Source organism: Streptomyces sp. CNS606 (assembly GCF_000426325.1).
The window spans coordinates 115,344-172,133 of sequence record NZ_KE384521.1 but is presented as its reverse complement, the minus strand read 5'-3'; the positions used below and the strand labels follow the sequence as shown (position 1 = coordinate 172,133).

Genomic DNA, 56,790 nt, shown 5'->3' with positions numbered 1-56,790 from the left:
CCGGGTGCACCAGCCCGGGCGGCCGGGCGGGCCAGGCGGGCGGTCCGGCCAGGGAAGCGCAGTGCTGAAGCAGACCGCCGACCGCGACCGGCGGTACGTGGCCGGTCGCGGGAAGACTCCGCGCCAGGCCGAGTCCGACGGCCACCAGCGACGACCGGCGCAGGCGCGCGACCTCGGACAGCGGAGTCCAGACCGACCCGGCCGTCGCGCCGTTCGACTCGGCGCGCAGCCGCCCGCCCGACCCGTTGCCCGTCCGGCTCACCCGGTGGGCGGCAGCTCCTCCACCCGCCCGTCGAACCGTGCGCCGGCGAACGCCAGCCCGGCGAGGGTCAGGTCGACGGAATCCCGCGGAATGGTGGTGGCCTTGACCACCGCCAACGCGCACCCCCCGAGTCCCGCGTCCCAGGCGGGCGCGCTCCCGGGATGGGCGGCCAGGAAGCTCTGCGGGTACAGCGGCCACAGAACCAGCCGCAGCATCTTCAGGCCGAGGAACGTCGAGTGCTGCACCTGCAGCGCCACGCGTCCCACCTCGCCCCAGGACACCGCGAGGGAGACCTCGGAACTGCCTTCCAGGCGAAGGCCGTTCGGGTCGAAGAAGTAGGCCGCGCCGGTCTCCCGAAGGGCCAGCGGTGCGTGGCTCATGGCGTTGACGCCCCGCGACGGATCCCTTCTGGGATCGAGCACGGCCCGCCGGAAGCGCTTGGTGAAGGCCGACCCGGTCGCACCGCCGGCGAACCCCCAGACCGCCTTCGCGAACGCCACGGGCGAGGGCCGCATCATCCGCACCGGCACCCGGACCACCCCGGCCGGGGGCCGTACGTCATCACGCGGAAAGAACGTCATGGCACTCCGATCCTGGTGACCGTTCTCGGGGTCCCGCCGGGAACCACGTACCCGACCCGGGCCACGGTCGATCAGCGGGCGAACGGGGAGGGACCAGCGGGACCAGCGCTCTCGGCGAAGCATCACCGTGCGCAAAGGGCCGGCTGGAGACCCCTTGGGTCAGGCGGTCCAGCCGGCGTCGATGTCCCCGGGGAAGGCAGTCATCCAGTAGTCGGGGAGTACGTCCCTGAGGGGCTTCCACACGACGATGGTCGCATCGTCCCGGTCGGCGACGGCGACCAGGACCGCGTCGCCCTCCCTGTCGCCTGGCCCTTACCGGCGACTTCCTGGACTTGTCTGTCCGCTGCTCGGCTTGGGGCAAGCTGTGCAGCACCCACTGACCCACGCTGAGCGCGGGCGATAACCACAGGTCTTGAACGTTGCTCTGTGGCAGGATCGCGGGATGCTGCGCCTCACCGATTTCATTATCGACTGCCCGGACACGATGAAGCTGGCGGCCTTCTACTCCGAGGTGACGGGTCGTCCCGTCAAAGAGGGCAGCTCCGAGGACTGGGCCGGCATCCTATTCGGCGAGATCGAGCTGGCATTCATCCGGGTGGACGACTACCGCGCTCCGCAGTGGCCCGACGGCAAGCACCCCAAGCAGTTCCACCTTGACTTCGAAGTGGACGAGATCGAGCCCGAGCAGCGCCGCGTGCTCGACCTCGGTGCGACGCTGAAGCAGGACTTCGTCGGCCCGGAAGGCTACGGATGGCAGGTCTACACCGACCCGATCGGCCACCCCTTCTGCCTGTGCCGTAACAAGGGCGTCATCTGGACCGACCAGGGCCCGATCTGGCCCGAGCGCGACTGATCAACGCCTCCCTCCGCCCCCCACCAGGCCCCTCAGCTCCCGTCCGCCGACGTTCGCGATCTCCACGAACGTCGGGGCCGTCCAGGAGCAAGACGGAGCGGATCACTCTCTCGGCCCGGGCGCAGGAGAGGGGTCTCGTAGCTGCCTACCATGGGATCGCACAGGGCGGAGTCGGGAGGAGGTGGGTGCGTGGAACCCCAGGAGCCCGTTGGTGGGGCGGCTGCGCATGCACGGCGCCGCGGTCAGGGTGAGCTGGAGGGCCTCGTGTTGTCGGCGCTGGCACAGGCTCCGGGCCCGGTGACGGCGGGCTGGTTGCAGGAGCGGCTCGGCCTCGACCTGGCCTATACGACGATCATGACGATCCTTACCCGCCTCCATGCCAAAGGCGCGGTTTCCCGGGAACGAGAGGGCCGGGCGTTCGCCTGGCGCGCGGTCTCGGACGAGGCGGGGCTGGCCGCATTGAGAATGCGGCGTGTTCTGGACGGCGAGACGGATCGTGGTGCAGTGCTGGCTCGATTCGTGACCGGGCTGTCCGCAGGTGACGAGTCGGTCTTGCGGGAGCTGCTGGACGGCAGCGAGGGGCGGGGAGAGTAGGCGGCGTGGGCGTCTTCGTCTTTCTGCCTCTGGTACTGCCCCTGACTGCTGTGCCGATCGCGCGGCTCGCCGGGCAGCATCTGCATCCGCGCGCTGCTGCTCGTTTGCTGACTGCTGTGGGAGCTTTGCTGGGGCTGTGCAGCACGCTGTGTCTCGGGCTGTTGATGGTCGTGGGAACGGCTCAACTGCCGGGCAATCCGCTCCCGGACGGGTGGTCGGATCCGGAGGTCCGTGAGGCGGTGCCCTATGAGGAGTACTTCGGAGAGGTGTCCATCGTGGCTCTCGTCGCGGTGCTCGCAGGCTGGGCGGTGACGCTTTTCCGGCATTGTTCGGCACGTGTGCGGGCGCACCGCGCGCTGGCGGGTCTGCCGGGTGGGGAGTTGGCGGTGCTGCCGGACGATGTCCCTTACGCCTACGCCCTGCCCGGCCGTTGCGACACGGGACGGATCGTGGTGTCGACGGCGCTCCTCGAGCAGTTGGAGTCCGAAGAGCGGCGCGTGGTGCTGGCGCATGAGCGTGCGCACCTTCGACGGGCGCATCACCGACTGTTGTTGCTCGGGCAGTTGGCAGCGCGGGCCAATCCGCTGCTGCGTCCGTTGCGGGACGAGATCGCCTACTACGCCGAGCGGTGGGCGGACGAGGAAGCAGCAGGTGAGGTGGGCAGTCGCCGGGTCGTGGCGCGTGCCGTGGCGCGTGCGGCGCTGGTCTCCGGCGGTGCCTCCGTGCCCGGCCTGGCGCAGCTGGCTGCGCCGGGGCCGGTGCCGCGTCGCGTCGCCGCGCTGTTGGCGCCGTCGCCGCCCGTGCGCAGCTGGCCTCCGGCGGGGACCGCCGCGGGGGTCGCGGCGTGGATGGCCGCGGCTGGGAGCGTCGCCTCCGCTCTGTCGGCGGTCTTCGCGGCGACGGCGCTCACGATGATCCTGCACGCTGCGACAGCGCTGTGACGGGCGGGGACAGCGCGCCCGTTGACGGTGCCGCGTGCCCTGGGACCACCTTCAGCGGTCCATCGCTTCGCGCAGGCGGGCCGCTACGCGTGGTGAGAGGCGCGAAGGGGTACCTCTACGCGCCTGTAGAGAACCTCTGCCATGGTCCGCAGCTGCGCACTCTCCGCGGCCGAAGGCCCTGACCTCGAAGGAATCGTGGGACCGCGATGGAGGATCCTCCTCCCAGTACCGGCCGTGCCATCACCCGCTCTGCCTCAGGACTCCAGGGAGCGGGGGTGGCACGGTGACCGAGGCTCTTCTCCTGCTTACCGCGCTCGCCCTCACCCTGGCCTGTGCGATCTTCGTCGCCGCCGAATTCTCCCTCACCACCCTCGAACGCAGCGCTCTGGAACGGGCTGCCGCATCCGGTGAACGCGGTGCTGCCGGGGCGCTGACCGCGGTGCGGCAGCTGACGTTGCAGCTCTCGGGCGCCCAACTCGGCATCACGGTGACGTCGCTGGTCATCGGCATGCTCGCCGAACCGGCCGTGGCTGCACTGCTGCGTGGCCCGCGGCGGCCGGGTCCCGGTCGGCTCGGGAGCGGGACCGAGGGCCTCCGGCGTCTGCGTCCTCGCCGTGAGTCACCCGGGCCACGGCCTGGACCGAGGTGCACGCCACGCTGACGCCGAGTGGGTTCCGGGTGCGGGGATGTCGCCAGCTTCTACAGTGATGTAGATTTTCTTGAGGGTGGCTGACTCGCTGCGCCCGAGTATGCAGAGCCACGGAGCAGACAGGACTTTGGAGGCATCGCGTGGGAGTGTCACTGGCCAAGGGCGGCAATGTCTCGCTCAGCAAGGAGGTCCCCGGCCTGACGGCGGTCCTCGTGGGCCTGGGATGGGACGTGCGCACCACGACCGGCACCGACCATGACCTGGACGCCAGCGCCCTGCTGTGCACCGACTCCGGAAAGGTCGCCTCCGACCGGCACTTCGTCTTCTACAACAACCTCACCAGCCCCGACGGGGCGGTGGAGCACACCGGCGACAACCTGACCGGTGAGGGCGAAGGCGACGACGAGGTGGTCAAGGTCAACCTGGCCGCGGTGCCGGGCGACATCACCAAGATCGTGTTTCCGGTGTCGATCCACGACGCCACCTCCCGCGGCCAGAGCTTCGGTCAGGTCCGCAACGCCTTCATCCGCGTGGTGAACCAGGCCGACGGTGTGGAGATCGCCCGGTACGACCTGAGCGAGGACGCCGCGACGGAGACGGCGATGGTGTTCGGCGAGCTCTACCGGCACGGGGAGGAGTGGAAGTTCCGGGCGGTCGGCCAGGGTTACGCCAGCGGCCTGGCGGGTATCGCCTCCGACTTCGGCGTCAACGTCTGACACCGCCCGAGAACCTGGCTCTGCATGCCGGGACGATCCGGTGTGCCGGGCCGCCCCTCACCCTCTTCGCCAAGCGCCGGGTGCCCCGCCCCTCATCGACCAGGTCGTCCTCACCGTGAGCCCGTACATCGGTCGGACGTTCACCCCGGCCGCGCCGCGTTCTGCCGCGCGGCCGGGCGAGGGAACCGGCAGGCAACCGGGGGAGGGCGCATCTGCGCCGTTGGTGACAACCACACGCCCCGGTCGTGGCCCAGGCCGGCCGCACGCCGGCCCGGTGGACGCAGGCGGTCTGTGCTCCGGCGGTGGGCGGCACCTTGCGCGGTAATGCCGTTGCTTCACCCGCACAGCTGGACGACAGAAAGGTCCCCACCCGTCATGGGCATCCTGAGCTGGATAATCCTCGGCCTCCTCGCCGGAGCCATTGCCAAGATCCTGCTGCCCGGAAGGGACCCGGGGGGTCTCGTCGGGACCACCCTCATCGGTGTGGCCGGCGCCTTCGTCGGCGGCTGGCTGTCATCCGAACTCCTCGACAGGCCCGTCGACAACGACTTCTTCGACCTCGCGACGTGGACAGCGGCGATCGGCGGCTCTCTGGTGCTGCTGATCCTGTACCGACTGCTCTTCGGCAACTCCCGCGACTGATACACCGGCCCCCGAGCCGCCGAAGGAGACTGTGCATGCTCAGCCCGATGGAAATCGTCCTGATCGTCGTCGTCATCCTGCTTCTCTTCGGAGCGAAGAAACTCCCGGACCTGGCGCGGTCCTTCGGCAAGTCGGCCCGCATCCTCAAGAGCGAAGCCAAAGCCATGAAGAAGGACGACCAGGCCACCGCCCACGTCGGAGAAGCCCGTGAGGAGCACGCCCAGGATCAGGTGCACAGTCCGCAGCCGCTCCCGGCATCGCCGCCGGTGACGTCGATGCCGCCCGCGGCCGGACCGGTCACGTCACTGGAACGCCCCGAGCGTCCCTCGGAGCTGTGACCGCCGGAACGCCACTCTCCCCCACCCATGTCTCCGGCTCCCTGCGACCCACCGGAAACCGAAAGACGCGCACAGTAACAAGTCGCCCATCACCGCCTCGCCGGCGCTGCGGCGGCGGTCGGCTGCGGGGTGAGAGCGCGACGCTTGCCGCCGCGGCCATCATCTGCGGAGGGGCGGTCACACGCGTGCGGGACCGGCACGTGGCCCGGCCCCGCACGGAGGACTCAGTCCTCGTCGCCCTCTTCCTCGTCCCCTTCGAAGAAGTCGCCGACCTCGTCGACGACTTCTGCCGCGACCAGACCGCCGGCCACCCCGACCGCTCCGGCGGCGACGGCGGCGCCCATGCCGGGCCCGTGGTGGCCTCCGTGATGATCGCCTTGGTGACGGTGGTCGCCATGGTGGCTCGCGTCACCGGAAAGGGGGTGGCCGTGGGCGCCGCTCCCGTGGTGGTCGAGCATCTGGCGGATCCAGGAGTCGACCTCGGTGTTCCAGTCGCGCTGAGGAACGGTGTCGTGATCCACGACGTACCGGTTGACCACGTCGTGGCCGCTCGAGAAGAACCCCGCCGGCTTGTCGGCCTCCAGAACCACCTCCACGCCGCCGGGGTTGCTCAGGAACGTCACCTCCAGCTCGTGCAAGGCGTGGGCGTACTGGGGAGCGGGGGTGAGTTCGATCTCCTGGTAGAACGGCAGCTGCTGGCCGGTACCGTTGATGTGCCCGTATTCCAGGTCGGCGGATTTGAATCCGAATCCGAGCTGTCCGAGGGCTTCGAGGACCGCTTCCTGCGCCGGTAGGGGCCCCACGGCGAGGGGGTCCAGGTCGCTCGTGTCCCGTGCGCCGTCCACGGCAAGCTCCGTGCGTACGCCGAGCACGATCCCCAGCGGTTGCCCGTGCAGCTCGGTGACCGGAGCCTCCCACGGCAGCGTCACACTGAACGGGATGCTGCGCAGCTCGCCCTCGGACAGGCGGAAGCCGCCGGCGACAGTGAACCGCTCGAAGGCCACGACGCCTTCGGTCTCGCCCTCCTCGTACTCGGCCTCGACCCGTGCGACGAGTTCGAGGTCGACGTGGTCGATGTCGAACCCCGTGTCGCCGCCCCTGAGGTGTACCTGGCCGCTCAGAGTCCCGCCGGGCATCGCGGGATCCGGGTCGATGACCGTGTCCACCGTGGGCCCGCCGATGCCGAGCGAGCCGAGCAGCTTCTTGAACACCATGGTGGCGTCCACTCCATTCGTCGAAACGAGCGCGGTGCCGCAGGGCCCTGCGGCACCGCGCGGTCATGTATCGGTGGGCGGTCTACTTGACGGCGGTTCCGAGCTCCGTCAGAGCCTGCGCCCACCGGACGTACTTCAAGCGCCCGAGATCGGAAACCGTGGTGACACCGAAGGCTGCCTTGAGCAGTTCCCCGTCACGGTCGGACACTCCCTTCAGGGCGGAGACCGGTGCATCGAGGACCTCTGCCAGGTCCTTGTCCGCCCATGCCTTGTCCAGCACCTGGCCGAGATCGATCGCAGTCACCCAACGCACCCTTTCGTCCTGACGACCCGTAGAGCTCGCTCCACGGGCACGGCTTCCCGTTTCTGGCCCGGGGCTCCGACACCCGGGTGAATCTACATACGTGTAGAAGTTTATGGTCGGCCGACTCGCCGGTAGGTCCCCTGGCCGACACTCGAACCAGAAAGGCCGAAAAACGCTCACGGCACCGGCCGCGTGCTCATCCCGCGCCGCCGGCAGGCGCAACGAGAGGAGGACGCGGGTCAGGGGGCCACCGTTCACCCCTTCTTCCCGCGCCCGCGCCGTGGTGTCGGCGCGCCAACCGTCCGAGAGGGACAGATGGTGCGCCACTCCATAAGGTCCGGGCCCATGATGCCGTCGCGGAAGCCGGGGTGGTTCTCGACCTCGGTGGTTCTCATGAGCGCGCCACCGGCGGTGACGGAGCCCTCGAAGACCAGCGGGTTCAGCGACGCGCGGGCTGTGCAGAGCGCTGCGGTGTGGCCCGCGGGTCCGAGCCGATGGTGATCACGTCACGGACATCGCTGGTCACTTCGTGGCCTGCGGTGCGATCTCGGCGATGAGCTTCTCGACGCGGTCTTTGATCTCGTCGCGGATGGGGCGGACGGCTTCGACGCCTTGGCCTGCGGGGTCGTCGAGCTTCCAGTCGAGGTAGCGCTTGCCGGGGAAGACGGGGCAGGCGTCGCCGCAGCCCATCGTGATGCACACGTCCGATGCCTGCACGGCGTCGACGGTGAGCAGCTTCGGGGTTTGCGCGGCCATGTCGATGCCGACTTCGCGCATCGCCTCGACGGCGGCGGGGTTGACCTGGTCGGCCGGGGCGGAGCCGGCGGAGCGGACCTCGACCCGATCCCCGGCCAAGTGAGTGAGCCAGGCGGCGGCCATTTGGGAGCGGCCCGCGTTGTGGACGCAGACGAACAGGACGGAGGGCTTCTCGGGCATGAGGGGGAGTCTCTCTCGACGGGGCCGCAAGCCGCACGCTGAGGTCAGCGGCGACTGGCGTCAGTGACAGCTGATGTGAGAGTATCAGCCCATGATGATGTCAGCCAAAGCTGAGCTGAGGCCGCCTGGGGCCGACCTGATCCGGGTGCTCGCGGACCCTCTCCGGCTCCGGATCGTGCAGCTGCTCGCTCACGAGACGCTGTGCACCACGCATCTGGTCGAGGAGACCGGTGCGCGGCAGACGAACCTCTCGAACCACCTGCGGGTGCTGCGTGAGGCGGGCGTGGTGGAGACCGAGCCGTGCGGCCGCTTCACCTACTACCGGCTGCAACCCGAGGTGGTCGAGGAACTGGCCGCCTCGCTGGGCGAGCTGGCCGAGACCGCCCGTGCCACTCTCGCCGCCGACACGAAGAGGTCGTGCCCGTGACCACCAGCACCGGCTCCGCACCCACCAGCAATCCTTCGCCGCCGGACTCCGGCGGCGAAGCCGTGGTCGGGAAGCTCTCCACACTCGACCGGTTCCTGGCGGTGTGGATCCTTGCCGCGATGGCCGCCGGTCTCGGCCTGGGGCGGCTGATCCCCGGGCTGAACGACGTGCTGTCGAAGGTGGAGATCGGCGGTATCTCGCTGCCCATCGCCCTCGGTCTGCTGGTCATGATGTACCCGGTCCTGGCCAAGGTCCGCTACGACAAGCTCGACGCCGTCACCGGCGACCGCAAGCTGATGGTCTCCTCCCTGGTCGTCAACTGGGTGCTGGGTCCGGCGGTGATGTTCGCCCTGGCATGGATCTTCCTGCCGGACCTGCCCGAGTACCGCACCGGCCTGATCATCGTCGGGCTCGCCCGCTGCATCGCCATGGTGATCATCTGGAACGACCTCGCCTGCGGACACCGTGAGGCAGCCGCCGTCCTGGTTGCGCTCAACTCCGTCTTCCAGGTCCTCGCCTTCGGCCTGCTCGGCTGGTTCTACCTCGAACTCCTCCCCGGCTGGCTGGGCCTGGGCGAGGGCCGGGACCTGGACATCTCGATGTGGCAGATCGCGCTCAACGTCGTCATCTTCCTCGGCATCCCGCTGCTGGCCGGCTTCCTCACCCGCCGCCTCGGCGAGAGCAAGATGGGCCGGGAGGCGTACGAAAGCCGGTTCCTGCCGAGGATCGGGCCCTTCGCTCTGTACGGGCTGCTGTTCACCATCGTGATCCTCTTCGCACTGCAGGGCGGCACCATCACCTCCCGGCCGCTGGACGTGGCACGTATCGCGCTGCCGCTGCTGGTGTACTTCGCGTTGATGTGGTTCGGTGCCTTCGCCCTCGGCAAGGCCCTCGGCATGGCCTACGACCGCACCGCGACCCTCGCGTTCACGGCGGCGGGCAACAACTTCGAGCTGGCCATCGCCGTCGCGATCGCCACGTTCGGCGTCACCTCCGGCCAGGCGCTCTCCGGCGTCGTCGGCCCCTTGATCGAGGTTCCGGTACTCGTCGCTCTCGTCTACGTCTCCCTCGCCTGGCGACGCAGATTCTCCGAGTCGACGCTGGCTGCCGCCAACCGGTGACGGCATGACGCAGTACGCGGACGTGGTGGTGGTCGGCGGCGGCCAGGCAGGACTCGCCGCCGGCTACCACCTGCGCCGCCAGAGGCTGGACTTCGTCGTCCTCGATGCGCAGCCGGCCCCGGGCGGTGCCTGGCAGCACGCCTGGAACTCCCTGCGCCTGTTCAGCCCCGCTGCCTACTCCTCGCTTCCCGGCCGCCTGATGCCCGCCCAGCCCGGCGAGCTCTACCCCGACGCCGGACACGTGGTGGAGTACCTCGCCGACTACGAGAAGCGGTACGAACTGCCCGTCCAGCGCGGCGTCCACGTCCACGTCGTACGCCGGGACGGGCAGTTGCTGCGGGTCGAGAGCGACGCCGGCGATTGGCGCGCCCGTGCGGTCATCAGCACGACCGGCACCTGGTCGCGCCCCTTCCTCCCGGCCGTCCCCGGCGCCCCCGCCTTCCGCGGGCGCCAGCTGCACACCACCGGCTACCGCAGCCCCGACGACTTCGCAGGACAGCACGTGGTGGTCGTGGGCGGCGGCAACTCCGGCGCCCAGATCGCCGCCGACCTCGCCGCCCGCCATGACGTCGAACTCACCTGGGCAACCCGCCGCCCGCCGCGCTACCTCGCCGACGACATCGACGGACGCGTCCTCTTCGACGTCGCCACCGCCCGCCGCCGCGCCCTGGACCAGGGCGACACCGACACCGGCGGCGTCGCCTCACTCGGCGACATCGTGGCCGTACCACCCGTGCGACAGGCCCGCGACCGCGGACTCCTCCCTGCATACGCGAGGTTCACCCGACTCACCGAGAGCGGGCCGGAGTGGCCCGACGGCTCCCGCACCCCTGCCGACGCGATCATCTGGTGCACCGGATTCCGCCCCGCGCTGGCCCACCTCGCCCCGCTCGGCGTGCGCGGACCGCGCGGCCACATCGCCACCGACGGCACCCGCTCCATCGCCGAACCACGCCTGCACCTGCTCGGCTACGGAGACTGGACCGGCCCCGCCTCCGCCACCCTCATCGGCGTCGGCCGCCCCGCCCGCGACGCGGCGCATCAGATCGCTGACGAGCTGCACGGCTGACACCAGGCGTGCTAGGCGCCGGAGGGGACTCGGGCGCCCAGCGTCAGTACGGCGGCGACGGCCGAAACGATGGCCAGCGCGGCGAACACATGCGGATAGCCACCGATGGGGCCCACGAGTGCGGTGGCGGCCCAGGGGGCGAGAGCGGCGGCGACGGTGACGGGAGCCGCGAGGATCGCGGACAGGCGTCCGTAGTGGGCGGTGCCCCAGCGATCGGTGACTGCGGTGGCCTGAAGGAGGGTGAGGTTTCCGCGGACCATGCCTGCCAGGACCGCGAGAGCCACCAGCAGCGGGATCGGGCCCGGAACGAGGCCGAGGGCTGCTGTGGTGGCGCCTCCTGCTGCGAGCAGGGAGACGGTGCGGGTGGTGGTGCCGGTGCGTCGGGCGAGCGCCGCGTACAGCGTGCGGCCCAACGTCTGGCCTGCACCACCGAGACCGAGCGCCCAGGCCGCGGTGGTGGTACTGGCGCCGCGCTCCAGCATCAGGGGGACGAGTCCGATGACCACCGCGTACACCACGAAGCCGGACAGTGTCAGGGCGGTGGTGAGCAGGAGGAACGGCCGGCTGCGCGCGATCTGTACGGGCGTGCCTGCCGAGGATCCTGCGGTCGGCGCGGGTGGCCAGGGCGCGCGCAGGGCCAGGGCGTGGGCGGGGACGGTGACGGTGGCCAGCACCAGGGCCAGGACGAGGTAGGTGGCCCGCCAGGACAGCTCCTGCGCCAGCGCTGCCGTCAGCGGGGCGAAGACGGTGCTGGCCAGTCCGCCGGCGAGGGTGACCAGGGTGAGTGCGCGGACTCGCCGGGTGCCCCACCAGCGGGTGAGGGCGGCGAAGGCGGGGTGGTAGAAGGTCGCGGCCATCGCCACCCCGGCCAGGAGCCACGCACCGCCGAAGACTACGAGGCTGGGCGCTGCGGCGACGGCCAGGAGTGCGGCGGTGCCGAGGGCCGAGCCGGTGGTCATCACCGCACGTGGCCCGCGCCGGTCCAGTATGCGGCCCAGCGGCACGCCGACCGGTGCGGAGACCAGCAGGGCCGCGGAGAAGGCGGCGGTGGCCGCGGTGGCCGACCAGCCGGTCGCGGCGGTGATGTCGGGCAGCAGGACGGGGAAGGCGTAATAGAGGATGCCCCAGCTGGTGATCTGGGTCAGACAGAGCGCGGGCAGAACGGCGCGGGGCTGTGACCGAACCCCTGTTCCGGTCACAGCCTCCTGCGCGTCCGGAGATGTCACCGTGGTTCAGCACTTCCCCGGGGCGCTGGTGGGGTCGCCGATCTGGGGCGTGGCCGTGGGGTCTGCGCAGCAGCCGCCACCGGACTCATTCTGCTCGGGCTCGTCGAAGAGGCCGGCCCCGCCGCAGACCCCTGTCTCCGGAAGGGTCAACTCGACGCGTGAGGCGGCCTCGTGGTCGCCGGCCAGGGCGGCGGCGATGGAGCGGACCTGTTCGTAGCCGGTCAGCGCGAGGAACGTCGGCGCGCGGCCGTAGCTCTTCATGCCGGCCAGGTACACGTCCTGTTCGGGGTGGGTCAGCTCCTTCACACCGTGGGGGTAGACGGTGCCGCAGGAGTGCACGTTCGGGTCGATCAGCGGCGCCAACTCCACGGGGGCCTGGAGGCGTTCGTCGAGGCCGAGGCGCAGCTCGGTCAGGAACGACAGGTCCGGGCGGAATCCGGTGAGCGCGACGACCTCGTCGACGGGCTCCAGCTGGCGGCCGTCCTCTCCGGTCAGCACCAGACGGCCGTCCCCGTCCTGCTCGACGGCGGCCGTGCGGAAGCCGGTGACGGCGGTGGCGTGACCGGCCTCCACGGCGGCCTTGGCGCGCAGGCCCAACGCGCCGCGCTCGGGCAGCTGGTCGGCCTCGCCGCCGCCGAAGGTGTCGGCGCTGAGCCCGCGGCGCAGCACCCACACCGCATGCGTGCCGGGCGCATCCTTGGCGAGTTCGGCGAACTGGGCCAGAGCGGTGAAGGCCGAGGCCCCCGACCCCAGGACGGCGACCCGCCTCCCGGCGTAGCGCTCGCGCGCCTCCGCCGTGCGGAGGTCGGGAACGCGGTAGCTGATCTGCCCGGCCGCGGCGCGTTCCCCGGGGACGGGCAGGCCGTCGGCGCCGAGCGGGTTCGGGGTGCTCCAGGTGCCGGAGGCGTCGATGACGGCGCCGGCGAGCAGGCGCTCCTCGCGGCCGTCGGCGGTCTGCAGGTGGACGGTGAACGGCTGCCGCACGCGGTCGGCGTCCACGACACGGTCGCGTCCGGCACGGGAGACGCCGGTGACCCGCGCGCCGAGACGCAGCCGCTCGCCGAGGACGTCGGCCAGCGGCTGCAGGTACTGCTCCGCCCAGTCCCCGCCGGTCGGGTGGGCGCCGCCGTCCGGCCGCACCCAGCCGGTGGGCGCGAGCAGCTTCTCCGCCGCCGGGTCCGTCACCTCCGACCAGGGCGAGAACAGCCGTACGTGCGCCCACTCGCGCACGGCCGCGCCAGGCCGGCCACCGGCCTCCAGCACCAGCGGTTCGATCCCGCGCTCCAGCAGGCGCGCGGCGGCGGCCAGCCCGACGGGGCCGGCCCCGATCACCACGACGGGCAGGTTCGGGTCACTTGCGGTAGCGGACGTGCTCACGACGACTCCCTGAATGATTCGACCGTTGTCGATGTTGCGCATTCAGCATGGCACCTGCTTCGATGTAAATCAACATAGACAGTCATCGAAATAAGAGGTTTCTGTGACGACCGAACACGTCGGCGTCGCGATCATCGGAGGCGGACAGTCCGGACTGGCCGCGGCGCGCGCCGCCAAAGCCCGCGTACGGGAACCGGTGATCCTCGAAGCGTCCGACCAGGCGGCCGGATCGTGGCCGCGCTCCTACGGCAGCCTCACCCTCTTCTCCCCCGCGCGCTTCAGCGCGCTTCCCGGCCTGCCGCTCGGCGGGGACGGTGACCGCTACCCGCACCGGGACGACGTGGTCGACTGTCTGCTGCGCTACGCCGAGCACATGCAGGCAGACATCCGTACAGGCGCCCGTGTGGAGGCGATCAAGACCGAGGAGGCCGGCTTCGACCGTCTGCCGCCCGCCTGGCCCGCCCACTTCGTCCCGGCACCCTCGTCCTGGACCCCGGCCAGTACCGAGATGCGCTCACCGCCGGGCTGTGGACCCGGCGACCGATGCTCACCCGTCTCGACGGCGACACGGTCATCTGGGACGACGGCACCCACGAGAAGGTCGACGCGGTGCTCCTGGCCACCGGATACCGCCCCGACCTGCCCTACCTCCGGACCCTCGACAGCGCCCTGGGCGATGACGGAGGCCCCGTGCACAGCGGCGGCCTGTCGCTCACCCGTCCCGGCCTGGTGTACCTCGGGCTGGAGTTCCAGCGGTCCTTCGCCTCCAACACGCTCCGCGGCGTCGGTCGCGACGCCGACCACGTCATCCGGCCTCTGGCCGCGCACGTCCGTCGGGCACCGACCGCTGCCGGCCTGTGACTCCTCGCCCGGAACGCCGAGGCGGTGCCCCGGTCGAGGTCCCTTCCGTCACCCGCCAGGAGTTTGACATGTGTCAAAATGGAAGTATGGCAAAGAGAGTCGAACTGCCGGTGGTGGAGTCGCAGGTGGCGCCGTGTTGCCCGCCGCTGACGGAGCGGCCGTTCACGGCGGAGGAGGCAGAGCGGTCCGCCCCCATGTTCAAGGCACTGGGCGACCCCGTACGGCTGCGGCTCTTCTCCGCCATCGCGTCCCACGAGGCCGGCGAAGCCTGTGTCTGCGACATCTCTGACGTGGGCGTTTCCCAGCCCACCGTCTCCCACCACCTCAAGAAGCTCAAGGATTCCGGCCTTCTTACCTCCGAACGGCGAGGGACGTGGATCTACTACCGAGTCGAACCGTCCGTCCTCGCCGCCATGGGGCAGCTCCTCACGTCGCGGGCGGCGCCGTGACGGTGAGTCCCGCCCGAAGTGTTCGGCGCCGAACACCTCCAACCGGCCCGCCACTTCGCAGCCGCACACCCCTTCGCGAGCCACTCGACCGTGGCACACATCACATGAAACGCATCTCGTCATCCGAGACGAGATGGCATCAAGGCGCTGCCGGAGAGCCCGCGTTGCGTGAATCTCCGCGTGAGTCGGGGTTCTGGTGGCACGCGCCGCAGAATTGGTCTAGACGTCAAACAAGGCCCAGGTCTGTGACCTGGACCTTCGGGGTGGAGCGGGCGACGGGAATCGAACCCGCGCTCTAAGCTTGGGAATTACCAGCCCCATCGGCCAGCAGGCCAGGTTTACCTGCGCATACTTCTCCACGGTCTGGCTGCGAGAGTTGCGCGAGACCCTTCAGGGCCGTTCGTGACCGCTCGTAAGGGCACGGATGGGGCACGGCTTCTTTCTCGGGGCTGCACAGATCATCTTTCCGGCGCTCGGGCTGGTCGGGCCCCTACCTCCCCCGGTCATCCTGCCCCCCTTGCTCCCGCGAACGCGGTCCTGGCGGGCCGTGCAACCGCAGGGTGGCGAGGGGTTCGGCGAGCTCCTTGTCGGGGCGGGCCGTCTTCTCCGGTGGTGAATGACCCCGTAGTCGAGCATCGAGGTAGGGCACGGACAGGGCGCGAGTGCGGCGGATGCGGCCTGCAGATCGCGGACGGTGGTCTGGGGGGAGAGCGAGGCAGGTCCGCTGTCAGCCCACGGACCCTTTACCGGTTGCGCCGTGGGCCGTGCGGCTCCACGTGTCGCAGTGCGCCAGTGAGCGGGTGGCCGCGCTGCCCGATCGGGTGAAACCGGAGCATCGGCAGCGAAGGGTTATGCATACAGGTGTAGCTTGGGTGTAAGCACTTTCCTCCGTTGGCAGTGAGGAGCACGCGATCACCGGCGCCGACGAACATGACCTGCCCGAGACGTTCAGTTACTCCGAGGCCCGCCGCTTGGGCCTGTCCGACCGGAGGCTGCGCCTCCTGCTGGAAGAAGGCCACGTCGATCTGGTCAGCCGAGGGCTCTACCGAAGGGCGGATGCCGAGTCAGCGGTGGACCTCGATCTTGTCGAGATTGCGCATCGGACCCCAGACGGCACGTTGTGTCTGGTCTCAGCGCTGGCCCGACACGGCCTCACTGACCAAATTCCCCCAGCTATTGATATCGCAATCCCACGCGGCCGCCGCGCACCCCGCGTGGTCGCACCCGTCGCCTGGCATCACTTCTCACGAGGGACGTTCTCCATCGGGCGCGAACCGCTGCGCGTGGGGCCGGGCGAGCAGATCGGCATCTACGACGCGGAACGATGCATCATCGACGCCTTCCGCCTACGCCACCGCGAGGGAACCGATCTCGCGGTCGAGGTGCTGCGCGCTTGGCTGCGCCGCAGGGGCAGCCGCCCCGCCAGGCTCATGGCCATGGCAAAGGATTTTCCCCAGGCCGCCGCGCCGCTGCGCACCACCCTGGAGGTACTGCTGTGACTCCCCGCCCCACCCGTGCCACGGAAGCCGGCCGCACGTACCTGGACCTGCAGAACCTGGCTCGTCGCAACGGCCGACCCACCGAGGAACTGCACCAGCTGTACGTCCTGGAGTGCTTCCTGGACCGCCTCGCACAGTCTCCGTACGCGGACCGCTTTGTTCTCAAGGGCGGGGTGCTGTTGGCCGCTTACGAGATGCGCCGCCCTACCCGTGACGTGGATCTACGGGCCGAGCGGCTCGCGGCAACCCCTCAGGCTGTCCTGGATGCTGTTTGCGCCATCGCCGCGCACCCGATCGAGGATGGATTGATCTTCGACGTGGCCCAGGCCCGTGCGGAGGTCATCAGGGATGAGGACGAGTACAACGGTGTACGTGTGGTGATGACAGTGCACCTGGCAAGCGCACGCATGCTCTTCCATGTGGACGTGAACGTCGGCGATCCGGTGATCCCCCGGCCACGGAATGTCGTCCTGCCACGCTTGCGCGGAGGCGTCCTCTCGCTGCTCGGCTATCCCTTGGTGATGGTGCACGCGGAGAAGATCGTCACGATGATGGAGCGGGGCGAGGTCAACACCAGATGGCGTGACTTCGCTGATGTGTACCTGCTTGCTGCCCGCCATGGCGTCAACGGTGACGAACTCGCAGCCGCGATGACAGTGGTGGCCGAACATCGGAGTGCAACGCTGCATCCACTGCTCCCGGAACTGGACGGCTTTCCTGCGCTGGCGCAGCGCAAGTGGGCGGCCTGGGTGCGTAAACAACGTCTGGACGACCGGCTGACGCAGTCCTTTGAGCAGATCCTTTTGACAGTGGCGGCGTTCGCTGACCCGGTTCTCACCGGCGACGCGGCCGGGCTGGGCTGGAATCCGCATGTACAGCGGTGGCAGCTCTGAAGACGAAGGAACGCTGGGCTCAGGGACCGGTGAGGCGCCCCGTAGGCATCGACGGGCATAGCCGCAGGTAGATGACCCTATGGCGGGCTGGAGCGGGCGACGGGAATCGAACCCGCGCTATAAGCTTGGGAATCACCCGGCACCAGCCCGGTGCCGCCCTCCTACCTGCGCAGACGCCTCCTAAACGAGAGTCGAGCGGTGGACTGCGTTCACCTCTGTAGACCGTTGTTCACCGCCTCAAGTTGCACGCGAGTGGCACACCGGGCTGCGTTGCAGTTTCAGACTGCTGTGTGTGGCCCTCGAAGCCTGTCCACAAGCCTGGACGACCGTCTGTGGCCAGCCGGTTCACCATCGGAAACGGAGGTCCCGTTGATCGGACACGGCAGCAGGCGGCGGTCGCCGGCACATCCCGCTGGGCGGCGTGAGGAGCTGATCCATCGCGGCGAGGACGGAGGGTTCGAACGAGGTAGAAGGTCCAGGTGCCGCGCCGGCGCGCCGCTCGAGGGAGAGGAGACCGGCTTCTCTGAGCTTCTTGAAGCTCCGTAGGCCGTGGAGACTACTCTCGAGATTCACCTGTCAGGCGCTTCCTCATCCCGCTCTAGGGATGTGGTTGCGGTGCGCACGATCTGGTGTTCCTCGCCCAACTCGGCGGCTGCCGTCTCTTTCACTGCCGTCCACTCCTTCCGGGCCTGGTCCCAGCGCCCCAGCGCGGCGAGAGCATCGCCGAGCCGCTGCCGGGATGCGAGCGTTGCGGGATGGGCCCCGCCGAGCACCCGGCTGCGATCCTCGGTCACGGTCTCCAGCACGCCCAGGGCCTTCTGATGCCTCCCAGCACTCAGCAGCGCAACCCCGTACGCATGGCCCGTGGACATGCTCACCCGCGCGTCCGTCCCCGTGACCCGGCACCGTACGACCCACGCCTTCCCCAGCTGTTCGGCGGCCTCCTCGTGCGCGCCGCACTTGGTGAGAAACCTGGCCAGCCTGCGCCGTGTCTTCACCGTCTCGATGCTGTCCTCCGGCAAGGTGCGTTCCTCGACCGTCAGCCGCTCCCGGCAGAAGGCGATCGACTCGTCCGTCCGGTCCTGCGAGGCGAGTACGTCCGCCAGGATATTACGGGTCACGCCAGTGAAAGAGTCATCCGGACCGAGGTGCTCGCTCTCATCCGCCAGCACCGCCCGCAGCACTTCTTCGGCCTCCGGGAACCGTCCGGCCTTGTGCAGGATGAGGCCGAGATCATGGCGGAGAGTGAGGGTGGATCGGTGCACGGGGCCGTCCAGCTCCGTCATCTGCGCGAGCACGCGCCGCTGAAGCGCGACCGCCTCGTCGTATTCCGCCAGGTCCGCGTGAATTAGCGCCCGCAGTTCGCGGAACCAGAGTGTCGTGTTGTGCAGCTCCCCCAGTCCCGTGACCAGGCGCGGCTCCAGCGCCTCGATCTCGTCCTGGGCCTCGGCGAACCGGTCCAGACTGCGCAGCACGCCTACCAGGTCACGGCGCGCCTGGTAAGCCGACGGATGGTCGGCTCCGAAATACCGCTCGCTGGCCGTGAGCGTCGCCCTGCGTAACGGCTCAGCCTCCTCGTGACGTCCGCAGTCCTCCAGCAGGTCCGCCAGGCTGTCCAGGGCGCGGACCTCGCCGCTGCCCTTCTGCTCACCGGACAGTTCCAGCTCCTCGAGTCCGGACCGCAACTCACTCTCGGCATCGGCGTAGCGTCCCTGGGATTCCATCGCCGCAGCCAGCCAGCTCCGGGTGATGAGCCTCGTGTCCATGCTGTACTTCAACGGCCCCTCTTCCAGTGCGACCAGCGAGCGCAGCAGTGTCTCCGCTGCGCGGTACCGCTGCATGAGATGGAGGGTGTATGCCTGGTGCCGCATGACGTGGGCTCGTTGCGCCGTGTCTGCCGTGGTTCCGAGCCGTTCGAGGGTCGCCAGCAGGGCGTCGCCCTCCGCTTCCGCCTCGTGCAGCCGCCTGGCGTCGTAGAGTAGTTCGTGCAAGTACGTACGGGCGTTGAGCGTGTATGCGTGATCGGAGCCGTGCACATCACGCGAGATGGCGATCACCTCCCGCAGGTGTGCGACTCCTTCCTCGGTCTCGCCCAGGTCGCTGAGCGCGCTGGCAAGGTTGCCGCGCATGTTGCGACTGACCAGGTCGCTCTTCGGCGTCAGTTCCTCCAGCAGCTCCCTCAGTAGGGTGACGAGTTCGTCCCGGTAGTCCTGCTGACGGGACGCCACAAGGCGGGCCCCGAGCAGTGACACGGCGGTGATGCCGATCCATCCGTATCCGGACTCCCACCGCTGAGCCTGGTCGACGATGTGCCGCGCCTGCTCGTTCACTAGGGCCGGCACGGCGGGGTCGTCGAGCAGGCGCCGGGCGAAATCCACCAGGGCGGGTGCCACTCGCTCCATCACGAAGACCTCTGCCGGACCTTCCGGCACCTCCGGCACGAACGCCTCCACGTCTCCGTCCGCGGACTCCGCGTCCGGGCGGGGAGGCGGCTGGGATGCGGGCGCGGACGCGGGGCCGTCCCACAGCCCGAGCCGTCGCAGCAGCTGCGGCGACGCCGCGGCGAACGGCCCGGCCCGCTCGGGCAGCTCGGGGGAGGCGCCCGGCCCCTCCCCCGCCAGCCGGGCACGGAACTCCGGACCGGACCCGCCGCTTCGCAGAAGGTACGCGCTGACCTGCGCTGCTGTGTCCAGAGCCACCGACGTGCGCACCGTGTCCAGCAGGAGGTCCGCCACACCGGGTGCGAATTCGTACTCCACGCTGTTCGCCGCCTGGGCCGGTGCGGCCGAACCTGAGCGGCGCAGCAGCCCTCCAAGGAACACCTCGGCGAGCTGGGCCTGCTGGAGGTGCCCCTCCCCGGTCCGGTACGCCTCGTGCACCAGGCGCATCACCGGCAGGGTGAGCGGCTTGACGGAGGCCAGCGCCCCAGCCAGCTGACGGCTCTCCGGTGAGGCCGCCTCCCGGAAGCGGCGGAAGCGCTCCTCCGGGTCCGGACCGTCGGCGGGGCCGGTTTCGGTGCGGGAGTATGCGCGGAAGTCGGTGGGGGAGTCGGGGACGCCGTCGGGGAGCAGCAGCACGGGCAGCGCCGTCCGGCTGTGACCAGTGCTGAGAAGAGAGACCCAGGGCTCGAGCCGACTCCCGCTGAGCTCCAGGACCGGGACGGGCGTACCGCTGTAGGACACCATCTCCCTCGGGAGTACTGGATGGCTGACCCGGAGGGCGCGGCCCGCAGCGGCGGGCTCCCGGGACTGGACGACGAGCCGCTCGACCGAACTGCCCGCCGACGGCCACATCCGCTCGGGCAGAGGCTGGACCACCGTCACCGGGGCGCGCCGTGCCCAACGGCGCAGCAGCCCCTGGACTGCGCCGTTGCTCCAGCCCGGGCCCACCATGTCGGAGAGCACCATGATCACGGTCGGTCGGGCCGGATCGATGCGCAAGTCGGCCCTCGGTACGGCACCGGAGCGCAGGGGCCGTCCGCTCAGGAGAGGGCCGGGCCCGCCCGAGCTGTCGAGCCAGTAGGTACGGATATCGCGAAAGGCTCCCAGCCCCTCCAGCAGGGCCCGCACCTCGGCGGCGTACTGCTGCCACAGCACCATCGAGGGCCCGTCGTCGACGACGAGTGCGGCGTTCAGCCAGCGTTCCGGCTCGGGTCGCAGCACAGGCTCGTGCAGAGCCGTCTCGGCCATCCATTCGACGGTCGCGTCCTCGTCGAATGCGAGGACCGTGCGGGAGGGGACCGTCTGGCGCAGCGGCCGCATGACCCGGCTCAGGGCCCGAGGGGACGCCAGTGACCGCGCTCCGTGCACTCCGACTGCGCGGGCGGGTCCTCCGCCCCCGGCTCCGGGCGCCGGGGGTGCGTACAAGCCCTGGGACCTCGCGGGGGCGCGTCGGGCCGCCGTGGCTTCGTCGTCGGCGACACGGGCGTGGGACGGTTCTTTCGCCTCCTCCGCTTCCGGAACGGGCACCTGGTACACCTCCCTGGGCCGGTCCCGCCGCGGCTCATCCTCCGCATCACCGTCACGCCGGACCGTGGCGATCCAGAGGACATCGAGGAGCTCTTCGGTGGCCAGGTCCACTCCCGCGCCGCCCAGAAGTGCGGTTAGCCTGTCGAACATCAGGCGTCCGTGTCACCGAGTGAGCGGAAGACCGTCTCACGGAGCTTGTCGAAATCCGTCGTGGCACCGGAGGCCCGCAGGTGTACGGCGTTGAGCAGCTGGTCTGTCGCCAGGCCGTGCGCCTCCGAGTCGCGCAGCTGCAGGAACTCCTCGATCAGTGACTCCGCACGCGCCGCCGCCTCCGTGCCGAGGTGCATCCCCACGATCGACCGCAGCTGTTCCGCGTCGGGCTGCTTGAGATCCAGCCGGACGCAGCGGCGCAGGAAGGCGGGCGGGAAATCACGTTCGCCGTTACTCGTGATCACGACCACCGGGAAGGTCGTGCACGTCACCCGGCCGTCGCTGACGCCGATCCTCTCGTCGCCCGGGCCGGTGATGCGTACCCGTGCCGTCGGGGACTTGAGACGTGCGAGCTCGGGGATTTCGTACGTTCCCTCCTCGAACACCGTGAGCAGGTCGTTCGGCAGGTCCACGTCGCCCTTGTCCAGCTCGTCGATCAGCAGGACCCGGGGGATGCGGCGGGGCAGCAGGGCCGTACCGAGTGGGCCGAGCCTGAGGTAGTCACCGATATCCGGCTCGGTGGCGACGGCCGGCTCGGCGGCTGCATGCGGATCGGGGCGCCCGGCTAGGGAGGCATCCCGGAGCCTGCCCACGGCGTCGTAGCGGTACAGCCCTTCTGCGAGGGTGGACCGGCTGTTGACCGGCCAGTGCAGGACGTCGCCCAGGCAGAGCTGGCGTGCGATGGCACGGGCCAGGCTCGACTTGCCGGTGCCGGGGCGCCCGGTGACGAGTAGCGGCCGGTGCAGGTGTAGGGCTGTATTGACGATGTCCTGATCGGTCTCGGAGATGACGTAGCGCCAGCGCGGTCCCCCCTCCTCGGGAGACTCGCCGGTCGCGTCGCCGCCGGTGAACACCCTCCACGGAGGTGGTGCCGGCCACTCGATGACCGGTTGCGGCTCGGCGTCCACGCGGAAGAGCCGCCAGTCCGTGTTCATCAGTTTCCTCTTCTCATGGTGCCGACAGGTCGAGGCGTCGTGGCAGGGGCCGTCCCGGATCGTCCCAGAGGAGTGCCAGTCGGCCGCCGGGGTGCCGTTCGTCGACATCGCATTCGGCGCGAAGCCTACGCAGTCTTCCCGGCAGTTCGCTGAGTGAACCGTCGTCCAAAAGGGACCTCAACTCCTCTTCGCTGCTTCCGGGTTCATTCCCTCCACGCCAGACCATCACTGGCACGCCCCCGAACAGACAGGCGGTGAAGACGGCGTTGCGGTGGGTCTGGGCAGCGGGTATCACCGTGCCCGGCGCGTACTCCCGCGCGCTCACGCTTCCGTGCACGGCCGTCACCGTGGTCAGGTTCGGCGGCACCCAGTGCAGATTGTCCGTCTGCGCGGTGGCGACCTGCTTCCACCGGCGCTGCCAAAGGTGTTCCTGCTCGGAGCGGCGGTGCTCGGTGCACCGCAGGACGACGGGGAAGTCCGTGCCGATGGAACGCTCGACGGGATCGCCGACTCCGATCCGCCAACGGTGGACGTCCAGTTCGAGATCTGCGGCGTCCACGAAGAATTCGACCAGTGTTCGGTGGACTCGACCGTGCCGGGCCAGAACCGTGTCCACGGTCCGTTGCAAGTCGGTCAGTGGCGCGGGTACGTCCTGCGTCTCGACGGACTCCACGCCCGCTGCGGTGCGTCTCCAGATCTGGCAGGTCCGCCGCCCCGACGAGTCGACCGGCAGGGACAGCCGGATCTGCACTCGGTCCTCGGCATGGAGCTGGTCGTCCGTGTCCGACCGGGCCTGAGATGAACGCTCCGTCAGTTCGGCGCGCCGGTTGTCCAGCGCAGCGAGCATGTTCTCACCGAGCCTGGTGGCGCAGTTTCGTGACCATTCCTTGAGCTGTCCGGCGCAGGGGCCGGCCACCGTCGTCGCGGCGACGCGTTCGAGGACCCCCAGCAGGCGGGGAAGCTGCCGCTCGTCGACCTTTAGCTCCTCCAAGTGGTCGGCCAGCGTCATTGGGTCGGTGTCGGGGAGCACGACTCCGACCACCTCCTCGCGAGCCGCGTCCGCGAACGCCCTGCCGAAGTCGTCCGGCGCAGAGGCGAGCAGTCCGATCAGCTCGTCGTATTCGCTGCACAGCAGCCACCGGCCCTGAGCCAGCTGTACGGAGCTGCGTCGCATCGCCTCGATCTCGGCCTCGTTCACCCCTTCCGAGGCCAGCAGGTGGATCATGGTCACGGTGCCATGGGGCCGCGTCAGGACCCAGTCGACGATCGTCCGGGCGTCGAGTTCTTCCGGCGCACAGGGCAGGCAGGAGTCCAGTTCCTCACAGAGGCCGGCGGCGACACGTGCGGCGGAGGCCGGATGAGAGGTGAGCACCGCCTCGACGCGGAGTGTCAGCTTGTCCCGGTCGATTACCTGACGCACCGTCAGGTAATGCGGGGAGGGCGGATGAGAGTTGTGGGACTCGTTGTCGTGCCAGTCGCTGACGTAGAGCGTGGGAATCGGCCCGCAGCCTTCGACAGTCCGCAGCCGTTGGAACTCGGCCAAGACCTCCGCTGACACCTGTTCGAGGTCGGGATCGGCAGACGCGTCCCGGCGTGAGGCATCCTCCAGACAGTTCATCAGGCAAGAGGTGAACAGCCCTGCCCCGGCACGGTTCTTCGCCGCCTCGCCGGGCCGGGAGGCTCGCATCAGAAAGACGCCCCTGGACCGGTGGGTCTCAGGGTGGGCGGCGATCGTCTCCGGCGCCTGCGCCTGCGCCTGCTGGCGTGGCGACAGTGCCGAACGACAGGCGTCGATGACGACCGTTGCCCGGCCGGGACCCCGAGCAGGTAGATGTGCCGTTCGGAGCAAAGAGACGAGATTATCGGCGTCCAGGCCGAGCGGATCCCCAGTGCGGGATTCGGGATACAGCAGACTCCAGCGGTTAGCGCCCGCCTGAACGCCGTGCCCTGCCCAGTACACCCACAGCCAGTCGACATCTATATGGCGCAGCTCGTCCCGGAAGACCCGACGGACGTGGGCCCGGTCCGCAGTACTGCGCCGGGCCTCCGTGAAGCCGGCCAGCAGCCCCTCGTTCTGCGGGAGGGGCGAGGCCAACAGGTGCATCTGGTGACCGGGCACTCCGCGTTCCAGTAGCCAGCGCATCATGCGTGCGGCGTCGTTCGCCGGCCCGGAGAGTTCCCAGTCGGCGCCGCCGGCGTATGCCTCGACGGCCACGATCACGGCATGGGTGCGCCCCCAGTCGTGCGGTGGGGGCATCATGGCAGCTCGACCCCTATGCGCTCGTAGAACGAATCGTGTGCGAAGTAGCCTGTATGCGCTCTGGGGAAGGGCTGGCGTAGGTCGACGCGGGCGTCGGCGACCCGGCCGGGGAAGATCCGCTCGGCGACGAATCCGAGCAGGTCCCGGCGGTCGTACACGTTGAGCCAGCGAGGGAAGGCGGCGGGCAGCTGGTCGCCTCGCCGCAACCCTGCGAGCGCATCGATCTCGTAGAGGAAGGGCGCCTGCGAACCCACGGTGATGAGGAGATCCACGCCGTGGGACGACTCCATGGCCAGCAGGTCGAAGGAGGCGATGCCTCCGAGGCTGTGGGCGAGCAGCACCACGGGGCCGTCATCCTGTTCCCGCGTGAGCGCGACGACCTCGGCTATCCGTGCCCGCAGCCCCGCGCCACGCCCCTGGTAGCGCAGGATGTCACCGCCCTCGGGGATGATTCCCCGGGTCATACGGCGACGGCCGGCCTGGATTGCGGGGGAGGCGGTCCATAGGAGCGGGTCGCTCAGTAGCCTGGCGCCAACCCATCTCCCGGCTTCCTTGACCCCGCGGTCGGTCCCGCCCAGCCAGTCGGTGAGCAGGGCGACCAGTGTGTCGCGGTCGGCACCGTCGACGGGCAGCGGTTCCTCCGCCTCTTGGGCCGCCTCGGCCAACCGGGTGGCTAACGCGATTACGGCGCGCGCAGCGACGGCTGCGGAATCGTGCCCCGAGACTGTCCCGGAGAGCCGCATCGAGACTTCAGCGGCGATCTCCTCGGCGGCCTCGGTGACGTACGGGGCGAGCTCCGCGGCGAGCACGCGGGCGCTGTCGCCAGCTGTCGGCCCGCCTTCAGCCAAGGCCGCTCCGGTGAGAGTGCGAAGTCGGCCTGCGAGTGCGTCCCACGGGTTGGTGCGACCCGGTGCGAATCCGCCGGTATCGTCCTCCCCGGCGCTGTCGGTGAGAAGTTCGAGCTCGGCGACCGGGTCCCGTTCGAGCAGCGCCCAGAGGGCCAGCGGGTCGTCGACATCGGCGACGGGCAGGGCCCGGTCCTGGTCCTGTTCGGGGAAGCAGGCACCGTCGAACGCGAGGTGCGCCCCGTACGCGTCGCCCCAGTAGCAGGGGACGAGTCGGAGGTCCGGCCGTAAGCGTTTCAGTCCCCGGGCAACGCGGTTGTACGACTTCCGGTACGAGTCCTCCCGCACCCCCGTGCCGTGCACAAAGACAACGTTCGTCACCCGATCCCCCACCTGTGTCCCGAGATTCACATTCTAACCAGCGGGGGCACGGAACAGTCGACCTGCTGCTGTGCGTGCTGCCGGTCGCGGTGGCCGGCGGTTCTACGCTCGGCGACATGGGCGCTGTCGTGGAGCGGGCGAGGGGAATCGGGCCCGCGCCATAAGCAGCTGAGAAACTCCGTGCCGAGTAGCCAGCCTATGCTCGCTGAGCTGCGCAGACGCGTGTGTGACGAGGAGTTCACACAAACCCAGTTTGGTCTACCGTTGACCATGATGATCCGACTGTGGTGGCGCGCTTTGGGAACGGTTACTGGGCACTACAAGTCGTCGGGGAGCAGCCGAAAAGCTACGCCAGCGACCTCTGCACAGCGTCGACCAGTGAGGTTGCACGGACGTCGTTGGGGCCGCCGATGATGTGGTTCATCGCGTAGCTGAAGGCGATGCCGTGTTCGGGGTCGGCGAAGGCGAGGGAGCCGCCGCGGCCGGTGTGGCCGAAGGCGTTCGGGCCGGTCATGGGGGTGGTTTCGGTGGGCAGCATGTATCCGGAGCTGAACCGGCTCTGGGCCAGCATGACCTGGTCTGTCCCGTTGGCCTGCTCCTTGATGGCTGAGGCCAGGGTTTCGGGAGTGAGTAGTCGTGCGCCGTCTACTTCGCCGATGAGGGCGGCGTACATGCGCGCGAGTGCGCGGGCGGTGCCGATGCCGTTGGAGGAGGGAAGTTCCGCGGCCTGTACGTCCGGTGAGTTGAAGTCGATCGCGGCCGGGTCGGTCACGGCGAACGCCCTGTTGCTGAGGGAGTTCGGGTCGCGCCATGCGGCGACCATCTCGCGTAGTTCCTCGGGGATCGATTCGGAGGGCACGGTGGTGAGGTCGACGTCCGGCTGGTGGTACACCATGTGGCTGACCCGGTCGCGTTCGCTGGTCGGCAGGCCGATGTAGAAGTCCAGCCCGAGTGGGCCGGCGATCTCCTCGGCGAAGAAGCGGCCCGGTGTGCGCCCGGATGCCCGGCAGATCACCTCGCCGACCAGCCAGCCCCAGGTCCGCCCGTGGTATCCGTGAGCTGCTCCCGGGGCCCACTGGGGATGTTGGGCGGCGAGGGCGTCTGCCATCGGATGCCAGGTCAGCGCCTCGTTCAGCGGTACCGGTCGGTCCAGTGCGACGAGGCCGGCTTGGTGGGAGAGCAGCCAGCGAACCGGGAGGTCGGCCTTCTCTGCCGTGGCGAACTCCGGCCAGTACTTTGCCACTGGCGCGTCCAGGTCGAGGGCGCCGCGTTGGGCCAGCAGGTGCGCTGCCGTTGCGGTTGCTCCCTTGGTCGCCGAGTAGACGAGTTGCAAGGTGTCACGCGTCCACGGACGGCCGGTGTCAGGGTCGGCGATCCCGCCCCACAGGTCCACCACCGGCTTTCCGTGCTGATAGACGCATACGGCTGCGCCGACGTCTCCGTGCTGGTCGAAGTTCGCTGCGAACGCCTCACGTACTGGTTCGAACCCGGGTGCGACCCCACCGTCGATCTGCGTCATGGCGTCCATCCTGGCACCCTCATAGCTCTCTTCGGATGCCGCGCACTTCCCGGAGGGACGGGGCGGGAACGGTCAGGCTGTCAGGGGGAGTGCTTGGAGGCGCTCGCGGAACTCGCGGACGGCGGGGGCGGATGTGTGCGCTTCGAGCCGGGCGGAGAACTCCTTGAGGCGGTTCAGCGCCCTCATGGAGCTGACGCTGTCTTCGAGGAGCCCGGCGCCGTGGTTCGCGGCGTCCAGCGCCCCGTCCAGGTCACCCCCGGCGAGCCGGGCTTCGGCCAGGCGGCTGGATCGTACGGCCTTGTCCCGGGGAGCAGCGGTCTGTACGGAGGTTTCCAGGGACCTCGTCGCACGCTCCACGTGTCCGGAGCGCAGAAGGACTTTGCCTTCGGTCGATTTCAGCTGTGCTTCGCCGAACCAGTCGAGCCAGTCAGGGCCTTCTTCTGCTGTGTGGCGTTCCCAGAGTGTTGCGGCACGGTTGAGTGCCGTCCCGGCTTTCCGGTGGTCGCCGTCGCGCGAGAGCGCCTCGGCCTTGTGCAGGAAGAGGAACGACTGGGTGTAGGGCGTCAGCGTGCGAGGAGCGTTGTCGATGGCGGTCGAGATCAGGTCGACCCGTTCGGCGGTCCGGCCGGCTTCGGATACGTGGACGCCCATCTCTGCCAGGGTGAAGGCGCCGAAGGCGTTGTCACCGGCGGTACGGGCGCTGCGCAGGGCGCCGACGTAATACCGCTGACCCGCCGACCGCAGTCCCGCGTCGTAGGCCATCCAGCCGGTCAGATGGGACACCCGAGCTGCCAGCGCGTACAGGCGGACGCAGATCTCGTCGGTGTACCTGCCGGCGCTCAGGAGGCCGGTGATCAGGGCGAGATCGCCGCGTGCCTGTTCCAGAAGTCGTGCACCTCCGAGCTGGTCGTCGAGCGTGCGGAGCGTGATGATGCGCTGCTCGATCGTCGAGACCATGGTGTCGGTCACTCGATCTCCGTTGAGCGCCGAGGCGAAGGCGGAGGGCGCGTCGGCCCAACTCGCCGCCAGGCCGGTGAGAGCGGCGCCGGTGATGGTGAGAAAGCCTCGGCGATCCATACGGCCAGTGCCCACCAGCTCAGCCAGTGCCCCCACGGTGCCGGCCTCGGTCCACGGCGCGGCCAGCTCCGTCAGTTCCCACACAGGAAGCCACTTCGGCCACGCGTGGGTCGACACCTCCTCGTATGGGACTCGCAGCAGGTCGGCGAGCACGCGTTGGGCGTCCATGTCCGGCGCTTGGCCCTGCTCCCACTTCCACACGGTCGTCCGGTTGGTCGCCAGCGGGATTCCCAGCGACGTCCCGTGCGTCTGCATGAGCCGGGCGAACTCGGCCTTCCCCCACCCCCGGGACTGGCGGACGAAGGTCAACGGGTGGACTGCTAACGGCTCCCCAGGCACGTTGTCCCCCTCCATTCACTCCCTGCGTAGTGCCGAGGCTACTTCTCGTGACCACGGATGGGGAGGGCGTCTCCAGGAGAAACCCCCCAGAAACGTTCCTAGGCCGCCCCCTCGGCCCGTTGACTGAGTAACAGCCGCGAGGGACTACGCAGACGCGTTCGTCCGAGAACGGCTACTCAGACCGGCGGCCCGTCCCCGCACCCCCGACGGAGACGGGCCGTCTCCAGCTCTTCGGAGGCGTCCCCCATGGCCACGCTCGTCACTCGTCTCGTCTTCGCCGGCAAGGAAGAGGAAGTACCCCGAGCCCGGCGCGCAGTCCTTGACCGGGTGCGGGCATGGGGCGTGCCTCTGGACGACGAGACGGTCGACGCCGTTCGCCTCGTCGCCTCCGAACTGGTCACCAATGCCGTGGTTCATGGCGAGGGACCGGTGACGGTCGTGCTCCACCACCGGCCCGGCCGTCTGGTGATCGAGGTCCTCGACAAGAGCCCCGCCATGCCGCGGATGGGGTGTGCTCAGGCTGCCGAGGAGAGCGGGCGGGGCCTGGAGCTGGTCAACCTCCTTGCGGCGAGATGGGGGTGGGAGCCCTGCGACAGCGGAAAGCGCGTGTGGGCAGAGATCGCGCTTCGCAGCTCTGTACCCGCTGTCGGAGCCGCCGTTCTACCGCGCTTATCGATGTCTCCGCGCGAGCCGGATACCGCAGTCAAGCGTGAGTCCTACCCGCTGGCGGTGGCGTGATGGGGCACCACACGCTGCGGGCGGCCACCCTGCCGGACCCTGACGTGGTGTTCCGACCAACGCGCCGCGACATCGACTCGGTCACAGGCGAGCCGGCCCCGTGCGCCTTGTGGGACCGTCACGACTGGCAGCGACATGGCGAATGCTGGCTTTGGTGTGGGCGCGGCGACGTCGAGGTGACGTGGATCGGCCCGGTCCGGTCCAGCGGGATGCACGCTGCCCTCTACTCCTGCCGTGCGTGCCTCTTCCAACTGGACCAGCGCGTTCTGGAAGCCAACATCCGTGATGACGCAGGCGCCCTCCCATAGGACCCCGCCCCCGCTCTCCCGTATCGAGGCCGCCCGCGCCGGACCGCGCCCCATCCCGGCACATCCTGACCGCCGTCCCCGCCACAACGGCCGTGGGGCGGCCCCTGCTCCCGTCGGAGTCCCCGAGGGGAGAACCAAGAGGAAGGAGCACGAGGTGGCAGAACGCACCACACCGCCGTCGGCCGACAGCGGCCTCCTGATGGCGGTGGAAGAGCTGACCGCCGTCCACGACCGCTACGACAGCCTCCGGTCCGACAACGCCGGAAGCTCCGGCGACTCACCGTGGCCGGGAGGCGACGGCAACCTGCACGACAGCGAGTAGGCAGCCGAGCGGTGGGGCTGCACAGGCCGTGCAGCCCCACCGCGCCCGGACCACATAGGCGATCCCATGGAGGAGGAAGCTGTGGAACACCAACTGATCGACGCCATCGAGACAGCCCTCGGATGGAGCGGGCCCGGGGAGCTGGGCAAGGGCTTCGCGCGGGGAAGCATGCACGATCCCGCGCTCGTCTCGCGCATCCTGGACCCGAACCGCCTGCTCGACATGGCGATGCGCAGGAGCCTGAACCGCCCGCAGTTCCGGTGCTTCCAGAACGGCGAGGAGGTGCACCCGGCCATCTACTACACCGACAGCGTCAGCCCTCGCGGCCAGAGCATCCCCATGGTCAACATGCGCAGCCTGGGCCGACTCTTGCAGGAGGGTGCCACGCTCATCCTCGACCAGGCCAACGTCTTCGACCCCACCATGGAAGTCGCCTGCCGCGCCCTGCAGTGGTGGTCCCACGAGCGAGTGCAGGTCAACGCCTACCTGACGACGAACGATGCCGCCGGCTTCCCCCTGCACTGGGACGACCACGACGTCGTGATCGTCCAGCTCGCGGGCGAGAAGGAGTGGGAAGTCCGCGCCACTTCCCGCCACGTCCCCATGTACCGGGACTCCGACCCCAACACCACACCGAGCGACGACGTCATCTGGTCCGGCTCCATGAAGACCGGAGACGTCATGCACATCCCCCGGGGCCACTGGCATCAGGCGACCCGGACCAGCAGCGGGTCAGGAAAGAGTCTCCACGTCACCTTCGGCATCACCAAGCGCACCGGAGCGAGCTGGCTCGCCTGGCTGGCCGACTGGTGCCGCGAGCGCGAGGTCTTCCGGCTCGACCTGGATCGCCGGCACGAAGCCGGCGGCGAAGCCCTGACAGCGGCAGCCACCCAACTGGTCGCCGAACGCTCCCCGGCCGACTACCTGGCCGCGTACGAGCAGGAGACGACTCTGCCACGGCACGTGCCGTTCCTCGACGTGCTCGGGCCGCTCGACGCCGTGGTGTGCACCACCCACTTCCCACCCCAGCTCCGGGAGAACGGCGCGACCGTCCACGTAGTCGCCTCGGGGAAGAAACTCACTTTCGCGGCCAAAGCCCTGCCCGCACTCCGCCTGCTGCTCAGCGGCAGGCCGGTCCCGCTGAGCCAGGCCGCGGTTGTTGTCGGGGCCGAAGTAGCAGAGGTCGCCGAGATCCTGGTGAAGGAGGAACTGTGCGCGGTACTTACCCCCGAATTGTCCTCGGGCTACACCGGTCTCGTCACGAACGCAGTCTCCTGACCAGAGCGCTTGAGCTCGGCGTCACCACGCTCGACACCAGCACCAACTACTACGGATTCCGATCCCACGAGGCTCTGCCCCAGGCGGCCGGTGACCTGCTTCCGAAGTTCATGATCTCCACGAAGGTCGGCTACTTCCAGGGGCGGGACGGGACGGATCACTCTCTCGACCCCGGACGCTTGCTCGCGGCTGTGGAGCAGGCAGCCGCGGACCTGGGCCGGGAACCGGACCTGGTGTTCCTGCACAATCCGGAACACTCGCTCCACGAAGCCACCTGCCGTAGCCGGGATGTGCTGAGGCAGGCGTGCATCGCTCTCGAGGGTGCAGCAGCGGAGGGGCTGTGCGACGCCTGGGGCGTCGCAGCATGGGATCCGTCGCCGCTACTGAACCTGGTCGACGCCACGGTTCCGAGGCCATCGGTCCTCATGGTCCGCGCCGGCCTATTGGTAGGCAGTGGAACGCTCGACGCTGCGGAGGCCCTCACCGAGATGTGGGGTCTCCGCGACGGTTCTGTATGGGGGATGAGCCCGTTCGGGGGCAGCACCGACGCCCAGGTGTGGGACAAGGTCGATCCACGGATCTTCCTCCGCGACAGCAGCCGCCTCTCCCGTGTGCAGGCAGCCTTCCGGACCGCCTATCGGCTCCCAGAGGTCTCCTCCGTCGCTGTAGGCACCGATGACCCCGACCACCTCGGTGCTCTCATCGACGCCCTCGACGGCGAGGTCGACGAGCACATGATCCGGGAGTACCGGAACGTCCTGCGGGACCGGTCGCTCACTCAGCCTGTCTGAAGCTCCTTGATCACCTGCTCTGCCATGAGCCGCGCGGGCTCCAGACGAGGATCTTCCGGGTGCGCGTCCGGACCGATGATCTTCGAGGCAGCAAACAGCGTCATCAGCTTGCCGTCCCGGCTCTCGAAGTCCGACCGGCGCTCTCGCCGCACGCGATCTGCCAGAGCCGGGACAGCGAGCGAGCTCGCCCACAGTGAGGCGGAGTCCAACCCCAGCGGGGCGTTCCCCCAGTCCTCCCAGTCGAAGAGGCTGAACGCCGGGGCGGTCATGTTCGCCCAGTTCAGATCCGCGTGGGCCGGCACCCACCGCTCGACTGTCGTATCGAAGTCGCGGGCGAAGGCACGGCGAAGGGACTCGGTGACCAGGTCCTGGGTGAGGGTGACGGTGTCTGGTGTGGCTACCCGCCTCGTCTCGTGCGCCGCAAGGGCATCCAACGAGGCGTTCAACGCCTCCCACCACTCATCGGACAGTCGCGGACCTTCGCTCAGCACGGCGGTGCCAATGGGGGGGCCTGGCAGAAGGTCGGTCTCGTCCGCCCGCCACATCACCGGCCCGTCCGCTTCCCGCCAGACCACGCTCCCGTGCCACCCGGGTTGTGCGACGCCTTCAAGGCGGGCAGCACATTCGGTGCCGTTCCACCCCTGGTTCGGGATCTTGTCGACCCTGCGCCGCTCGATCCGGACCCAGGTGTCGCGGTCCGTCCGGGCTCCCACAGACCGGCGCTTGCGCACCACGGGCTCCGGAGCCAGGCTCGTCTGGAGGACTCTCTCGACGAGATCAAGAACGTCGTCCACCGGCTGGACTCGTAGATCAACAGCCAGCCCAGTAGAGACCGAGAGCGCCATACCAGCGACCGTAGCAGTCGCGCGGGCTACCGCCGCTGCTCCCGGAGCAGCCGAGGCTGGAGTGTGCGGCGTCTGGCGTAGAAGGGCATCCGGACATCAAGTAAGGCCCAGGTCTGTGACCTGGGCCTTCGGGGTGGAGCGGGCGACGGGAATCGAACCCGCGCTATAAGCTTGGGAAGCTCATGTTCTACCATTAAACTACGCCCGCGAAGAGCGGCTCGAAGAGCCTTCTCAACGCGGGACACTGTACCTCATGGCGGACCCCCGGCGCACAGGCCGGCGGGTCCTTTGTGCTGTTCGGGGGGTGGGTGCGAGGGGTGTGGCGGGGTGCGGAGGAGGGGGTCGCGGGGGCGTACGGTGGGTTGCGGAGTGCCGGGCTTCGGGTGGTGCGCTTCATCCCCTAACGTGGCTTTCGTCCACCACGTTGCCGTGAGAGGGAGACGATGGAGTCCACCGTCGTTCGGTGTGCCGAGGGGCACGAGTTCAGCACGTCCGTGTTCCCCCTGCAGAATCTCGGACCCGACCGGATCGGTCCCGGTCGGTTGCTGCGGTGTCCGCAGTGCGCGCGGTTGCGGCAGGCCGTGCCGGTGGGTGCCGGCGGGGAGGCCGGTGGCGCCCGTCGGCGCTGAGCAGCCGGAAGCGCGGAGGTCACGGCTGTCGCGGACAGCCGTCGACCAGCAGTCGTAGCGCGTGGCGGGGTCCGGTCCGGTTGGGCCGGGCCCCGTTCGTGCGCGTAGGCTCACAGCCGTGCTTCTCTCAGACAAGGACATCCGGACCGAGATCGACGCCGGGCGGGTGCGCATCGACCCGTACGAGGCGGGGATGGTCCAGCCGTCCAGCATCGACGTGCGGCTGGACCGCTACTTCCGGGTGTTCGAGAACCACCGCTACCCGCACATCGACCCGTCGGTCGAGCAGCCCGACCTGACGCGGTTGATCGAGTCGGTCGGAGACGAGCCGTTCATCCTGCATCCCGGGGAGTTCGTGCTGGCGTCGACGTACGAGGTCATCACGCTGCCGGAGGACATCGCCTCGCGGCTGGAGGGCAAGTCGAGCCTGGGGCGTCTGGGTCTGCTGACGCACTCGACGGCCGGTTTCATCGACCCGGGTTTCTCGGGGCACGTGACGCTGGAGCTGTCGAACGTGGCGACGCTGCCGATCAAGCTGTGGCCGGGGATGAAGATCGGGCAGCTGTGCATGTTCCGGCTGTCGTCGCCGGCCGAGCACCCGTACGGGTCGGAGCGGTACGGGTCGCGCTACCAGGGGCAGCGCGGGCCGACGCCGTCGCGGTCGTACCTCAACTTCCACCGCACGCCGATCCGGGACGAGGCCCGGGGGGAGGACCGACTCCGGGATGGGTGACGAGCGGGAGCACCTGACGTACGAGCGGTTCGGCGTGGCGGTACGGGAGTTGGCGCGGACCGTCGCGGATGACGGCTTCGAGCCGGACATCATCCTGTCGATCGCGCGCGGTGGCCTCTTTGTGGCCGGCGGGCTCGGTTACGCGCTGGATGTCAAGAACGTGCATCTGGCCAGCGTGGAGTTCTACACCGGGGTCGGTGAGACGTTGCCGATGCCGGTGATGCTGCCGCCGGTGCCGAACGTGGTGGACCTCAGTGAGAAGAAGGTGCTGGTCGCGGACGATGTCGCGGACACCGGCCGGACGTTGAAGCTGGTGCACGACTTCTGCGCGGAGCACGTCGCGGACGTGCGGACCGCGGTGATCTACGAGAAGCCGCAGTCCGTGGTGAAGTGCGCGTACGTGTGGAAGCGGACCGAGGCGTGGATCGAGTTCCCGTGGTCGGTGGAGCCGCCGGTGGTACGGCGGGCGGGGCAGGTGCGGGACGCCTGAACCCGGGCACGGAGCGCCCGGGGACCCGGGGCTGGGTCCGGCCCGTGGGGACGCGGACCCTCCTGGGTGGAACCCCGGAGCGCGTCGCGCGAGCGCGACTGCACGCTCCTGCGCCACGGCCCGCGCGGCTACGTTGTCGGGACCGCCCACCGCGGCTGGACGGCCGACGTCCACGGCCCGCAGCAGGCGGGTTGCCGTTGGGCGCGGGTGTACGGCGATCTGATGACGTGCCTGCGGACCTGCCGTTGCCGACGCCGAGGCGGGCGCCGGGGGCGACCGCGCCGAAGCCGTAACTGGCCGGATTCTTGCGCCGGATGGGCTTCCCGAGAGGCGTACCTGCGAGTAAGAACCACGGGTAACACTGATGCCTCCATGACGGGAGCACCCCATGGCACGTGCGAGAAGTGCGGGACGCCTCGGCCGGACGGCGGTGACCGCGGGACTGCTGGCCGCGGTGCTGGCGTTCACCGGCGGCGGGCCCGCTGCGGCGCCGGCCGCCGCCGAGGAGCGGGCGGCCGACGTGGTGCCGCTGTCGGCGGAGCTCGAGGAAGCGCGGGCGGCGCAGGCCGAGACGCTGTACGGCGACGCGGCGATCCGGCCGATGGACGAGCGCAAGACGTCGCTGATCTCGCTGGGCGACAGCGAGATCAGCGGTGAGGGCGTCGGCACCTACGAGCCGGGCACGGACGGGCCGGACAACTGGTGCCACCGCTCGCCCGACGCGGCGATCCACCGCACCGGCATCCCGGCGGACGTGACCTTCAACGTCGCCTGCTCGGGGGCCTCGACGGTGAACATCCGCATCGGCGGCACACCGCAGTACGCGGACGAGCTGGTGCAGAGCGACAACCTGGCGATCAAGGCGCGCAACACCCGCATCCAGCAGATCGTGCTGGTCGCGGGCGCCAACGACGACCTGCGGTTCGGGCCGGTGATCACGGACTGCGTGGTGCGCTGGTTCACGTTCCAGGGCGCCTGCCACCCGAAGTACCGGCCCGGTTGGCAGGCGCGTGTGGACGGCCTGCAGCCCAAGGTCGTGGCGACGGTCGGCGACCTGAGGACCGTGATGCGGCAGGCCGGTTACGCAGACGACGACTACCAGCTGGTCGTGATGGGCTATCCCGGTCCGCTCGGCCCGGACGTGTACGACAACCCCGACTATCCCGGCAAGCTGTTCGGCGGCTGCACCGGCTACGACAGCGACGCCGCCTTCGCCCGGAACTTCGCGGTGCCGGTGTTCGAGAAGGGCATGCGGGAGGCGGCGCGCCAGGCCGGCGCCACGTACCTGGACGCGTCCCGGCTCTTCCACGGCCACGAGGTGTGCATGGAGAACACCTGGGCGCGGGGCCTGTACGTCGACCTCACCAACCCGTTCCCGCCGGACTCCAACTCGGTGCGCCAGTCCTTCCACCCCAACAAGCGCGGCCACGGCGCCTTCGCCGCCTGCTTCACGGCCGTCTACCAGGCCGGGCAGCAGGGTGCGCGGGAGGCGTCCTGCGCCGATCCGAGCGGCGCGGGGCAGCCGCGGCTGTACGAGCTGGCGTGGGACGACGTCTTCGGGCCGCTGCGCAACGAGGCGACCGGCAGCTGCCTGGACGCCGAGGGCGCGAGCAGCCGCAACGGCACGGCCGTCGGCGGCTGGAGCTGCAACGGCGAGCGCAACCAGGGCTGGTGGCTGGACCCGGAGACCCGTCAGCTCCACCTCGAGCTGACGCACGACCGGTGCCTCGACGTGCCGGACGGGGAGTACGAGGCGGGCGCCGCGCTCGCGCTGTGGAACTGCCACGGAGGCGCCAACCAGCAGTTCGTGCGGGACGGTGCCACGCTCCGCCCGGCCGAGGCGACCGGGTTCTGCCTGACGCTGGCCGGGGCCACGGAGCCGGTGCGGCTCCAGGAGTGCGACGGCTCGGCGGCGCAGCGCTTCGCGTGACGCGCTGAGCGGCGAGCTGCGGGCGGCGCGTTGTGAGCCGTGAGCCGTGAGCTGCGCGTGCGGTGCTTCGGGGCCGGGCGGCAGGGCCCGGCCCCGAAGCGCGCCGTCAGAGAGTGCCGAGCTTGACCAGGGCGAGCAGTGCGATCAGCTGGATCGCCGAGGCGCCCAGCGCGCGCGGCCACGGCAGGTCGTGCGAACGGCTGACCATCGAGGTGAACAGCGCGCCGGCGGCGAACCAGGTGATCCAGCCGACGACCTGCACGGCGGTCGCGGTGCCGCCCATGAACATGGCGAGCACCAGGCGGGGTGCGTCGCTGAGTGACATGATCAGCATGGACAGGCCGATGGTCGGCGCCCACATCCCGTTGCCGCCGAACTGGCGGGCCAGGGTGTGCGTGACCGCGCCCAGCATCAGCCCCATGATCACCATGGCGATGCCGGTGCCGGCCACGTACTGGAGAGCGGTGCCGAGGGTCGCGTCGATGACGCTCTCGCGCGTCTCGTCCAGGCCGAAGACGGCGAGCAGGCCGTAGACGAAGGTGACGGTCAGTGCCGGGCCCCACACGGGGTAGTCGCGCATCTGGTAGAAGGTCGCGTTCGGGCGGAGCACGATGCCCTGGAGCAGTTCCTTCCAGTGCAGCCGCGGGCCGGCGGGCGGCGCGTGTCCGGCAGTGTGCACGCTGCCCTCGGAGTAGCCGCCGTCGTAGCCGTGCCCGTCGCCGGGGCCGCCGTCGTGTCCGTACGGCGAGGGGTCGTGGATGCTGAACGCCCTGGTGTGGCCGGGGTTGTCGGCGCGCGAGCGGCTGTCGCCGGGGTGGCCGCCCTGCGGGCCTCCGCCCGGGTAGCCGTAGCCGCCACGCTGCGGCTCGCCGAAGTACTCCGGTTCCTCCCGGCCGCCGCCGCCTCCGGCGTGCCAGGTCTGGCCGCCGGAGGCGCCCGAGGCCGGTCCCTGGTGCTGTCCCTGTCCGTACGCCCCCGGGCCGGGCCCCTGCTCCGGGGCCTGGCCGTGCGGGGGGTACGGTCCCTGCTGCGCGTTGCGGGAGTTCCTGCCGCGTCCGATCCTGAATCCAGCCACGTCTTCGAACGTACCGTGTCCGCGCGGTTGTGGTGACGCTCCGGCAGCAAACGGCCGGACATCGCGTCTGACCTGTGACATCCCCTAGGGGAACCCGTACGCGCCGCCCCCACCGAGGGGGTGGGGGCGGCCCGTCGCGGTTCCGGGGTCAGCCGGCGAAGTTCACGCCGAACAGCGGCCGGCCGGACGTGGAGACGCCGGCGGAGGTGGCGCTCATCCACTGGGCTCCGCTGGTGGTGATCTGCGCGCCGTCGGAGCGCAGTGCGGTGACGGCGCCGTTGTCGTTGTTCTCGCCGCTCGCGCCGATGGTGAGGTCCGCGTTGCCGTCCCCGTCCACGTCGGCGAGGTGGACGTCGCTGCCGAAGAAGTCCTCGTCCTCGTTGCTGCCGGGGATGCCGGCGACGTCCTGGTTGAAGTACTGCGCACCGGTCGGGGTGATGCCGGTCGGCGAGCCGTAGAGGAGGTGCACGGCGCCGGTGTCGAAGTCCTCGCCGAGGTTCTCCCCGGCCGAACCGATGACCAGGTCCATGAGGCCGTCGCCGTTGACGTCGCCGAGGTCCAGCTCCGCGCCGAAGGCGTCGTCCTTCTCCGAGCCGCCCGCGATGCCGCCGGTGTCCTGGGTGATCTCCTTGACGACGCCGTTGGGGCCGTCGGGTGTTCCGTAGCGGATGCTGACCTTGCCGCCCTTGACCGAACCGGGCGGGCCCTCGTCCCAGGACTCGCCGATGACGAGGTCGCCGTGGCCGTCGCCGTTGGTGTCGCCGATGCCGGTGATGATGCCGGGGGTCATGCGGTCGGGGGAGCCGGCGATGCCCGTGCCCGCGACGCCGCGGTAGTAGAAGTTGGCGTTCCAGTGGTAGCCGCTCTCGGCCTCGGAGTCGAAGCCGTTGACCACCAGGTCGTCGGCGCCGTTGCCGTCGACGTCTCCGGCGGTCAGGAAGAAGACGCCGCCCTCGCCGTGGAGGATCGGGGTCCGCACCGAGCGGGACTCGGTGGCCTCGCCCGCCCGGTCGATGCCCTGCTGGTAGAAGACCACGGTGGTCGAGGAGCTGCCGGCGGCCAGGTCGGTCACGCCGTCGCCGTCGAAGTCGCCCGCGACGACGGCCTTGCCGAAGAAGTCGCCGTCGAACTTCGTGGGGTTGGCGAGCGTGTCGCCGCTGACCAGGCCGGATGCGGAGCCCCAGAGCACGGTGAGCATCCCGCTGTCCTTGTCACCCGTCAGGTCCTCGCCCGGTGCACCGACGGCCAGGTCGGTCACGCCGTCGCCGTCGAAGTCCCCGGCGTACGTCATGGCGCCGAAGCCGTCGCCCTCCTCGGGGGAGCCGGGCACGCCGCGCGAGTCCTGGTGGATCGGCGAACGGCGGTCGGGCTGCAGACCGTCGGGGCCGCCCCAGTAGACGACGATCTGGCCCGCGCCGAATGCGCCGTCGACGCGGGCGTTCGACGCGGAGACGACGACGTCGCGGTAGCCGTCGGCGTTGAAGTCGCCGTGCAGTGTGTCCTCTTCGGCGACGGCGGGCGCGGCGGCGGTCATCAGGCCGCCGGTGACGGCGGCGGCGACGGAGAGGGCGAGGGCGGATCTGCGGTAGCGCTTGGGCACTGCGTGAGTCTCCTGGGCACGAGAGTGGATGCCGGGAGCCGTCAGGGCGCCTGGCGGGGACGTGGGGGGAGACCTCCGACGGACACCAAGGGTTGTACGGCTGTTCACGTGCGGTGCATCGCACGTGACGCGCGCGCGGGCGGAGAGGCGGACGCACGACGACGGCGGGCCCCGGGTCGGGGCCCGCCGTCGAGGGGCGGCGCGCGGGTCCGTACGGCTAGGACGCGGGAGTCGGGTCCGGCTTCGGCTCGGGGTCGCGGTCCGGCTGCGGCTCCGGGTCGGGCTCGCCGGCCGTGTCCTCGCCGCCCGCGGGCGGCGGGTCGGCGGGCGTCCGCACCGAGTCCAGCAGGAGCTGCGCCACGTCGACGACCTGGAGCTCCTCCTTGGCCTTGCCGTCGTTCTTCTTGCCGTTGACCGAGTCGGAGAGCATCACCAGGCAGAACGGGCAGGCGGTGGAGACGATGTCCGGTTCGATGGCGAGGGCCTCGTCCACGCGCTCGTTGTTGATGCGCTTGCCGATCCGCTCCTCCATCCACATCCGGGCGCCGCCGGCGCCGCAGCAGAAGCCGCGCTCCTTGTGGCGGTGCATCTCCTCGTTGCGGAGGCCCGGGACCTTGCCGATGATCTCGCGCGGCGGCGTGTAGACCTTGTTGTGGCGGCCCAGGTAGCACGGGTCGTGGTAGGTGATCAGGCCCTCGACGGGGGTGACGGGCACGAGCCGGCCCTCGTCGACGAGGTGCTGGAGCAGCTGGGTGTGGTGGATCACTTCGTAGTGCCCGCCGAGCTGCGGGTACTCGTTGGCGATGGTGTTGAAGCAGTGCGGGCAGGTGGCGACGATCTTCTTCTTCGCCGCGGGCTTCTTCGTCGCCTCGTCGTCCTCGTCCTCGCCGAACGCGGCGTTGAGGTTGGCCACGTTCTCCTCGCCGAGCTGCTGGAAGAGGAACTCGTTGCCCAGCCGCCGTGCGGAGTCGCCCGTGCACTTCTCGTCGCCGCCCATGATGGCGAACCTCACGCCCGCGATGTGCAGGAGTTCGGCGAACGCCTTGGTGGTCTTCTTCGCCCGGTCCTCCAGGGCGCCTGCGCAGCCGACCCAGTACAGGTACTCGACCTCGGTGAGGTCGTCGACGGTCTTGCCGACGACCGGCACCTCGAAGTCGACCTCCTGAACCCAGGCCAGGCGCTGCTTCTTGGCCAGGCCCCAGGGGTTGCCCTTCTTCTCCAGGTTCTTGAGCATCGTCCCGGCCTCGCTCGGGAACGACGACTCGATCATCACCTGGTAGCGGCGCATGTCGACGATGTGGTCGACGTGCTCGATGTCCACGGGGCACTGTTCGACGCAGGCGCCGCAGGTGGTGCAGGACCACAGGACGTCGGGGTCGATGACGCCGCCGGCGGCGAGGTCGCCGACCAGCGGGCGTTCGGCCTCGGCCAGCGCGTCGGCGGGGACGCCGCGCAGCTGTTCCTCGGTGGCCTTCTCCTCGCCCTCCATGGACTTGCCGCCGCCCGCGAGGAGGTACGGCGCCTTGGCGTGCGCGTGGTCGCGCAGCGACATGATCAGCAGCTTGGGCGACAGCGGCTTGCCGGTGTTCCAAGCGGGGCACTGCGACTGGCAGCGGCCGCACTCGGTGCAGGTGGAGAAGTCCAGCAGCCCCTTCCAGGAGAAGTCCTCGACCTGGGAGACGCCGAAGCGGACCTCCTCCTCGTTGTCCTCGTCGAGCGCGGTCTCGAAGTCGATCTCCTTGCCGCCGGAGGTCATCGGCTTCAGTTCGCCCAACGCGGTCGCGCCGTCGGCGTTGCGCTTGAACCAGATGTTGGGGAAGGCGAGGAAGCGGTGCCAGGCGACGCCCATGTCGGTGTTGAGGCCGACGACGATCATCCACACGAACGATGTGCCGATCTTGAGCATCGCGACGAGGTAGACCAGGTTCTGCACGGTCGTGACGCTCAGCCCGTCGAAGGCGGCGACCAGCGGGTAGGTGACGAAGTACGCGGCCTCGTAGCCGTGCACGTCGTGCAGCACGCCCTCCAGGCCGCGCAGGGTGAGGATGGCCAGGCCGATGACGAGGATGACGGCCTCGACGAAGTACGCCTGCCAGGTGGTGGAGCCGGCGAAGCGGGACTTGCGGCCCGGACGGTCGGGGCGGCTCAGCTGGCGGATGACGATCAGCGTGGCGATGCCCAGGACCGTCATCAGGCCGATGAACTCGATGAACATCTCGTACGGCAGCCAGGTGCCGATGATCGGCAGTACCCAGTCGGCCTGGAAGAGCTGGCCGAAGGCGTTGACGAGGGTCAGCACCAGGGTGAAGAAGCCGACGGCGACGAACCAGTGCGCGAAGCCGACGATGCCCCAGCGGTTCATCCGGGTATGCCCGAGGAACTCGCGCGCCACCGTGAGCGTGCGTTGCCCGGGGTCGTCGGTGCGGGTGCCGGCGGGCACCGCCTGCCCGAGCTTCACGTGCCGGTAGATCTGGGCGATGGCGCGCGCGAACAGCGCGGTGCCGACCACGGCCAGCACCAGCGAGACGACGATCGCGGCGAGTTGCATGACGGCTCCTCGGACCTGCGGGCGAGCCTGCGCCGGCACGGCGACGGCTCATTTACTAAGCAGTAACTTATCTGGTTCGTACGAGCCTACCCAGTATCACGGAAGTGCTGCACCCGATGCTGCGGTGATCTGCGTCGCCCGACCTCCTGCGATACCGTTTCGGCATAAAAGTGATTCTGGGGGCGAACCGGATGGCGGGCCGAGTGAGCAGCAGGTCACGGGATGTGGTGGGGCGCGGGTTCATGTGGGCCGTGCTCCCCTGGATTCTGCTGGTCGTCGTCGCCCTGATGGAGGTCGGGGACGACATCGGCGACGCGCCGAATCTGCGTGCCGGCTCGCTGCTCTCTCCCGTTCCGGCCCTCGCGGCGATCCGCGGGTCGCCGCGCCGGGTTCTCGCCGTGTCCGTCGTTGCGCTGTTCGTCGGGCTGGGTGCCACCTTCATCGACGCCGACGACGGCCCCTTCTACCACGGCACGGTGGTGGGCGCCGTGTTCGTGGTGAGCGTGGCTTCCCTGATGGCCGCCAAGGCCAGAGAGCGCCGGGAGGCCCAGCTCACCCAGGTGCAGCGGGTGGCCGAGGCCGCCCAGCTCGCGCTGCTGCCGCCGATGCCGCGCCAGGCCGGCGGGCTGCGCTTCGAGGCGCGCTACGTCGCCGCCGAGTCCGAGGCCCGGATCGGCGGCGATCTCTACGAGGCGGTGGTCGAGGGCGACCGGATCCGGCTCATCGTCGGCGACGTCCGCGGCAAGGGCCTGCCCGCCATCCGTACGGCCTCCGCGGTGCTCGGCGCGTTCCGCGAGGCGGCGCATCACGAGCCGAACGTGTCACGGGTGGCGCTGCGCTGCTCGGAGGCCGTCGCGCGCCTGGAGAGAGACCCGGGCGACTCCTACACCGGCACCCAGGACGGCAGCGAGCTGTTCGTGACCGCCGTGCTGCTGGAGATCGACGGACCGAAGCTGCGCATGGTCAACCTCGGGCATCCGCCGCCGCTGCTGATGAACGGGCGCGCCGCGCGCTTCGTGGTCTCCGGGGACGCACTGCCGCCGCTCGGGCTCGCGCACGTGTTCGCCGACGACTTCCCCGCGTCGGTCCGGGAATGGGAGCCGGGGGAGCGGCTGCTCCTGTACACCGACGGCATCGACGAGGCGCGGGACGCCGGCGGGCGGTTCTTCCCGCTGCTGCCGGTGGTGGGGACCTTGCTGACCACGCCGATCGAGGTGCTGCCGGACCGGCTGCTGGCCGCCGTCGACCGGCACACGGGCCGGGAGCTGCGGGACGACGCCGCGGTGGTCGCGGTGGAGTGGTGCGAGGCGTCGGACCGCCTTCCGCACTCGCAGCCCGCCCCGGGGTGACGGGATGCCGCGGGCCCGGCCGAAGCCGGGGCTCCCGGGCATCGGGAGGATCTGGGGGTGCTCTGAGCTGGAGTGATGCCGGAGTGCACATAAGTGCAGCATAAGAGTTGAGCGTGAGTGACTCAGGTCCTTTGACAGATTCGTGGGCCTCATGCACTCTTGAGCCATATCCACTCAAGGCATCAGCTGGAGGAACCCGAAATGGCACGTGCGGTCGGCATCGACCTGGGTACGACGAACTCCGTCGTCAGTGTTCTCGAGGGCGGTGAGCCCACCGTCATCACCAATGCCGAGGGCGCCAGGACCACGCCGTCCGTCGTCGCCTTCGCCAAGAACGGCGAGGTGCTCGTCGGTGAGGTGGCCAAGCGCCAGGCCGTCACCAACGTGGACCGTACGGTCCGCTCGGTCAAGCGCCACATGGGCACCGACTGGAAGATCAACCTCGACGGCAAGGACTTCAACCCGCAGCAGATGAGCGCGTTCGTGCTCCAGAAGCTGAAGCGGGACGCCGAGTCCTACCTGGGCGACAAGGTGACCGACGCCGTCATCACCGTCCCCGCCTACTTCAACGACCACGAGCGGCAGGCCACCAAGGAGGCCGGTGAGATCGCGGGCCTGAACGTCCTGCGCATCGTCAACGAGCCGACCGCCGCCGCGCTCGCCTACGGCATGGAGAAGGAGGACCAGACCATCCTGGTCTTCGACCTCGGTGGCGGTACGTTCGACGTCTCGCTGCTGGAGATCGGCGACGGCGTGGTCGAGGTCAAGGCGACCAACGGCGACAACCACCTCGGTGGTGACGACTGGGACCAGCGCGTCGTCGACCACCTGGTCAAGCAGTTCCACTCCGGCCACGGAGTCGACCTCGCCAAGGACAAGATGGCGCTCCAGCGTCTGCGCGAGGCCGCGGAGAAGGCGAAGATCGAGCTGTCCTCCTCCTCGGAGACCACGATCAACCTGCCCTACATCACCGCCTCCGCCGAGGGCCCGCTGCACCTGGACGAGAAGCTCACCCGCGCCCAGTTCCAGCAGCTCACCCAGGACCTGCTGGACCGCTGCAAGACCCCGTTCCACAACGTCATCAAGGACGCCGGCATCCAGCTGTCCGAGATCGACCACGTGGTCCTGGTCGGCGGCTCGACCCGCATGCCCGCCGTCGCCGACATGGTCAAGGAGCTGACCGGCGGCAAGGAGGCCAACAAGGGCGTCAACCCGGACGAGGTCGTCGCCATCGGCGCCAGCCTCCAGGCCGGTGTGCTCAAGGGCGAGGTCAAGGACGTCCTGCTGCTCGACGTCACCCCGCTGTCCCTCGGCATCGAGACCAAGGGCGGCATCATGACCAAGCTGATCGAGCGCAACACCACGATCCCGACCAAGCGTTCGGAGATCTTCACCACGGCCGAGGACAACCAGCCGTCCGTGCAGATCCAGGTCTACCAGGGCGAGCGCGAGATCGCGGCGTACAACAAGAAGCTCGGCATGTTCGAGCTGACCGGCCTGCCCCCGGCCCCGCGCGGCGTGCCGCAGATCGAGGTCACCTTCGACATCGACGCGAACGGCATCATGCACGTCGCGGCGAAGGACCTCGGCACCGGCAAGGAGCAGAAGATGACCGTCACCGGCGGCTCCGCGCTGCCGAAGGACGACATCGAGCGCATGATGCGCGACGCCGAGCAGTACGCCGACGAGGACTCCAAGCGCCGCGAGGCCGCGGAGACCCGCAACCAGGCCGAGCAGCTCGTCTACACGACCGAGAAGTTCCTCAAGGACAACGACGAGAAGGTCCCCGGGGACGTCAAGACCGAGGTCGAGGAAGCACTCACCGACCTCAAGGAGAAGCTGAAGGGCGAGGACACCGCCGCCATCCGCGAGTCCTCCGAGAAGGTCGCGGCCACCAGCCAGAAGCTGGGCCAGGCGCTGTACGCCGACGCGCAGGCCGCCCAGGGCGGCGACGGCGCCGAGGCCGGCGCGGGAGCCGGCGCCGGTGAGGCCAAGGCCGACGGTGACGACGACGTCGTCGACGCCGAGATCGTGGACGACGACAAGCCGAAGGACGGTGCCGCGTGACGGAGGAGACCCCGGGCTTCGCGCAGGAGCCCGACGTCCCCGCCGACGCCGAAACCGACGCCGCGTCCGACGACGCGGCAGCGGCCGCCGGGTCCGCCTCCGAGGAGGAGGCGGCCCCGGCGGGCCGGGCCGGGGACGCGACCGACGGGCAGGGTGCGGCGGCCGGGGGTGCGGCGCTGACCGCGCAGCTCGACCAGACCCGCACCGCGCTGAACGAACGGACGCAGGACCTCCAGCGGCTCCAGGCGGAGTTCCAGAACTACCGCCGCCGGGTCGAGCGGGACCGCGTCTCCGTCAAGGAGATCGCCGTGGCGAACCTCCTGACGGAACTGCTGCCGGTGCTCGACGACATCGGCCGCGCCCGGGACCACGGCGAACTGGTGGGCGGCTTCAAGTCGGTCGCCGAGTCGCTGGAGATGGTCGCGGCCAAGATGGGCCTGATGCAGTTCGGCAAGGAGGGCGAGCCCTTCGACCCGACCGTGCACGAGGCGCTGATGCACTCGTACTCGCCGGAAGTCACCGAGACGACGTGCGTGCAGATCCTCCAGCCCGGGTATCGCATCGGCGAGCGCACCATCCGTCCCGCGCGGGTGGGTGTCGCCGAACCGCAGCCGGGCGCGCAGGGGGAGTCGGACGAGCAGGCGGCGGACGACGAGGACGACGGTGGCCCGGACGAGGGCTGACGTCGGGTACGCAGAGGCAGGAGAGGAGGGACGTCGGGGATGAGCACCAAGGACTTCATCGAGAAGGACTACTACAAGGTCCTCGGCGTCCCGAAGGACGCCACCGAGGCCGAGATCAAGAAGGCCTACCGGAAGCTCGCCCGGGAGAACCACCCGGACGCCAACCGGGGCGACGCGTCCGCCGAGGAGCGCTTCAAGGACGCCTCGGAGGCGTACGACGTCCTCGGTGACGCCAAGCGGCGCAAGGAGTACGACGAGGCGCGCGCCCTCTTCGGAAGCGGCGGCGGATACCGTCCCGGACCCGGGGCGGGCGGCGGCTCGTTCAACTTCGACCTGGGCGACCTCTTCGGCGGCACCCAGGGCGGCCCGGCCGGCGGACCCCAGGGCGGCGGCTTCGGCGGCGGTCTGGGCGACGTGTTCGGCGGCCTGTTCAACCGCGGCGGTACGGGCGGCCGTACGCAGCCGCGGCGCGGGCAGGACGTCGAGTCCGAGGTGACGCTCAGCTTCACCGAGGCCGTGGACGGCGCGACGGTGCCCCTGCGGATGTCCTCCTCCGCCGCCTGCAAGGCCTGTTCCGGCACCGGCGACAAGAACGGCACGCCGCGGGTGTGCCCGACCTGTGTCGGCACCGGCCAGGTCAGCCGGGGCGGCGGCGGTGGCTTCTCGCTCACCGACCCGTGCGTGGACTGCAAGGGCCGCGGCCTGATCGCGCAGGACCCGTGCGAGATCTGCAAGGGCAGCGGGCGGGCGACCTCCTCGCGCACCATGCAGGTCCGCATCCCCGCGGGTGTCACCGACGGGCAGCGCATCCGGCTGCGCGGCAAGGGCGCCCCCGGCGAGCGCGGCGGCCCCAACGGCGACCTGTACGTCGTGGTCCACGTCGACAAGCACCCCGTCTTCGGCCGCAGGGGCGACAACCTCACGGTCACCGTGCCGGTCACCTTCCCGGAGGCCGCGCTCGGCGGCGAGATCAAGGTGCCGACCCTCGGCGGCCCGCCCGTCACGCTCAAGCTGCCGCCGGGCACCCCGAGCGGCCGCACCATGCGGGCCCGCGGCAAGGGCGCCACCCGGAAGGACGGCACCCGCGGCGACCTGCTGGTCACCGTCGACGTGGCGGTGCCGGGTGACCTCGGCGACAAGGCGCGGGACACTCTCGAGGCCTACCGCGACGCCACCGCGGACGAGGACCCGAGAGCGGCGCTGTTCAAGGCAGCGAAGGGAGACTGAGATGCCCGGCCGAGGCGGCAACAGCCAGCGTTTCGGGGGGCGGCAGCCGTACGAGCTGACCGACGACTCCCCGGTCTACGTCATCTCGGTGGCGGCACAGCTCTCCGGGCTCCACCCGCAGACGCTCCGCCAGTACGACCGTCTCGGCCTGGTCTCCCCGGACCGTACGGCCGGCCGCGGCCGGCGCTACTCGGCGCGGGACATCGAGCTGCTGCGCCAGGTGCAGCAGCTCAGCCAGGACGAGGGCATCAACCTCGCGGGCATCAAGCGCATCATCGAGCTGGAGAACCAGGTCACCGCGCTCCAGTCGCGGGTCGCCGAACTCCAGCAGGCCGTGGAAGGAGCGGCGGTGGCGATGCGTCAGCGCGAGCAGCAGGTGCACGCCTCCTACCGCCGGGACCTCGTGCCGTACAGCGAGGTGCACCAGTCGAGCGCGCTGGTCGTCTGGCGGCCCAAGCGCTCCCGCCGGGACTGACCGGCCCCGCACACCGACGGCCTCCGCCGCCTCCGCACCCGCGGAGGCGACGGAGGCCGTCGCCGTCCCGCGCGGCCCAGCGTCTCGTCCCGCCGTGCCGGTCGCCGCGTGCGGGCGCAGGATGGAAGGAGGGGGCGAGCATCGGTACCGGTCTTCGAGAGAGTGATGGCGATGACGTTCATCCAGGTCATCGAGTACGACACGAAGCGGCCCGCGGAGATGGAGCTGCTCTACGACGAGTTCCTCCGGGCGACCGAGGGGAAGCGCACCCTCACGCACGAGTTCCACACCCACGACCGCGAACGCACCGACCACTACGTCGACATCGTGGAGTTCCCCTCCTACGAGGCGGCGATGCGGAACAACGACCTGCCGGAGACGCAGGAGGTCGCGGCCCGCATGCGCGAACTCTGCACGGGCGAGCCCCGTTTCCTCAACCTCGACGTCATGGACGCCCAGACCTACCCCCGCGGCTGAGCGGCCGGCCGCCCGGAGGGCGGGGTGACGCGGGTCGGGGCGGAGCCGGGAAGGGGCGGGGACGGAGCCGGTGGTGCCGAAGGAGAAGCCGGGCGGACATGGGGCACGGGGGGACCCCACGTCCGCCCGGTGGGCCGGGTGGCCCGTCCCGCCGCGGGGAGGCGCTCGCGGGACGTCTGGGCGGAGAGCCGGCTCAGAAGGCGAAGACCGCCGTGCCGGAGGCTCCCCTCTCGCAGGCGTTGCCGTAGGTGCGCTCGAAGTCGACCCGGCGACCGTCGTACACGCCGGTCGCGGTGACGACGACCGGGTCGTAGACCATCGGGCAGAAGCGGTCGGAGCCGCCGGTGCCGATCGAGGCGAAGTTCCCGCCGGCCGCGGAGAGTTCACCGCAGGCGGCGGCCGCGGCCGGGTGGGAGCCCGCGGCCTGCGGGCCGCAGGTGAGGGTGACGGCGCGCAGGGGCACCGCGGTGGCGGCGCTCTCGCCGTCTCCCACGGTGAGGACGAGGGCCGAGGGGGCGTAGAGCGAGTCGGGCGCCGTGGGCGCGGCGGTCGCCGTGCCACTGAGGAGACCGACGAGAGCGCCTGCGGCCAGCAACGGGATCGCCGCTGCGGACTTCACGAGGTGACGCATGGTGACAGACCTTCCGCTTGGTGTGACGGACAGCGGTCGAGAGTCTGTCGGGAAGCGGCGCCGGATGCACATCCGACCATCCGTTTTCAGTAACGTTGAGTGTTGAATCAGCTGCATGTGGTGACGGTGATGCCGGTCACTTTTCGCGCGAGCGGGGGAGGCCCACCAGCGGCGCCGCACCCGTCCGTCACCCGTGCGCCGCCCGCTGTTCGCGGCGGACGGCCGGTGACCGGCGCGGAACGGGGCCGGAACCCGTCCGGAACCCGCCCCCGGAAGGGCGGGTTCCGCCGGAGCCACGAGGAGTGTGCCGCTCCGGGCCCTGCTACTCCGGTGTCGGCGGAAGCGACTCGCCCTGCACGGCCTGGATGTCCAGCTCGACCTTCAGCGTGGTGCCGATGGCCGCGATGCCCGCCGCGACGACCTGGTTGTAGGTCATCGCGAAGTCGTGCCGGCGCAGTTCGGTCGTCGCGCGGAACGCCGCCCGCTGCGCGCCTGCGGAGTCCGGGCCGGTGCCCAGGCAGGTCAGGTCGAGGTCGACGTTGCGCACCAGGCCGTGCATGGCCAGCTGCCCGCGCACGGTCCACCGGTCGGCGCCGGCCGCCTCGACTCCGGTGGCGCGGTAGGTGATGTCCGGGTGCTCGGCGACGTTGAGGAAGTCGGCGGAGCGGATGTGCCGGTCGCGCAGCGCGTTTCCGGTGTCGATGCTGTCCGCGCGTATCACCGCCTCGACGCGGGACTTCTCCGGGTCCTCGGCGATGTCGATACGGCCGCCGAACGCCGTGAACCGCCCGTGCACGCTGGAGATCCCCAGGTGCTGGGCGGTGGCGGCGACCCGGGAGTGCGCCGGGTCGATGGTCCACGGACCCGGCGCGGGCAGCCGGGTGCCATCCTGCCGGGTCAGCTCCAGGGTGCCGACGTCGGCCCGCCCCGCCGCGGTCACCAGGGCGGTGACGGCGGCGGGGGCGTAGCCGACGGCGGTGACGAGGACCGTGTACGAGCCCGCGGGCAGCGGCTCGTCGGTACGGACGGAGCCGTCGTCGTCGACGGGCGCGCGCAGCACCTGCTCGCCCGCCGCGTCCGTGACGGTCAGCACCGCGTGCCGCACCGCCCAGCCGTCACGGGTCCGGATGTCCGCACGTACGCCTGCCATCAGCTCGTGTTCCTTCCTTCCGCGCCTCGTCGCGCGCCGTTCAGGACTCGGAATGGAACAGCTCGACGTCGTAGCCGTCGACGCCGCGGCCGTCCACCTTCAGTGCGCTCGCCGCCGGCGGGTAGCCGCTGGCGACGACGGTGTACTCGCCCTCGGCCAGGTCGGTGAACGCGTAGGCACCATCCTCCCCCGTCGTCGATGTGGCGACGACGCCGCCCGCCTCGTCGACGAGTGTGACCCGCGCGTCGGCCAGCGGACGGCGGTCCGTGCCCGCCCGGACGCTGCCCTGGAGGCGTGCGCCCGGGGCCAGCGCGATCTCGACGCACCGGGCGCCGAGCGCGTCGACGTCGACCGGCCGGGCGGCCGGCCGGTGCCCGGGCGCGTTCACGGCGACGGTGAAGGTGCCGGCCGGCAGTTCGTCGAAGGTGAAGTCGCCCTGCTCACCGGTCTTTCCGGTGGCGAGCACGTCGCCGCGCACGTCGGTCACCACGACCCTCGCCTCCGGCACCGGGCGGCCGTCCGCGGCGCTGCGCACCTGGGCGGTGAGGCCCGTGGTGCCCGCCAGCACCGGGTCGTGACGGACCCGGCCCTCGCCGAGGGCGACGGTGGACGCCTGCGGCTGGTGGCCGTCGGCGGCGGCGATCACCACATAGCTGCCGACGGCGGGGGCGTCCAGCGCGTACGAGCCGTCGGCGTGCGTGACGCAGCGGCCGAGCTGCCGTCCGTCCAGGGAGATCAGGGTGACCCGGGAGGCGGGGAGGCCCGTGCCGTCCGCGGCCCGCACCGTGCCCGCGAGCCGCGGCGCGGGCGTGGCGGGCGCGCTCGCGGCGTCGAGCGTCACCGGGGCGGCGGCCACCGGGGCGGCGGGCCCCGTGTCGCCGGCCACCGGGGCGGCGGGTGTCTTCGTCAAGGACGGCCCCTCCTGCGCGGCGTCCTCCTCCATCGCGGACCTGGTGCGCAGCGGCACCTCCGCGATGAACACCACCAGGAGCAGCGCGATCAGGGCGATCGGCGCCGCGTACAGGTAGATGTCGGCGATGCCGTGTCCGTACGCGCTCTCCACCACGGCCCGTACGGGGGCGGGGAGTTCGCTCAGGTCGGGGATGCCGCCGGCCGCCGGGCCGGAGCCGCCGGCCGGGGCGCCCAGCTCCGCCATGCCGTCGCGCACGTAGTCCGCGATGCGCTCGGCGAGCACGGCGCCCAGCACGGAGACGCCGACCGCGCCGCCCAGCGAGCGGAAGAAGGTCACGACGGAGCTGGCGGCACCGAGGTCCCGCGTGTCCACCTGGTTCTGGGTGCACAGGACGAGGTTCTGCATCATCATGCCGACGCCGAGACCGAGCAGGCCCATGAACACCGCGACCTGCCAGTACGCGGTGTCGTAGCGCACGCTGCCCAGCAGCGCGAGGCCGCCGGTGAGCAGCACGCCGCCCGCGACGAGCCACGCCTTCCAGCGTCCGGTCCGGGTGATGATCTGCCCGGAGACGGTGGAGGAGACGAACAGCCCGCCGATCATCGGTGTGGTCATCAGTCCGGCCATGGTCGGCGACTCGCCGCGGGCCAGCTGGAAGTACTGGGCCAGGAAGACCGTCGCACCGAACATCGCGACGCCGACGAACAGCGACGCGAGCGAGGCGAGCGTGATGGTGCGGTTGCGGAACAGCCGCAGCGGGACGATCGGCTCCTTCGCCCGCGACTCGACGAGGAGGAAGAGCAGCGCGAGCGCGACCGAGCCGCCCACCATGGCGTAGGTCTGCCAGGACAGCCAGGCGTACGAGTCGCCGGCCAGGGTCACCCACACCAGCAGCAGCGAGACGGAGGCGGCGAAGACGCCGGAGCCCAGCCAGTCGATCCGGACGCCCTGGCGCTTGACCACGGGCAGGTGCAGGGTCTTCTGGAGGACCAGCAGCGCGATCACGGCGAACGGGACGCCGGCGTAGAAGCACCAGCGCCAGCCGAGCCAGGCGGTGTCGGTGATGACGCCGCCGAGCAGCGGGCCGCCGACGGTCGCGACGGCGAACGTGGCGCCCAGGTAGCCGTTGTACCGCCCGCGTTCGCGCGGCGAGATCATGGCGGCCAGGATGATCTGCGCCAGGGCGGTCAGGCCGCCCATGCCTATGCCCTGCACCGCGCGGAAGGCGATCAGCGTGCCGGTGTTCTGTGACAGGCCGGCGCCGCAGGACGCCAGCACGAAGACGACCAGCGACGTCTGGACCAGCACCTTCTTGCTGGTGAGGTCGGCGAGTTTGCCCCACAGCGGGGTGGTGGCGGTCATCGTGAGCAGGGTGGCGGTGACCACCCAGGTGTAGGAGCTCTGGCTGCCGTCCAGGTCGGCGATGATCTGCGGCAGTGCGGTGGAGACGATCGTCGACGACAGGATCGCGACGAACATGCCGAGCAGCAGCCCGGACAGGGCCTCCATGATCTGGCGGTGCGTCATGGGCGGCGCGGCCGCGGAGCCGTCCGTCCGGGGTCCGCCGGCGCGGTGCGCGTGGGCGCGCGTGCTGGTTGCCATGCGAGGGGTCGCTTCTCTCTTACGTGCGGCTGGTGGCGGGGTCGGGTGCGGCGTCCGTGCCGGGCGGGGGGCTGTGACCGCCCCGGGCGCGGCAGTCGCCGAAGGTCCGGCCGAGGCGTTCCAGGAGCGAGGTCAGGGTGGCGACCTCCTCGGCGCTCCAGTCGCCGAGGAACTCGCGCATGGTCTCGGTGGCCAGCTCGCTCAGCTCGTCGAGCCGGCTCTCGCCGCTGGGGGTGAGGCGCAGCAGCCGGGATCTGCCGTCGTGCGGGTCGGGGAGGCGTTCGATCCAGCCGCGGTCGGCGGCGTGCGCGACGTGGCGGCTGGTGACCGAGAGGTCGATGCCGAGCAGTTCGGTGAGCCGGCTCATGCGCATCTCGCCGTGCCGCCGGAGCAGGGTCAGCAGGCCCGCGGACGCGGGCGGGCAGTCGTGCGGCAGGCGCCGGGCGAGCTCGCGGTTGACGACGCCGACGGAGCGCAGCTGGCGGGCCAGCTCGCGGTAGTGGCGGAGGTCCGGCTCCGCGTCCTCCGGTTCCCCGGACACCTTGATGACCTCCTCCACCGACGTTTCGTTGCTTAGGGCAACCATAAGAGCGATTGGTTGTTGCACGCAAGTTGATCTGCGTGCGAACGGCCCCTCCCGAAGGGTTCCGGGGACGCGCGACGGCGTTCTCCGGCGGGGACCGGGGCTGTTTCGGCCGGGCGCGGTTCGCTAGGGTCCTGACCCATGGCTCACAACCCTCACGCACCCCAGGGCCCGAACCCGGGCGGACAGCCCGACCCCGCGGGCAGCACCCAGATGTTCCGCGCCTTCGTCGACGAGGGCGCGCCGCAGCAGCGTGCCGCCGCGACCGGCGGTTCCGGCCCGCGTCTCGGCATGATCCTCGGCATCGTCGTGGTCGTCGCCGTGCTGGCCGGGGTCGCCTGGCTGGCGCTCTCCTGACGCTCCGTCGCTCCGGCGCGGCCGGCCCGACACGCCGTCCCGCGGCCGCCGCCCGGCGGACGCGGTCCGTCGGCGCGCGGGCCGGCCGCCCGCGCGCCGGACCGCTCACTCCTCCGAGATCAGGCCCTCGCGCAGCTGCGCCAGCGTCCGGGTCAGCAGCCGGGAGACGTGCATCTGGGAGATGCCGACCTCCTCACCGATCTGCGACTGCGTCATGTTCGCGAAGAAGCGCAGCATGATGATGCGCCGCTCGCGGGCGGGCAGCCGGGCCAGCAGCGGCTTGAGCGATTCGCGGTACTCCACGCCCTCCAGCGCGGTGTCCTCGTAGCCCAGGCGGTCGGCGAGCGAGCCCTCGCCGCCGTCCTCCTCGACCGAGGGCGTGTCCAGCGACGAGGCCGTGTAGGCGTTGCCCACCGCCAGGCCGTCCACCACGTCCTCCTCGGACACCCCGAGGCACGCCGCGAGTTCGGAGACGGTGGGCGAACGGTCCAGGGTCTGCGACAGCTCGTCGCCGGCCTTGGTCAGCGCCAGCCGCAGCTCCTGGAGGCGGCGCGGCACCCGCACCGACCACGAGGTGTCGCGGAAGAAGCGCTTGATCTCCCCGACGACGGTGGGCATCGCGAACGTCGGGAACTCGACGCCGCGTTCGCAGTCGAAGCGGTCGATCGCCTTGATGAGCCCGATGGTGCCGACCTGGACGATGTCCTCCATCGGCTCGTTGCGGCTGCGGAAGCGGGCCGCGGCGTACCGCACGAGCGGGAGGTTGAGCTCGATCAGGGTGTCGCGGACGTATCCGCGCTCCGGGCTGTCCGCGTCCAGCGCGGCGAGCCGCAGGAACAGGGAGCGGGAGAGGGTGCGGGTGTCGATCGCCGCGCTGTCGGCGGGGGGTGCCGTCTCCTCGGGCACCGCCGGAAGGCCGTGCAGTGCGTCGTCGTCGGTCGTGGTCTCGGTGAGCACCTTCGAGCTGCCCAGTTCTACGGACATGCCACCCCCTTGAGGTCGCGGACGGGTCGCGGCGGCGCCCTTCGGGTGAGAGGCACCTCCTCTTCCATACCTTCGGGTGCGGCCGCATCAAACGCGCTACTCGCAGAATGTCACAAGTCAGCAACACGACGTAGCGCCAAGTCGACAAAGTTTGCCGATCAGAGACCTGCCGTCCGCTCAGCGGGTCCTTCGAAAGAGTTACGCGTCGATCCGGTTTGCGGCCCTCAGGCGGGCGAAGCTCCGGGACAGCAGCCGCGACACGTGCATCTGCGAGACGCCGAGCTCGACGCTGATCTGGGACTGCGTCAGGTTGCGGTAGTAGCGCAGCAGCAGGATGCGCTGCTCCCGTTCGGGGAGCTGCACCAGCAGGTGCCGTACCAGGTCGCGGTGTTCCACGCCGTCCAGCTCCGGGTCCTCGTAGCCGAGCCGGTCCAGCAGGCCGGGCGGCCCGTCCTCGCGCTCCTGCGCGGCCTCCAGCGACGTCGCCCGGTAGGAGCGTCCGGCCTCGATGCAGGCGAGCACGTCCTCCTCGCTCAGCCGCAGCCGCTCCGCGATCTCGGCGGTGGTCGGCGAGCGGCCGTGCAGCACCGTCAGATCCTCGGTCGCCGCGCTGACCTGCACCCACATCTCGTGCAGCCGGCGCGGCACGTGCACGGTCCGCACGTTGTCCCGGAAGTAGCGGCGGATCTCCCCGACGATCGTCGGCATCGCGAACGTGGGGAACTGGACGCCCCGCTCGGGGTCGAAGCGGTCGATGGCGTTGATGAGCCCGATGGTGCCGACCTGGACGACGTCCTCCATCGGCTCGTTGCGGCTGCGGAAGCGGGCGGCGACGTAGCGGACCAGCGGCAGGTTGGCCTCGATCAGCGCGTCCCGCACCCGGTTGTGCGCGGCGCTCCCGGCCTCCAGGCCGGACAGTTCGTCGAAGAGCGCCTGCGTCAGCGCCCGGGCCGCTGCGCTCCGGCTGCGGGGTGCCGCACCGGCCCGGCCGGTGGTCCCGCCGGCCGTCCCGCCGGTACCCGCCGGGCCGCTCGGAGCGCCACCGGCGTCCGCGGCGCCGGTTCCGGCGGCGTCCGCCGCCACGGGATGCCCGGGCGACGCCTGGGGGAGCGTCGGTGACCGGTCCACTCGGCAACCACCCTTCACGCACTCTTCGCGGGTGCGGGTCCGTCCACAGTTCCGGCAAAAGCGGTCATAGCATCACAAGACAGGCGCATGGCGTGCAAGTACCCGAAAACTCCGTGTTGCTGGGCAGTTGGGCCAGATGTACGACGAACACGGGTCCGGACGGAACCGCGCGCGGGTGGTCCCGGGCGGGTCCGGCGGGGCGCCGTCGCCGTCAGTCGACCAGCTCGGTCATGAACTCGCCGACGCTCTTGGCGGCGGTGGATATGCCCTCGAAGCCGACCCCGACGAACTCCGTAGCCCGGGCGGGCGACGTGATGATCGTCCACAGGACGAAGACGACGACGACGTAAACCACGACCTTCTTGATGTCCACCGCTTGCGCCTCCCGGCCCTGCCGGCCCCGTGTCGATCTCGTGTGCGATCTGCCGTTCGATCGCGCGAGTCTAACCACCCGGGGCCGCCCGCGGCCCAGCCCCGGGACGGAAGCGCGCGGACGCGACGCGGGGAAGGTGCCGGGAGCGGAGCGGACACGGCGAAGGGCCGGACCCGACGGGTCCGGCCCTTCGCCGTACTGCTGAGCGGTAGCGGTGGGATTTGAACCCACGGAGGAGTTGCCCCCTCACTCGCTTTCGAGGCGAGCTCCTTCGGCCGCTCGGACACGCTACCGAGAGGAAGCCTATCCCACCGTCGCCGTCAGCCGAAATCGGTATCCGGGCGGGGACGCGAGCCGGGGTGCGGTGTCCCCCGGGCCCCGCGGAAGAAGTCCGTGAGCAGCGCGCCGCAGGCATCGGCCAGGACGCCGTGCACCACCTCGGGGCGGTGGTTGAGGCGGCGGTCGCGCACCACGTCCCACAGCGAGCCCGCCGCGCCCGCCTTGGGGTCGAGAGCGCCGAACACCACGCGCTCCACGCGGGAGAGCACCGCGGCGCCCGCGCACATCGTGCACGGCTCCAGGGTGACGACGAGGGTGCAGCCGGGCAGGCGCCACTCGCCGCGGGCGCGGGCCGCGGCGCGGAGGGCGAGGACCTCGGCGTGGGCCGTCGGGTCTCCGGTGGCTTCGCGGGCGTTGCGGGCGCGGGCGAGCGGCGCGCCGTCCGGGCCGAGGACGACGGCGCCGACGGGGACGTCGGCGGTCTCCAGGGCGAGGCGCGCCTCGGTGAGCGCCTGGCGCATCGGCTCCGCCCACGGGTCCCGCACGGGGTCGTTCATGAGCCCGTTCTACCGCACCCGCCGGATGCCCCGGCGCGCGGCGACTCCGCACCCTCGGCTTTCCCCCGGTGCCGACCCCGCAGCCGTCCCCGGAGCCCGCGCCGCCCGCCGGCCCCGGGGGCGCAATGCCGGTACCGCTCGTCGGGCACCTCGCGCACGGGATGCCGGGTACGGCCCGCGCT

Annotated in this window: 52 protein-coding genes, 2 tRNA genes and 3 pseudogenes; 29 read left to right on the top strand and 28 right to left on the bottom strand. The window is 70.4% G+C overall.

Annotated elements, in window-relative coordinates:
- Window positions 1-61: 61 nt before the first annotated feature.
- A pseudogene (locus K304_RS34200) lies at window positions 62-241 on the bottom strand (NUDIX hydrolase); the annotation flags it as partial.
- 17 nt (window positions 242-258) lie between these two features.
- Window positions 259-843 (bottom strand): hypothetical protein, encoded by a 585-nt coding sequence (locus K304_RS0121425; protein ID WP_027765382.1) that lies wholly within the window; start codon window positions 841-843, stop codon window positions 259-261.
- Between the two features lie 442 nt (window positions 844-1,285).
- Here K304_RS0121425 and K304_RS0121415 point away from each other — a divergent pair, with 442 nt between their 5' ends.
- From K304_RS0121415 to tatA, 7 genes and pseudogenes are all read left to right on the top strand, one after another.
- Window positions 1,286-1,696 carry a VOC family protein gene (locus K304_RS0121415; RefSeq protein WP_027765381.1) on the top strand — a complete coding sequence of 137 codons (411 nt, stop codon included), beginning with the start codon at window positions 1,286-1,288 and terminating at the stop codon, window positions 1,694-1,696.
- 189 nt (window positions 1,697-1,885) lie between these two features.
- Window positions 1,886-2,290, top strand: a complete 405-nt coding sequence (locus K304_RS0121410; RefSeq protein WP_027765380.1) for a BlaI/MecI/CopY family transcriptional regulator — start codon at window positions 1,886-1,888, stop codon at window positions 2,288-2,290.
- Window positions 2,291-2,295: 5 nt separating this feature from the next.
- Complete coding sequence (locus K304_RS0121405) at window positions 2,296-3,231, top strand: M56 family metallopeptidase (protein WP_027765379.1); 936 nt, start codon at window positions 2,296-2,298, stop codon at window positions 3,229-3,231.
- Window positions 3,232-3,514: 283 nt separating this feature from the next.
- Window positions 3,515-3,781: pseudogene (locus K304_RS32545) on the top strand (CNNM domain-containing protein); the annotation flags it as partial.
- Between the two features lie 239 nt (window positions 3,782-4,020).
- Window positions 4,021-4,596 carry a TerD family protein gene (locus K304_RS0121395; RefSeq protein ID WP_027765377.1) on the top strand — a complete coding sequence of 192 codons (576 nt, stop codon included), beginning with the start codon at window positions 4,021-4,023 and terminating at the stop codon, window positions 4,594-4,596.
- A gap of 375 nt (window positions 4,597-4,971) precedes the next feature.
- The gene (locus K304_RS0121390; RefSeq protein WP_027765376.1) at window positions 4,972-5,238 is read left to right on the top strand and encodes a GlsB/YeaQ/YmgE family stress response membrane protein; all 267 of its coding nucleotides are present in this window, start codon (window positions 4,972-4,974) and stop codon (window positions 5,236-5,238) included.
- Window positions 5,239-5,273: 35 nt separating this feature from the next.
- Complete coding sequence (gene tatA / locus K304_RS0121385) at window positions 5,274-5,576, top strand: Sec-independent protein translocase subunit TatA (protein ID WP_027765375.1); 303 nt, start codon at window positions 5,274-5,276, stop codon at window positions 5,574-5,576.
- 224 nt (window positions 5,577-5,800) lie between these two features.
- On the opposite strand, the gene K304_RS0121380 is transcribed toward tatA, so the two are convergent.
- The 4 genes and pseudogenes from K304_RS0121380 to K304_RS0121370 form a co-directional block, all read right to left on the bottom strand.
- Window positions 5,801-6,790: a sporulation protein gene (locus K304_RS0121380; protein WP_027765374.1), complete on the bottom strand. Its 990-nt coding sequence runs from the start codon at window positions 6,788-6,790 to the stop codon at window positions 5,801-5,803.
- An 82-nt stretch (window positions 6,791-6,872) separates the two neighbouring features.
- On the bottom strand, window positions 6,873-7,094 hold the full coding sequence (locus K304_RS0121375; RefSeq protein ID WP_027765373.1) for a hypothetical protein: 222 nt from the start codon (window positions 7,092-7,094) through the stop codon (window positions 6,873-6,875).
- Window positions 7,095-7,420: 326 nt separating this feature from the next.
- Window positions 7,421-7,620: pseudogene (locus tag K304_RS34195) on the bottom strand (thioredoxin-disulfide reductase); the annotation flags it as partial.
- A complete protein-coding gene (locus K304_RS0121370) occupies window positions 7,617-8,030 on the bottom strand; it encodes an arsenate reductase ArsC (RefSeq protein WP_027765372.1) in 414 nt (137 codons plus the stop codon). The pseudogene K304_RS34195 and the gene K304_RS0121370, both read right to left, overlap by 4 nt.
- A 97-nt stretch (window positions 8,031-8,127) precedes the next feature.
- Here K304_RS0121370 and K304_RS0121365 point away from each other — a divergent pair, with 97 nt between their 5' ends.
- From K304_RS0121365 to K304_RS0121355, 3 genes are all read left to right on the top strand, one after another.
- Window positions 8,128-8,457, top strand: coding sequence for a metalloregulator ArsR/SmtB family transcription factor (locus K304_RS0121365; RefSeq protein ID WP_051308795.1), 330 nt, complete (start codon window positions 8,128-8,130; stop codon window positions 8,455-8,457).
- A gap of 62 nt (window positions 8,458-8,519) precedes the next feature.
- The gene (gene arsB, locus K304_RS0121360; protein ID WP_051308794.1) at window positions 8,520-9,578 is read left to right on the top strand and encodes an ACR3 family arsenite efflux transporter; all 1,059 of its coding nucleotides are present in this window, start codon (window positions 8,520-8,522) and stop codon (window positions 9,576-9,578) included.
- Between the two features lie 4 nt (window positions 9,579-9,582).
- Complete coding sequence (locus K304_RS0121355; RefSeq protein WP_027765369.1) at window positions 9,583-10,647, top strand: ArsO family NAD(P)H-dependent flavin-containing monooxygenase; 1,065 nt, start codon at window positions 9,583-9,585, stop codon at window positions 10,645-10,647.
- Between the two features lie 11 nt (window positions 10,648-10,658).
- On the opposite strand, the gene K304_RS0121350 is transcribed toward K304_RS0121355, so the two are convergent.
- Together K304_RS0121350 and K304_RS0121345 are read right to left on the bottom strand one after the other, a co-directional pair.
- Window positions 10,659-11,846 (bottom strand): MFS transporter, encoded by a 1,188-nt coding sequence (locus K304_RS0121350; protein WP_027765368.1) that lies wholly within the window; start codon window positions 11,844-11,846, stop codon window positions 10,659-10,661.
- A 33-nt stretch (window positions 11,847-11,879) separates the two neighbouring features.
- On the bottom strand, window positions 11,880-13,250 hold the full coding sequence (locus tag K304_RS0121345) for an NAD(P)-binding domain-containing protein (protein WP_027765367.1): 1,371 nt from the start codon (window positions 13,248-13,250) through the stop codon (window positions 11,880-11,882).
- Window positions 13,251-13,793: 543 nt separating this feature from the next.
- Between K304_RS0121345 and K304_RS34190 the strand changes: the two genes are divergently transcribed.
- The 4 genes from K304_RS34190 (at window position 13,794) to K304_RS0121325 (ending at window position 16,952) form a co-directional block, all read left to right on the top strand.
- Window positions 13,794-14,111: a hypothetical protein gene (locus tag K304_RS34190; RefSeq protein WP_027765366.1), complete on the top strand. Its 318-nt coding sequence runs from the start codon at window positions 13,794-13,796 to the stop codon at window positions 14,109-14,111.
- An 86-nt stretch (window positions 14,112-14,197) separates the two neighbouring features.
- Window positions 14,198-14,560, top strand: a complete 363-nt coding sequence (locus tag K304_RS0121335; RefSeq protein WP_027765365.1) for a metalloregulator ArsR/SmtB family transcription factor — start codon at window positions 14,198-14,200, stop codon at window positions 14,558-14,560.
- 911 nt (window positions 14,561-15,471) lie between these two features.
- A complete protein-coding gene (locus tag K304_RS0121330; RefSeq protein WP_051308692.1) occupies window positions 15,472-16,059 on the top strand; it encodes a type IV toxin-antitoxin system AbiEi family antitoxin domain-containing protein in 588 nt (195 codons plus the stop codon).
- On the top strand, window positions 16,056-16,952 hold the full coding sequence (locus K304_RS0121325) for a nucleotidyl transferase AbiEii/AbiGii toxin family protein (protein ID WP_027765363.1): 897 nt from the start codon (window positions 16,056-16,058) through the stop codon (window positions 16,950-16,952). Before K304_RS0121330 ends, K304_RS0121325 begins: the two co-directional genes overlap by 4 nt.
- Window positions 16,953-17,521: 569 nt before the next feature.
- On the opposite strand, the gene K304_RS31845 is transcribed toward K304_RS0121325, so the two are convergent.
- The 6 genes from K304_RS31845 to K304_RS0121290 all read right to left on the bottom strand — a co-directional run bounded on the left by K304_RS31845 (window position 17,522) and on the right by K304_RS0121290 (window position 28,486).
- Window positions 17,522-21,070 (bottom strand): tetratricopeptide repeat protein, encoded by a 3,549-nt coding sequence (locus K304_RS31845; protein WP_027765362.1) that lies wholly within the window; start codon window positions 21,068-21,070, stop codon window positions 17,522-17,524.
- Window positions 21,070-22,065, bottom strand: a complete 996-nt coding sequence (locus K304_RS0121310) for an AAA family ATPase (protein ID WP_027765361.1) — start codon at window positions 22,063-22,065, stop codon at window positions 21,070-21,072. Before K304_RS0121310 ends, K304_RS31845 begins: the two co-directional genes overlap by 1 nt.
- Window positions 22,066-22,078: 13 nt before the next feature.
- Entirely contained in the window at window positions 22,079-24,322 is a 2,244-nt protein-coding gene (locus K304_RS30510) for a VMAP-C domain-containing protein (RefSeq protein WP_486591797.1), read from the bottom strand.
- Window positions 24,322-25,551, bottom strand: a complete 1,230-nt coding sequence (locus tag K304_RS0121300; protein WP_027765360.1) for a hypothetical protein — start codon at window positions 25,549-25,551, stop codon at window positions 24,322-24,324. Before K304_RS0121300 ends, K304_RS30510 begins: the two co-directional genes overlap by 1 nt.
- Before the next feature lie 346 nt (window positions 25,552-25,897).
- Window positions 25,898-27,070 carry a serine hydrolase domain-containing protein gene (locus K304_RS0121295; RefSeq protein ID WP_027765359.1) on the bottom strand — a complete coding sequence of 391 codons (1,173 nt, stop codon included), beginning with the start codon at window positions 27,068-27,070 and terminating at the stop codon, window positions 25,898-25,900.
- 72 nt (window positions 27,071-27,142) lie between these two features.
- Window positions 27,143-28,486 (bottom strand): NsdA family TPR-like regulatory protein, encoded by a 1,344-nt coding sequence (locus K304_RS0121290; protein WP_486591796.1) that lies wholly within the window; start codon window positions 28,484-28,486, stop codon window positions 27,143-27,145.
- A 246-nt stretch (window positions 28,487-28,732) separates the two neighbouring features.
- On the opposite strand from K304_RS0121290, the gene K304_RS34185 reads away from it, so the two are divergent.
- The 4 genes from K304_RS34185 (at window position 28,733) to K304_RS0121265 (ending at window position 31,923) form a co-directional block, all read left to right on the top strand.
- Window positions 28,733-29,224: an ATP-binding protein gene (locus K304_RS34185; protein ID WP_051308690.1), complete on the top strand. Its 492-nt coding sequence runs from the start codon at window positions 28,733-28,735 to the stop codon at window positions 29,222-29,224.
- Window positions 29,225-29,686: 462 nt separating this feature from the next.
- On the top strand, window positions 29,687-29,854 hold the full coding sequence (locus K304_RS33490) for a hypothetical protein (RefSeq protein WP_158687396.1): 168 nt from the start codon (window positions 29,687-29,689) through the stop codon (window positions 29,852-29,854).
- An 81-nt stretch (window positions 29,855-29,935) separates the two neighbouring features.
- Window positions 29,936-31,132, top strand: coding sequence for a JmjC domain-containing protein (locus K304_RS0121270; RefSeq protein ID WP_027765356.1), 1,197 nt, complete (start codon window positions 29,936-29,938; stop codon window positions 31,130-31,132).
- Window positions 31,066-31,923, top strand: a complete 858-nt coding sequence (locus tag K304_RS0121265) for an aldo/keto reductase (protein WP_027765355.1) — start codon at window positions 31,066-31,068, stop codon at window positions 31,921-31,923. Before K304_RS0121270 ends, K304_RS0121265 begins: the two co-directional genes overlap by 67 nt.
- Here K304_RS0121265 and K304_RS0121260 read toward each other — a convergent pair.
- Window positions 31,911-32,768 (bottom strand): hypothetical protein, encoded by an 858-nt coding sequence (locus tag K304_RS0121260; RefSeq protein WP_027765354.1) that lies wholly within the window; start codon window positions 32,766-32,768, stop codon window positions 31,911-31,913. The two genes, K304_RS0121265 and K304_RS0121260, sit on opposite strands and share 13 nt — an antisense overlap.
- Before the next feature lie 134 nt (window positions 32,769-32,902).
- Window positions 32,903-32,976, bottom strand: a tRNA-Gly gene (locus K304_RS0121255).
- Window positions 32,977-33,211: 235 nt separating this feature from the next.
- On the opposite strand from K304_RS0121255, the gene K304_RS34180 reads away from it, so the two are divergent.
- The 4 genes from K304_RS34180 (at window position 33,212) to K304_RS0121240 (ending at window position 36,550) form a co-directional block, all read left to right on the top strand.
- The gene (locus K304_RS34180) at window positions 33,212-33,397 is read left to right on the top strand and encodes a hypothetical protein (protein ID WP_078529493.1); all 186 of its coding nucleotides are present in this window, start codon (window positions 33,212-33,214) and stop codon (window positions 33,395-33,397) included.
- Window positions 33,398-33,515: 118 nt separating this feature from the next.
- Window positions 33,516-34,130 (top strand): dCTP deaminase, encoded by a 615-nt coding sequence (gene dcd / locus K304_RS0121250; RefSeq protein WP_027765353.1) that lies wholly within the window; start codon window positions 33,516-33,518, stop codon window positions 34,128-34,130.
- On the top strand, window positions 34,123-34,620 hold the full coding sequence (locus K304_RS0121245; RefSeq protein ID WP_027765352.1) for a phosphoribosyltransferase: 498 nt from the start codon (window positions 34,123-34,125) through the stop codon (window positions 34,618-34,620). Before dcd ends, K304_RS0121245 begins: the two co-directional genes overlap by 8 nt.
- 388 nt (window positions 34,621-35,008) lie before the next feature.
- A complete protein-coding gene (locus K304_RS0121240) occupies window positions 35,009-36,550 on the top strand; it encodes a ricin-type beta-trefoil lectin domain protein (RefSeq protein WP_027765351.1) in 1,542 nt (513 codons plus the stop codon).
- A gap of 106 nt (window positions 36,551-36,656) precedes the next feature.
- Here the strand turns inward: K304_RS0121240 and K304_RS0121235 are convergent, their stop codons facing one another.
- The 3 genes from K304_RS0121235 to K304_RS30495 all read right to left on the bottom strand — a co-directional run bounded on the left by K304_RS0121235 (window position 36,657) and on the right by K304_RS30495 (window position 41,773).
- Window positions 36,657-37,625 carry a Yip1 family protein gene (locus K304_RS0121235; RefSeq protein WP_027765350.1) on the bottom strand — a complete coding sequence of 323 codons (969 nt, stop codon included), beginning with the start codon at window positions 37,623-37,625 and terminating at the stop codon, window positions 36,657-36,659.
- Between the two features lie 148 nt (window positions 37,626-37,773).
- Window positions 37,774-39,225, bottom strand: a complete 1,452-nt coding sequence (locus K304_RS0121230; RefSeq protein ID WP_027765349.1) for an FG-GAP repeat domain-containing protein — start codon at window positions 39,223-39,225, stop codon at window positions 37,774-37,776.
- A 217-nt stretch (window positions 39,226-39,442) separates the two neighbouring features.
- Window positions 39,443-41,773 (bottom strand): heterodisulfide reductase-related iron-sulfur binding cluster, encoded by a 2,331-nt coding sequence (locus K304_RS30495; protein WP_051308688.1) that lies wholly within the window; start codon window positions 41,771-41,773, stop codon window positions 39,443-39,445.
- A 251-nt stretch (window positions 41,774-42,024) separates the two neighbouring features.
- Here K304_RS30495 and K304_RS30490 point away from each other — a divergent pair, with 251 nt between their 5' ends.
- From K304_RS30490 to K304_RS0121195, 6 genes are all read left to right on the top strand, one after another.
- Window positions 42,025-43,122: a PP2C family protein-serine/threonine phosphatase gene (locus tag K304_RS30490; protein WP_158687395.1), complete on the top strand. Its 1,098-nt coding sequence runs from the start codon at window positions 42,025-42,027 to the stop codon at window positions 43,120-43,122.
- Window positions 43,123-43,323: 201 nt separating this feature from the next.
- Window positions 43,324-45,189, top strand: a complete 1,866-nt coding sequence (gene dnaK / locus K304_RS0121215) for a molecular chaperone DnaK (protein ID WP_027765348.1) — start codon at window positions 43,324-43,326, stop codon at window positions 45,187-45,189.
- A complete protein-coding gene (grpE, locus tag K304_RS0121210; RefSeq protein WP_027765347.1) occupies window positions 45,186-45,872 on the top strand; it encodes a nucleotide exchange factor GrpE in 687 nt (228 codons plus the stop codon). The genes dnaK and grpE overlap by 4 nt, the downstream gene beginning before the upstream one ends.
- A gap of 39 nt (window positions 45,873-45,911) precedes the next feature.
- The gene (dnaJ, locus tag K304_RS0121205) at window positions 45,912-47,099 is read left to right on the top strand and encodes a molecular chaperone DnaJ (protein WP_027765346.1); all 1,188 of its coding nucleotides are present in this window, start codon (window positions 45,912-45,914) and stop codon (window positions 47,097-47,099) included.
- A gap of 1 nt (window position 47,100) precedes the next feature.
- Complete coding sequence (locus K304_RS0121200) at window positions 47,101-47,574, top strand: heat shock protein transcriptional repressor HspR (RefSeq protein ID WP_027765345.1); 474 nt, start codon at window positions 47,101-47,103, stop codon at window positions 47,572-47,574.
- A 171-nt stretch (window positions 47,575-47,745) separates the two neighbouring features.
- Window positions 47,746-48,051 (top strand): hypothetical protein, encoded by a 306-nt coding sequence (locus tag K304_RS0121195; RefSeq protein WP_027765344.1) that lies wholly within the window; start codon window positions 47,746-47,748, stop codon window positions 48,049-48,051.
- A 193-nt stretch (window positions 48,052-48,244) separates the two neighbouring features.
- Here K304_RS0121195 and K304_RS0121190 read toward each other — a convergent pair whose 3' ends face one another.
- The 4 genes from K304_RS0121190 to K304_RS30485 form a co-directional block, all read right to left on the bottom strand.
- Window positions 48,245-48,682, bottom strand: a complete 438-nt coding sequence (locus K304_RS0121190; RefSeq protein WP_027765343.1) for an SSI family serine proteinase inhibitor — start codon at window positions 48,680-48,682, stop codon at window positions 48,245-48,247.
- A 322-nt stretch (window positions 48,683-49,004) separates the two neighbouring features.
- Window positions 49,005-49,832 carry a YceI family protein gene (locus tag K304_RS0121185; RefSeq protein ID WP_037791437.1) on the bottom strand — a complete coding sequence of 276 codons (828 nt, stop codon included), beginning with the start codon at window positions 49,830-49,832 and terminating at the stop codon, window positions 49,005-49,007.
- A 40-nt stretch (window positions 49,833-49,872) separates the two neighbouring features.
- Window positions 49,873-52,272, bottom strand: coding sequence for an MFS transporter (locus K304_RS0121180; protein WP_486591795.1), 2,400 nt, complete (start codon window positions 52,270-52,272; stop codon window positions 49,873-49,875).
- 94 nt (window positions 52,273-52,366) lie between these two features.
- Entirely contained in the window at window positions 52,367-52,888 is a 522-nt protein-coding gene (locus tag K304_RS30485) for a MarR family transcriptional regulator (RefSeq protein WP_051308793.1), read from the bottom strand.
- Between the two features lie 183 nt (window positions 52,889-53,071).
- Between K304_RS30485 and K304_RS32520 the strand changes: the two genes are divergently transcribed.
- Entirely contained in the window at window positions 53,072-53,287 is a 216-nt protein-coding gene (locus tag K304_RS32520; RefSeq protein WP_027765340.1) for a hypothetical protein, read from the top strand.
- Between the two features lie 105 nt (window positions 53,288-53,392).
- Here K304_RS32520 and K304_RS0121165 read toward each other — a convergent pair whose 3' ends face one another.
- The 5 genes from K304_RS0121165 to K304_RS30475 form a co-directional block, all read right to left on the bottom strand.
- On the bottom strand, window positions 53,393-54,271 hold the full coding sequence (locus tag K304_RS0121165) for an RNA polymerase sigma factor SigF (RefSeq protein ID WP_027765339.1): 879 nt from the start codon (window positions 54,269-54,271) through the stop codon (window positions 53,393-53,395).
- A gap of 198 nt (window positions 54,272-54,469) precedes the next feature.
- Window positions 54,470-55,399 (bottom strand): RNA polymerase sigma factor SigF, encoded by a 930-nt coding sequence (locus K304_RS30480; protein ID WP_078529487.1) that lies wholly within the window; start codon window positions 55,397-55,399, stop codon window positions 54,470-54,472.
- 211 nt (window positions 55,400-55,610) lie between these two features.
- On the bottom strand, window positions 55,611-55,772 hold the full coding sequence (locus K304_RS33735) for a hypothetical protein (RefSeq protein ID WP_199779654.1): 162 nt from the start codon (window positions 55,770-55,772) through the stop codon (window positions 55,611-55,613).
- Between the two features lie 206 nt (window positions 55,773-55,978).
- A tRNA-Ser gene (locus tag K304_RS0121150) sits at window positions 55,979-56,065 on the bottom strand.
- A gap of 27 nt (window positions 56,066-56,092) precedes the next feature.
- Window positions 56,093-56,608: a nucleoside deaminase gene (locus K304_RS30475; RefSeq protein WP_051308685.1), complete on the bottom strand. Its 516-nt coding sequence runs from the start codon at window positions 56,606-56,608 to the stop codon at window positions 56,093-56,095.
- Window positions 56,609-56,790 lie beyond the last annotated feature (182 nt).

Excerpts from the sequence above, each read along its gene's own strand:
- K304_RS0121425 (WP_027765382.1), bottom strand. The coding sequence starts at position 843 with ATGACGTTCTTTCCGCGTGATGACGTACGGCCCCCGGCCGGGGTGGTC.
- K304_RS0121415 (WP_027765381.1), top strand. The coding sequence starts at position 1,286 with ATGCTGCGCCTCACCGATTTCATTATCGACTGCCCGGACACGATGAAG.
- K304_RS0121390 (WP_027765376.1), top strand. The coding sequence starts at position 4,972 with ATGGGCATCCTGAGCTGGATAATCCTCGGCCTCCTCGCCGGAGCCATT.
- tatA (WP_027765375.1), top strand. The coding sequence starts at position 5,274 with ATGCTCAGCCCGATGGAAATCGTCCTGATCGTCGTCGTCATCCTGCTT.
- K304_RS0121380 (WP_027765374.1), bottom strand. The coding sequence starts at position 6,790 with ATGGTGTTCAAGAAGCTGCTCGGCTCGCTCGGCATCGGCGGGCCCACG.
- K304_RS0121370 (WP_027765372.1), bottom strand. The coding sequence starts at position 8,030 with ATGCCCGAGAAGCCCTCCGTCCTGTTCGTCTGCGTCCACAACGCGGGC.
- K304_RS0121365 (WP_051308795.1), top strand. The coding sequence starts at position 8,128 with ATGTCAGCCAAAGCTGAGCTGAGGCCGCCTGGGGCCGACCTGATCCGG.
- K304_RS0121355 (WP_027765369.1), top strand. The coding sequence starts at position 9,583 with ATGACGCAGTACGCGGACGTGGTGGTGGTCGGCGGCGGCCAGGCAGGA.
- K304_RS34190 (WP_027765366.1), top strand. The coding sequence starts at position 13,794 with ATGCTCACCCGTCTCGACGGCGACACGGTCATCTGGGACGACGGCACC.
- K304_RS0121335 (WP_027765365.1), top strand. The coding sequence starts at position 14,198 with ATGGCAAAGAGAGTCGAACTGCCGGTGGTGGAGTCGCAGGTGGCGCCG.
- K304_RS31845 (WP_027765362.1), bottom strand. The coding sequence starts at position 21,070 with ATGTTCGACAGGCTAACCGCACTTCTGGGCGGCGCGGGAGTGGACCTG.
- K304_RS0121310 (WP_027765361.1), bottom strand. The coding sequence starts at position 22,065 with ATGAACACGGACTGGCGGCTCTTCCGCGTGGACGCCGAGCCGCAACCG.
- K304_RS30510 (WP_486591797.1), bottom strand. The coding sequence starts at position 24,322 with ATGCCCCCACCGCACGACTGGGGGCGCACCCATGCCGTGATCGTGGCC.
- K304_RS0121295 (WP_027765359.1), bottom strand. The coding sequence starts at position 27,070 with ATGACGCAGATCGACGGTGGGGTCGCACCCGGGTTCGAACCAGTACGT.
- K304_RS34185 (WP_051308690.1), top strand. The coding sequence starts at position 28,733 with ATGGCCACGCTCGTCACTCGTCTCGTCTTCGCCGGCAAGGAAGAGGAA.
- K304_RS0121260 (WP_027765354.1), bottom strand. The coding sequence starts at position 32,768 with ATGGCGCTCTCGGTCTCTACTGGGCTGGCTGTTGATCTACGAGTCCAG.
- K304_RS34180 (WP_078529493.1), top strand. The coding sequence starts at position 33,212 with ATGGAGTCCACCGTCGTTCGGTGTGCCGAGGGGCACGAGTTCAGCACG.
- K304_RS0121245 (WP_027765352.1), top strand. The coding sequence starts at position 34,123 with ATGGGTGACGAGCGGGAGCACCTGACGTACGAGCGGTTCGGCGTGGCG.
- K304_RS0121240 (WP_027765351.1), top strand. The coding sequence starts at position 35,009 with ATGGCACGTGCGAGAAGTGCGGGACGCCTCGGCCGGACGGCGGTGACC.
- K304_RS30495 (WP_051308688.1), bottom strand. The coding sequence starts at position 41,773 with ATGCAACTCGCCGCGATCGTCGTCTCGCTGGTGCTGGCCGTGGTCGGC.
- dnaK (WP_027765348.1), top strand. The coding sequence starts at position 43,324 with ATGGCACGTGCGGTCGGCATCGACCTGGGTACGACGAACTCCGTCGTC.
- dnaJ (WP_027765346.1), top strand. The coding sequence starts at position 45,912 with ATGAGCACCAAGGACTTCATCGAGAAGGACTACTACAAGGTCCTCGGC.
- K304_RS0121200 (WP_027765345.1), top strand. The coding sequence starts at position 47,101 with ATGCCCGGCCGAGGCGGCAACAGCCAGCGTTTCGGGGGGCGGCAGCCG.
- K304_RS0121195 (WP_027765344.1), top strand. The coding sequence starts at position 47,746 with ATGACGTTCATCCAGGTCATCGAGTACGACACGAAGCGGCCCGCGGAG.
- K304_RS0121190 (WP_027765343.1), bottom strand. The coding sequence starts at position 48,682 with ATGCGTCACCTCGTGAAGTCCGCAGCGGCGATCCCGTTGCTGGCCGCA.
- K304_RS0121185 (WP_037791437.1), bottom strand. The coding sequence starts at position 49,832 with ATGGCAGGCGTACGTGCGGACATCCGGACCCGTGACGGCTGGGCGGTG.
- K304_RS0121180 (WP_486591795.1), bottom strand. The coding sequence starts at position 52,272 with ATGACGCACCGCCAGATCATGGAGGCCCTGTCCGGGCTGCTGCTCGGC.
- K304_RS32520 (WP_027765340.1), top strand. The coding sequence starts at position 53,072 with ATGGCTCACAACCCTCACGCACCCCAGGGCCCGAACCCGGGCGGACAG.
- K304_RS0121165 (WP_027765339.1), bottom strand. The coding sequence starts at position 54,271 with ATGTCCGTAGAACTGGGCAGCTCGAAGGTGCTCACCGAGACCACGACC.
- K304_RS30475 (WP_051308685.1), bottom strand. The coding sequence starts at position 56,608 with ATGAACGACCCCGTGCGGGACCCGTGGGCGGAGCCGATGCGCCAGGCG.